Genomic DNA, 57226 nt, shown 5'->3' on the forward strand with positions numbered 1-57226 from the left:
GCGGCACCGCGGGGCGCGGAGGCACTGACCGTCGCCGCGGTCCGGTTGCCCCGCATCTCGAACTCCACCGACGTCGAGGCCCTGGCGTGCGAGCCGGGTGTGCACGTCCGCTGGGTCGACACCGCGGCCGAGCTGGCCGGCGCCGACGTGGTGGTGCTGCCGGGCAGTAAGGCGACGGTCTCGGATCTGAATTGGCTGCGCGACCGGGGACTCGCGGAAGCCGTTGTCGCGCATGCCCGGTCGGGCCGCGCGGTGCTGGGCGTCTGCGGCGGGTTCCAGATGCTGTGCTCGACGATCCACGACACCGTCGAGTCCGGCGCGGGCCGGGTGGCCGGTCTGGGTCTGCTCGATGCCGACATCGAGTTCGACGCCGACAAGACTCTGAAGCACTGGGATACCCCGTTGTACGGCTACGAGATTCACCACGGCCGCCTCGCGCGGTGCGCGGAGCCGGACTGGCTGGGGGTCGGCATCCGGCGGGGTCAGGTGTACGGCACCCACTGGCACGGGCTGCTGGACAACGACGCCGTGCGGCGGACCTGGCTCGCCGAGGTGGCGGCCGGTGCCGGCCGCAGTGGGTTCGTGGTGTCCGACGACGTGAACGTCGCGGCCCTGCGCGACGCGCAGCTCGACGTGATGGCCGATCTGCTTGCCGCACATGTGGACATCGGCGCCGTGCTGGGACTGGTCGAATCCGGTGCGCCGGCGCGTCCGGTTATCGCGAGCAGCCTGCTCCCGTGATCAACTCGGTTCGCCCACGGGCTCCAAGGGGTCGAGCGGCTCCTCGACCTGCTTGATGGGGCCGGTGAACCAGTTCTTCACCGACACGTGCCAGTAGACGTAGAGCAGCAACAGGACGCTACCGACCAGCAACGGCGTGTAGTTCACGAACTTCCACTCGAAACTCGGGTCCCACGGCACCCCGCCGAGGGATGTCGGGAACATCGCGATGACCGAGGTGATCGTGATCTCGGCCAGCGCGACCGGCGCCATCCACCGGTGGTGGCCGCGCAGATTCCAACTGCCCGTTTCGAATTCGTCACCGGCGCGCCAGCGGTAGTAGATCGGCACCGCGAAGCACAGGTACACCCCGACGACCCCGATGGAGACGACGGCGTAGAACGCCACCGGGGTGGGCGTGCCGTTGATGTCGACCTTCACCAGGGCCGGCAGGGTCAGCGCGGCGGCCACGACCGCGGTGATCGTGACGCTGTGTGTCGGCACCCGGTGCTTGTTGACCTCCGACCACCACCGGTGGCCCGGCACCGCGCGGTCGCGGCTGAAGGCGAACAGCATCCGGGATGCGCTGGTCTGGCAGGCGACGGCGCAGAAGAACTGGCCGGCCGTCGAGATGAACAGCACCGCCGTCGCCCAGCCCGAACTCATCGCCTGGTTGAAGATGGCGGCCACGGCGCCGCCGCCCTTGGACACGCCGTCGGCGTCCTGCACCGCAAACAGGAAGGCCAGCAACAGAATCCAGCCGCCGACGGCCGAGTAGAAGATGGACCGCCAGATACCCTTGGCGGCCGCGCCCGCCGCGCTCTTGGTTTCCTCCGACAGGTGGGCCGACGCGTCGTAGCCGGTGATCGTGTACTGCGTGAGGATCACCGAGATCGGCAGCACGACCAACAGCCAGCCCGCGCCCGAGGTGGCGCCGCCGAACATGCCGCTGTTGTTGATCGTCTTGGCGAAGACGTCCGAGAAACTCGCGTGGTGGCTCGGCACGAAGATCAGGATGCCGATGACGGCAGCCGCACCGAAGACGTGCCACCACACCGAGACGTTGTTGATGATCGCCAGCAGGTGGCTGGAGAAGATGTTGATCAGCGCCGAGATACCGAGGATGGCCACGAAGATGACGAATGTCCGGGTGAGGCTGTATCCCGCCAGCCAGTCGGCGCTGAGGGTGCCCAAGGTGAGGTCGATGAACGTCGCGCAGCCGTAGGCGACGGACGCGAGGATTGCCACCAGGCCGATGAGGTTGAGCCAGCCGGCGTAGAAACCGGCCTTTGCGCCGCCGAGTTTGGCTGCCCACCAATAGATTCCGCCGGAGGTGGGAAAGGCTGACACCAGCTCGGACATACAGAGGCCGATGACGAGGATGAACGCCGCGACGATGGGCCAGCCCCAGGCGATCGCGGCCGGTCCGCCGTTGTTCCAGCCCAGCCCGAACGAGGTGAAGCACCCCGAGAGAATGGAGATGATCGAGAACGAGATGGCGAAATTGCTGAAACCGGACCAGGAGCGCTGCAGTTCCTGGCTGTATCCGAGCTTGGCCAGTAGCAGCTCGTCCTCGGTAAGTGCTTCGTGTCCTTCTGGCACTGCGGCCTCCTTAGGCGCCCCCGGATGTTGAAGAACAATATGGCGCGTCCGGGTTTCGCGCTGGCCAACCGGTGCCGGCGTTACGGCGATGTTTCGGCCCCGCTCAGCCGTGCAGGATGCGGTATTGCTCGATCGCCCCGGGGTGCAACGGGGTTCGGCCGGTCTGGATCATCGACGGGGGTTGCAGGTACTGCAGACCGCGAACCTCGGGGGGCATGAGTTGGGTTGCGTCCGTGGCCAATACATCGACGGCGGCGGCCACCAAGGGGTTCGGCAGGCCGGGCTGGCACAGCAACAGATCGGCGGAGCCGATGGTGTACACGTTCGCCGGAACGTAGGCGCCGATCGGCGCGCGCAGCAGCAGGTAGGGGTAGGACGCCAGTTCCGACATCGGCGCGACCCATGGCGTCAGGTCCAGGATGCGCAACGGCAACGTCTTGTCGAGCTCGGCGATGGCGGGCGTCGGGATACCGCCCGACCAGACCAGCGCGTCGATGGTGTGGTTGCCCAACGCGGCCACTGCCTCGTTGAGGCGCATTTCGGTGCGCCGGAGCCGGTCGGTCAGGTTCGCCGCACGAAAGAGCACCGTGGTGACGGCCGCGACGCCGGAGCCGGCCGGTCCCGTTGAAACCGTCAGTCCGGCAAGGTCGTTCACCTGGCGGATGGCGGAGTGGTCGGGGACGACCAGCTGTACGTAGTTCTCGTAGACTCGCGCGACCGCCAGTGGCGCATCGGGAGCCGGCCCGGATCGCAACCGCTGCTCGACCACGTCTGCCTGCGCGAGCGCCATGTCGGCCTGGCCGGACCGCAACAGCTCGAGATTGTCGACGCTGCCTGCGGTGGACATGACGGTGACCGTGATGCCGGGATACCGCACCCGTAGGCGCTCGGCGAAGATTTCGCAGACCGCCAGGTACAGACCACCGCGATCACCCGCGGCCAGCCGGATGGTGCCGCGCGTGCCGTTCGGCAGGCAGGCCGCGACGACCGTCGCGGCCGAGGAGGCGAGGAAAGCGCGCCGGGTCAGGGTCATGACGTGCTCGCCGGTAGCTGATAGCGGACCGCGAGACCGCCGTCGGGGGAGCGGCCAACCGACGCCAATCCACCGTTGGCGGCGGCGATTTCGGTGGCGATGGCCAGACCGAGGCCCGTGCCCTGGCTGTCGTCGTGCCCGCGCCAGAAGCGGTTGGCCGCCTGCGAGACGGCGTCGGCGGGTAGGCCGGGGCCGTTGTCGCTGACGGTGAGATCGATACCGGCGTCGGTGGGCACCGTCGACACGATGACGGTGGTACCCGTACCGGAGTAGCGCAACGCGTTGTCCAGCGCGATGTCCAAGAGCTGCTCCACATCGTGGCGCGGCATCTGGACGGCGAGGTGCGGGTGGGCGGTCTCGAAGCGCAGTCGCTGCTCGTTGGGGTCGGCGGTGGTCTGCCAGAAGTCCAGCCGCTGTTCGACGACACTGTCCAGATCTGTTGAATCATGAACTGCCGCAGCCAGACCGGTGCGGTGGCTGTGACTGGCTTCCTCGGCGCGCGCCAGGCGCAGCAATTGGGCCAGCAGGTTCTCCAGGCGGTCCAGCTCCGCCGACATCGACTCGTAGGTCGGGCGTCCCGAGTCGGCGACGTGGTCCTCCAGGGTGTCGGCCCGCAGCCGCACGGCCGCCAGCGGGTTGCGCAACTGGTGGGAGGCATCGGCGATGAGCCGGCGTTGATGGTCGAGCGAGGCGTGCACGGCCTGTGCCATGGCGTTGAACGCCGACGTGAAGCGCCGCAGCTCGGGCGGTCCCGACACGTGAGCCGGCTGCCCGGCGATGCCACCGGCCATGTCCTCCACGGCGCGCTCGAGCCCGACCAGCGGCCGCAGCACCCACCGGGTCACGCTCTGGGCGGTGACGGCCGCAACCCCGAGCAACACGATGCATCCGGCCGCGATCCACAGCCAGTCCACGGTGATGTCGTGTGCGGCGGCGGCCGGGTCGACGCCCAGGACCACCGCCCCGATCAGCTCGCCGTTGCGCCGAATTCCCTTGGCCTCCAACATCGGTTGCCGCGTCCACGGCAGGATTCGGGTCCGGGGCGCGGCGGGAGCGTCGGACACCGCGCGCTCCGCGGCGGTCGTCACCCCCGGATCGGTGCCGGACAACCCGGCGCCGGCCAATGTCCGGCCGTCCGCGTCGACGATCAACGCGCCTTCGCCGTACACGCGGTGGTACCGCTCGACCAGGTCGGTGTCGAGGGCGCTCGCGCCGGCGGCGATGTCGGCCAGCGTCGTCAGCTGCCGCTCGCGTTCGGTGTGCAGGACGTTGGTCCGGTGGTCGGCCAGGCTCAGGGCCAGCGGGATCGCCAACGCCGCCGTCGCGATGAGCAGCAGCGTCATCAGGAGCGCACGAACCCGCAGACCCACGTCAGTGGTCCAACCGGTAGCCGAAGCCGCGCACGGTGTGCAGAGGTATTCCGGCCAGCTTGGACCGGATCTGGCCCACGAAGAAATCCAGGGACCGCGAGCGGCCCACCACCGCGGTGCCCCAGCATTCGAGCATGACCTCTTCGCGGCTGACCGCCTCGCCCTGACGGGCGGCCAGCGTCGCCAGAATCTGGTACTCGGTCTTGGTCAGCGCCTGCGCCTGTCCGGCCACGGTGACCTCGTGCCGGTCGCGATCGATGGTCACCGGCCCGGCCACCACGGGCGGGCGCGCGACGGGACCCGTGCCACGCTGCACGCGTCGCATGACGGCCTCGATCCGGGCCAGCAGCACCGCCTTTCGGACGGGCTTGACCAGGTAGTCGTCGGCCCCGGCGCGCAGCCCCAGCACCACGGCGCCGTCGCTGTCGCGTGCCGTCATGATGATGACCGGTGCGGTCGACGCCCGGCGCAGCGTGCGCAGCACGTCCAGCCCGTCCATGTCGGGCAGGCCCAAATCCAGTAACACGAGGTCGCAGCCCTTGACGCGATTGAGTGCGTCGTCGCCACGAGTGGTGTGGGTGACGGTGAGCCCGGTCTGTTCCAGCAGCTCGACGAGCGCAGCGGCGACCCCCTGGTCATCCTCGACGAGCAGCACGCGCATGGGCCGATGGTAGGGCGCGTGCTGGGCGGACCCGCTGATTTCGCGCCGAATCTGAGGATCGTGCAAGGAAAGACCCGGCGCGGGCCGCGGAGTCTTCCGGTGGACCCGGCGCGCGGAAACCATGTGCTCATCAACAGGCACGAGGAGGTCACGATGTACGCGAACACCCATTTCTCCCGGGCGGCGGTCTCCGTCGTGGCAGGTGCCCTGATCGCCATCGGCGCCCACGGGTCTGCCTGGAGCACAACTGGATTCATGCCCGCGGCGGATGCCGTGGCGACCGGTCATTCCTGCGACGTCGTGGTCGTGGCGAACACGCTGTGTCAGAGCGGGCAGCACCGGCACGGCACGGCGCCCACGGTCGGCCGGGCCTACCTCGACCTGAACCCGCGGCCGACGGCCTGAGTGACGAGCGGACGGAGCAGATCATGAACGTGGCACTCGCAAGCAGCGCGGCTCGGCTGGCAGCCGTCGCAAACCAGGACTCCTCGTGGATCCCGATGGTCGTGTGCTTCGCGGTCGTGGGCATCATCGTCGGCATGGCGATCCTGATGGGCCGGCGACAGCCCGCCGCCGCGCGGGGACAGGCCGGCGCGCGGGCGCGGCCGGCGCCTACGGCTACGGCTACGCCGGCTCCGATGGCGGCGGCTGGGACGCCGGCGGGTCCGCGTGCTCGGACGGCGGTGGCTCGAGTGGCTGCTGCGGCGGCGGAGGTTGCGGTGGCGGCGGGTGCGGGGGCGGCGGTGGCTGCGGCGGTGGTGGCGGCTGCTGAATATCGGTACCGGCGGTCCGGTGGTGTTCGCTACGGTGGCGTCATGCCAATCATCCCGACCGTCGACGGTTTCGGCGCCACCGTCGACGTGTCTGGCCCCGACGCCGCCACGACAGTCGTCATGCTCACGACCAAGCCGGCGACGGGCGCCCTGTGCGAATTGCTGCACACCGCATCGCTACGCACCGTGGTGATCGAGGCCGACGACCGGCTGACCGTGAATTCGGTTGTCGGCATTCTGGATACGCTCGGGGTGAAGTGGGCACTGTTGTTCGCCGACGGCGGTGCGGGCGAGCTGGCCTGGCACCTGGCGGCCACCCGACTGGATCGGTTCACCGCCCTGGTGGCCATCGACGGCAGCCATCCGCGCGCCGACGGGGCGTCGGGCGACGGGTGCCCGCCGGTGGAGATCAACACCACCGTGGTCGTAACAAGCGCCGATGCCCGCGCCCGGGCGCAGGCCGGACAACGCTTCATCTACGGCGAATTCCGGATGTCCGAGCTCATGGGCCGGCGCAGTGCCGAGGAGTTCACGGCCCAGGTGGCCAACGAGATCGTGCTGCGTAGCAGTACCTGGTGACCGGCCAGCCACTGTCGGTCCCGGCCGTTATCGTGACGACATGGAAGGCACGGACTCGACGGCCGGGCTAGCGCTCGCGCCACACGAGTTGCTTCGTGCCTTCAACGCACAGACCCTGGCCCGCGGCGAGACCTATGCGAACCAGGGGCGCGTGGTCGCCGCCAGGTACGACCCGGTCGACGGCACGCTCACCGGCTCGTGCCTGGGTTCGAAGTCCGAGTACTACGACGTCGAAGTGGCGTTGTCGGGTCCCCGCACCGGCCTGGAGATCGAGTACACCGTCTGCACCTGCCCGGTGGGGCGGTACTGCAAGCATGCGGTGGCCCTGCTGTTGGCGGCCGTCCCGAGCGCACCCGACCGCGCGGCCCCACAACGCTGGCAGGTGGTGCTGGGTTCGCTGCTCGACGAGATGACCGGCGCCGACACCGACACCGGCGGCAAGCCGCTGGCCCTGGAGTTCGGGATGCTGCCTGCAGGCCGGTACCACACGACGCCGATCGCGACGCTCCGGGCGCTGACGGTCGGCAAGCGCGGAAACTGGATCAAGAGCGGCATCAACTGGCGGCGCCTGTTCGACGCGGCCGATCCGGGGGAGTTCGACCGGGACCAGTACAGCGCGCTGCGGGCGTTGGTGCTCGCGGTGCCCGGTTACTATCCGTACAGCAGCGACCAGTTGGTGCTTTCGGCTGTGGGACAGAGCTTTTGGGCCGATCTGGACCAGGCTGTGGAGGCCGGTGTCACGCTGCTTCCCGGCGCGCAGATCCGGGCCGTGGAGTTCGCCAAGGACGTCCGTTTGCGGCTGGACTTCGTGGTGTCCGACACCGGCGGCGCGCAGATGTCGACGGTGCTCGTCGTCGATGGCGAACCGCGGTCGCCCCAGGGCATCGGGCTGGTGGGCACCCCGACGCCGCACGGCTTCCACCAATTGGTGGACGGCATCCTGCATCTCGGCGCCTTCGCACCGGCGCCCGGTCCCACGCTGCTTCGGCTGATCGCCGGCGGTGAGAAAGTACAGATCCCGCCCGAGGCACTGTCCGAGTTCGCGGTCGACGTGCTGCCGCGGCTGCGCCGGACGGTGGCCGTCGACATGCCCGAGGGGCTGTTCGCCGAACCGGACATCGTGGGGCCGTTGCCCGTCCTGAGCATCACGGCCGGCGAGGTCGACGGCCACGTGAAGTGGCGCACCCGCTACGAGGTGAACGGGCAGCGTCAGGAGTTCGACGCGGTGGGTGTCACGCGCACGAACGGTATCCGGGACAACGCCGCCGAGGACGCGATGTGGCGGGCGATCGCGCCGGCGCTGGAACTGATCTCGGGTCTGTCGGCGACGGACGATCCGCTGGCCTCGCTGCTGCTGTCGCGCCGGCTGTCCCTGCCCCAGATCGCGGTGTTGTGCCACGAGGTGCTGCCGCAGCTCGCCGGGTACGAACAGCTCATCGTCGAGATCGATGAGCGGGCCGCGGCATTCCGGCGCTCGGTCGCCGGCGCGCAACTCGGATTCGGCACCGCGTCCTCCGACGAGGCGCCGGCGCAGGACTGGTTCGACCTGCACATCACCATCGACGTCGACGGCCACTCCGTGGCGCTGTCTGCCGTCATCGGGGAACTGGCGCTGGGGGCCACCCACATGCTGCTGTCGAACGGGGTCTACTTCCGGCTCGACACCCCCGAGCTGCTCAAGTTGCGGTCGCTGATCGACGAAGCACAGGCGCTGGGCGAGCTCGACGGCGACCGGGTGAATGCGGCATCGCTCAACGCGACGTTGTGGGCCGAGCTGCTGGGCCTCGGCGTCGTCGACCGGGAACTGGCGCAGTGGCGCGACAACATGGCCCGGCTGGCCGCGGCACAGCCGCCCGTTGCCGTGCCCACGCCCGCCGGACTGCAGGCCGAGCTACGCGACTACCAGCGCGACGGGCTCAACTGGCTGGCGTTCCTGTGGGACAACGGACTGGGCGGGGTGCTGGGCGACGACATGGGGCTCGGCAAGACGGTCCAGACGCTGGCCCTGGTCAGCCGCGCCGTCGAGCAGGGTGCGGGCAAGTTTCTCGTCGTGGCACCGACCAGCGTGGCCTCCAACTGGGCCGCCGAGTGTGCGAAGTTCGCGCCAGGACTCACGACCGTCGTCGTGTCGAGTACCGAAGCCCGCGGCGCGGTGCCCATCGCCGAGCAGGTCGCCGCGGCCGACATCGTCGTCACAACCTACACGCTGCTGCGGATCGACAACGACAAGTACCGCGAAATCGCCTGGGCCGGAATGATTCTCGACGAGGCGCAGTTCGTGAAGAATCATCACAGCAAGACGCACCAGTGCGCGCGCCGACTCGATGCGCCGTTCAAACTGGCCATCACCGGCACTCCGATGGAGAACAACCTGATGGAGCTGTGGTCGCTGTTGTCGATCACGGTGCCGGGCCTGTTTCCCAGCCCGAAGATTTTCGAACGCTACTTCCGCAAGCCCATCGAGTTCGACGGCGAGCCCGGCCGCCTGGCGCTGCTGCGGCGCCGCATCAAGCCGGTGTTGTTGCGCCGCACCAAGGATCAGGTCGTCAAGGAGCTGCCGCCCAAACAGGAGCAGGTGCTGGCCATCGAGTTGTCGGCCAAACACCGCAGGATCTACGACACCCGGCTGGCGCGCGAGCGGCAGAAGGTGCTCGGCCTGCTGGGGGAGTGGGAGAAGAACCGCTTCCAGATCTTCCGGTCTCTCACCCTGCTGCGGCAGCTCAGCCTGCATCCCGGCCTCGTCGATCCCGAGACCATGGAGGCCGGGTCCACCAAGGTGGACTTCCTGATCGAACAACTGGACCAACTGGTCGCCGAGGATCACAGCGCGCTGGTGTTCAGTCAGTTCACCGGTTTTCTGGCGATCCTGCGCGACCGTTTGGACGCGGCCGGGATCGAGTACAGCTATCTGGACGGCTCGGTGGACGCGCGGGGCCGGGCGCAGGCCATCGACGACTTCAGCGGCGGGCGGACCAAGGTGTTCCTGATCAGTCTGAAAGCCGGTGGTTTCGGACTCAACCTCACCGCGGCCGACTACTGCTTCCTGTGCGACCCGTGGTGGAGCCCGGCCGCCGAAGCGCAGGCCGTCGACCGGGCGCACCGCATCGGTCAGCAGCGGCCGGTGAACGTCTACCGGCTGGTCTCCGAGAACACGATCGAGGAGAAGGTCATCGCGCTGCAGGAGCGCAAGCGCGCGCTGTTCGCCGCGGTGATCGACGACGGCGACATGTTCGGCACCGCAATCACCGCCTCCGACATTCGCGAACTATTGCGCTGAATCGCCTTACCCGCCATGGATTTTGTCGCCGCTATGCGGGGTCTGCGAAGGCGGGCTCGGTGAGTTTTGCCGACCAGCGTTCTTCGACGTTGCCGAAACGCCACACGGCCAGCGCGGTGAGCCAGGAGACCACGAACAGGGCGACGATGCCGTAGCCGACGAAGTCGAGGTTGATGTTGGCAATCCAGGCCAGGGGCCCCGCGTCGATTCCCAGGCGCTCGGCGATGACGCCCACGAGTTCGATGGTGCCGATCACCAGCGCGACGGCCACGGAGATCGAGGTGATGGTCAGGTTGTAGAACACCTTGCGTACCGGTTTGGCGAAAGCCCAGCCGTAGGCGTAGTTCATGAACACGCCATCGGTGGTGTCCATCAGGCACATTCCGGCCGCGAACAGGATCGGTAGTACGAGGACGGCGTAGAAGGGCAGATTGAACGCCGCAGCGCCGCCCGCGAGGACGAGCAGGCCGACTTCGGTGGCGGTGTCGAACCCGAGCCCGAAGAGCACGCCGATCGGATAGATGTGCCAGGGCTTGGTCACGGATTTGGTCAACCCGCCGAGGAATCGGTTCATGAAGCCGCGGGAGTCGAGGTGCTTTTCCAGGGCCGCCTCGTCGTAGTGGCCGCGGCGGATGTCCCGGAAGACCTTGATGATGCCCACCAGGGCAACAAGGTTCAGGATGCCCAGGATCCACAGAAAGATGCCCGAGACAGACGGCCCGATCAGCGCGGTGACGGTGTGCAGTGTGGACCGTTCGTCTTCGACGGGCCCGACGAGAGCCTTGACTCCCAGTGCCAGCAACAGGGACAGGGCGAACACGATGGTCGAGTGCCCGAGGGAAAACCAGAACCCCACCGAGAGCGGCTTGCGATCCATCCCGTTGTCGAGGTTGTCGGCGATCAACTTGCGGGTGGTGTTGTCCACCGCTGCGATGTGGTCGGCGTCGAAGGCATGCCGGAGCCCGAGGGTATAAGCCAGGATTCCCACGCCCACCGTGAAGACCGGATGGTCTCCGCCCAGGTGATAGTTGTTGGGCGCGATGAACGCGAAGAGCACCACGAAACCCACCGCGTGCAGTAGGACGATGAATCCGTACATCCCCCAAAGGGATTGCTTGTCGCCCCGGGACAGGCTGCGGCGGAACTGGGCCAGCCCGGATGCGGTTCGATCGGTCACGTCGCTGGTTGTCATGTGACCGTCCCCCATCGTGGTGTGTCCGTGCGGGCACCCACAATCGGGGCTCAGGAGCACTTTCGGATCAGGCTATCCACCACCTGTTCACCTGTCCACGTGAACAGATATCTGCCATCAGCCGTGCTGTGCGCCGAGCCAGTGCAGCAATTCGTGCACCGTGTCATCGGCCAGCCGGTAACTGACGGTGCGCCCCACTCGGGTGGCCGTAACCCAGTGCTGGCTGCGCAGAACGCGCAGTGCCTGGGATACCGAGTTCTCAGATCGGCCGACCGCGGCGGCGAGATCGCCCACGCAGATTCCGGGAGCGCGGTGCAGCGCGAGCAGGATGTCCAGACGATGCGGGTCCGAGAGGAGTTCGAACCGCATCGACCATGCGGCTGTGTCGACGTCGGCACGAGCAGACTTCGCCGAATCGACTTTCGCCGCATCGACCTTTGCGGCTGCGTCCGAGTCGCTCATCAGCACAATCTAGCCATAGTGCTCGGCGACTGGCACGGCGTCAGACCAAGCCCAGCAGCGCGTTTTCGATCACCTCGGACAGCGCCGGGTGAATCCAGTACTGGCCGCGGGCCACGTCCTGTGCCCGCTGCCCGAACGACATCGCCTGGATCAGGGGCTGAATCAGTGACGACGCCTGATAGCCCATCAGGTGCGCGCCCAGAATCCGGCCGGTGCCGCGCTCGCCGATCAGTTTGAGGATGCCCGTCGTGTCCTCCATGGCCCAGCCGTACGCGGTGTCGCCGTACTCCTGCACCTTGACCACGACGTCGAAACCGGCTGCGCGCGCCTCGGCTTCGTTCATGCCGACCATCGCGACCTGCGGGTCGGTGAACACCGCGGCGGGCACGAACCGGTGGTCGCTGGCCACGAGCTCGCCGTCCCAGTCGCGCAGCAGGTTCTCCTTCACCGTCCGGGCTTCATGGTTGGCCACGTGCTTGAGCTGGTGGTGCGACGACACGTCACCCAGCGCGAAAATCCCACGCGCCGTGGTGCGTTGGAACTCGTCGACGACGACGTAGCCGTCGTCGTCGAGGCTCACCCCGGCGAGCTGCACATCGAGCAGATCGCCGTTGGGTACGCGGCCGGTGGCGACCAACAGGGCGTCGGCACGCAGGGTCTCGCCGTCGTCGAACTCGAGCACGACGCCGTCACCATCACGCTGTGCGCCGACGACGTTCTCCTGCGTCCGCAGATCCCATTTCTTGCCGACCACCGTGCTGAACCGCCGGCAGATCTCCTCGTCGCAGCGCCGCAGCAACCGGTCGCCGCGCAGGACGATGGTCACCTTCGAGCCGAGGGACGAGAACACGTGCGCGAACTCCACCGAGATGAAGCCGCCGCCGATGATCACCAGGTGCTCGGGCAGCGCCGGGATGCGCATGATGTCGTCGCTGGTGAAGTAGGGGACGCCGGAGCCGGCGATGTTCGGGGGAATCCAGCTGCGCGAGCCCGCGGCGATGACCACCTTGTCGGAGCTGAACTCGTCTCCCGCGGCGGTCCGCAACGTGTAGGTGCCGTCGGGCAGCGTCGGCCCGAAGCGGGTGTGGCTGCCGTAGACCGTGACGTTCGGCAGTCCGCGGCGGTACTCCTCGCCACCGGCCGCGATGGGGTCGATTCGGCCGAAGACGCGCTCGACGATGTCCGGCCAGCGCACGCCGTCGAGGTGCGAGTCGACGCCGAACGTCGCGCTGTGCCGGATGGTCTGCGCCACGTCTGCGGCGTAGACGAACATCTTGGTGGGGATGCAGCCGACATTGAGGCAGGTCCCACCGAAGGTGCCCTGCTCGCAGATCGCGACCTTCAGGCCGTCGTACCGCTCGTCGAGCACGCTGTTGCCCGAGCCGGTTCCGATGATGGTGAGGTCGTAGTGCTCCATGAGTTCAGGCCTGTTCGTGTTGCGTTGTGCGGGAGACCGCTTGGGGGAGATACCAATCCAGCCAGTGGGTCAGCTCGCCGAAGGCGACGGCACGCGGCGCCGGGAGCGACAGGAACACGTCGTGTTTGGCGTCGGGGACGGGGACGACGGTGCTGCGGCTGCCGACACAGCCCGCCCAGCGGGCGATCTGGCTGACGTCCAGCACGGCGTCGCCGCGCTCCATCCCGACGGAGGTCGTGGTCTCGGCGACGGTGTGGTCCGAGCGCAGGATCAGATTCGGCACCCCGACGTCGAGTCCGCGATGCAGCTGCAGTTGTCCGCGCCGGATGGCGTTGATCCAGCCGACGGTGACCGGGAAGCCGCCCAACGGTTTCCAGTCCAGGTTGTAGTCGAACTCGCCGCCGTGGTCGCGGTGCAGACTGGTGCCGTAGCCGCCCTCGGTCGGCCGGCGGATCACCGCCAGCTTGCGGAATCGGGCCAGTGCCCGCAGGGTGCCGGACACCGGAGCCGAACGCAGGACCGCCGGCCCGTGCAGATCGAAGAACGGGCTGTTGAGGACCAGGCCCGACACACGGTGCGCCTCCAGCGCGCCGGCGCGTCGGAGCTGATCGGCGAACAGCGTCGCGATCAGTCCGCCGGCGGAGTGGCCGTACAGGCAGACCCGGGCGCCGGCGGTGTCCGCGGTGATGAGCTGCAGGGCCCGACGGAGTTCGCCGTAGTACGACGCCAGGTCGGTGGTGAAGTGCGGGGTCTGCCCGGGGCGCCGCGACCGTCCGCACTTGTGCAGGTCGATCGCGTAGAACGCCATGCCGCGGGCGGCGAAGTGATCGGCGAGCTCGGTGTGGAAGAAGTAGTCGGTGTAGCCGTGGACCACGAGCACGGCGTGCTCTGCGCGGACCTGCCCACCACGCCGCACGACGGTGGCGACCAGGTCACCCTCTCCGTCGGGGTCGGGTCCCAGTGCGATGGTCTGCTGCCAGTACCCGGGCAGCACGTCCGGCTGCCACTCGGGTTGTCCCTGTGGCTCCTGCGGCGTCACGTGCTCAACCCTAACTGCGACGAACATCATGGTCGATGGGAGGAGATAGCGCGTCAGCGGCGAACACGGTCGCGATAACCTTGAGCACCGAGCATCCGTCAATACCGGCGGGTAACCCGAGTGCGAAGGACGAGCGATCACGTGTCGAATGCAAACGTAGCTGGGAGCGCACAGACCGACGTCGTCCTCGTGGGCGCGGGAATCATGAGCGCCACCCTCGGGGCACTGATCCGGCTGCTGGAGCCGGAGTGGTCCATCACCATGATCGAGCGCCTCGACGGTGCGGCCGCCGAGAGCAGCGATCCCTGGAACAACGCGGGCACCGGCCACTCGGCGCTGTGCGAGCTCAACTACACGCCGCAGAACGCCGACGGCACCATCGACATCAAGAAGGCCGTCCACGTCAACGAGCAGTTCCAGGTGACGCGCCAGTTCTGGGCCTACGCGGTGGAGAACGGGGTGCTGCCGGACGTCAAGAGCTTCCTGAACCCCATCCCGCACGTCAGCTTCGTGCACGGTGCCGAGCACCTGGACTACCTGCGCCGGCGCCGCGAGTCGCTGGTCACCAACCCGCTGTTCTCGACGATGGAGTACATCGACGACAAGGACGAGTTCGCCCGCCGGCTGCCGTTCATGGCCGAGCAGCGCGACTTCACCGAGCCGGTCGCCCTGAACTGGACCACCGACGGCACCGACGTCGACTTCGGTTCGCTGTCCAAGCAGCTCATCGGCTTCACCGCGCAGCGCGGTATGGACACGCTGTTCGGGCACGAGGTGACCAACCTCAGCAAGCAGTCCGACGGCAGCTGGAAGCTGGGCGTCGTGAACCGGCGCACCGGCGACCGGCAGAAGATCAATGCCAAGTTCGTGTTCCTCGGCGCCGGTGGTGGCGCGCTGCACCTGCTGCAGAAGGCCGGTATCCCGGAGGCCAAGGGCTTCGGCGGGTTCCCGGTCGGCGGTGCCTTCCTGCGCACCGACAACCAGGACCTGACGGTCAAGCACCAGGCCAAGGTGTACGGCCAGGCATCGGTCGGCGCGCCGCCGATGTCGGTGCCGCACTTGGACACCCGCATCATCAACGGCCAATCCTGGCTGCTGTTCGGGCCGTTCGCCGGGTGGTCGCCCAAGTTCCTCAAGCAGGGCTCGGTCACCGATCTGCCGCTGTCGGTCAAGCCCAACAACATCGCCTCGATGCTCGGCGTCGGCGTCACCGAACTGGGCCTGGTGAAGTACCTGCTCGAGCAGCTGGCCCTCAGCGAGGGCGAGCGAGTCGATTCGCTGCGCGAATTCGCCCCCAGCGCAGTCGATTCCGACTGGGAGCTGGATGTCGCGGGCCAGCGTGTGCAGGTGATCCGCCGCAAGGGCATCGGTGGCGTGCTGGAGTTCGGCACCACGGTCCTGACCGCCGAGGACGGCCGCATCGCCGGTCTGCTCGGTGCGTCGCCGGGTGCCTCGACCGCGGTACCGGCCATGGTCGAGGTACTGGAGCGCTGCTTCGGCGACCGCTACCAGGCCTGGCTGCCCAAGCTCAAGGAGATGGTGCCGTCGCTGGGCGTCGAGCTGTCCGGCGAACCCAAGCTGTACCGCGAGGTGTGGGACTGGGGGACCAAGGTGCTCAAGCTCGACCAGCCGGCCTGATCACGGATCGCGCATGACTGTCGCGCCGAGGCGAAGCTGGGCCAAGGATCTCGATGCCGCAACGCTTTACGAGCTGCTGAAGTTGCGCGTCGAGGTCTTCGTGGTGGAGCAGGCGTGTCCGTACCCCGAGCTCGACGGCCGTGACCTGCTGGCCGAGACCCGGCATTTCTGGCTGGAAAGCCCTGACGCACAAGTCATCTCGACGCTGCGGTTGATGGAGGAACATCCCGGAGGTGAGAAGGTCTTCCGGATCGGCCGGGTGTGCACCAAGCGCAGCGACCGCGGTCAGGGCCACACGACGCGGTTGATGCAGGCGGCGCTGGCCGAGGTGGGTACGTATCCCTGCCGGATCGACGCCCAGACCTATCTCGAGGAGATGTACGCCCGCCACGGATTCGTGCGCGACGGCGAGGAGTTTCTGGAGGACGGCATACCGCATGTGCCGATGATCAGACCGGGTCTGGGAGCGGGGCAGCAGTAGTGACCTATCCGTTCAGCGCGCTGGTGGGCCAGGACCAGCTGCGGCTGGCGCTCATCTTGTGCGCGGTGCGTCCCGACATCGGCGGCGTGCTGATCCGCGGCGAGAAGGGCACCGCGAAATCGACCGCGGTGCGTGGTCTCGCCGAGGTCCTGGCCGCCGTGGACGCCGGAGCCCGCCTGGTGGAGCTGCCCATCGGAGCGACCGAGGACCGCGTCGTCGGCTCCATCGATCTGCAGAAGGTGTTGCGAGACGGCGAACATGCCTTCTCGCCGGGCCTGCTGGCGCGCGCGCACGGCGGCGTCCTCTACGTCGACGAGGTGAACCTGCTGCACGACCACCTGGTCGACGTGCTGCTCGATGCCGCCGCCATGGGCCGGGTGCATATCGAGCGCGACGGTGTCTCGCATTCGCACGAGGCCCGATTCATGTTGGTGGGCACCATGAATCCGGAAGAGGGCGAGCTCCGGCCGCAGCTGCTCGACCGCTTCGGACTGACGGTCGACGTCTACGCCTCCCGGGACGTCGACGTCCGGGTCGAGGTGATCCGGCGCCGCATGTCCTACGAGGCCGACCCGGCCGGTTTCGCCGAGCAGTACGCCGTCGATGATGCCGAGCTGGCCGGCCGGATCGCCAAGGCCCGGGCCGCGGTGGCATCGGTGTCGTTGCCGGACAACGAATTGCGCCGGATCGCGGCGTTGTGTGCGGCGTTCGACGTCGACGGTATGCGCGCCGATCTCGTGGTGGCCCGCACGGCCGTCGCCCACGCGGCCTGGCGCGGCGCCGCTGCGGTCGATGCGGAAGACGTCCGCGTCGCCGCGGAACTCGCGCTGCCGCACCGGCGCCGGCGCGACCCCTTCGACGATCCGGGGCTGGACCCGCAGCAGCTCGACGACGCCATGGCGCAGGCCGACGCCGAATCGCAGTCCCAGCCGGACCCGGATCCCGATCCGGACCCGCCGGGCGGCGGGATCTCCGCCGACAGCTCGGAAGAGGCCGCGCCGCAGGGAAACTCGGCCGGATCGGGTAGCGCGTCGCGGCCCAGCGCGCCGCCGTCGGCGACCTTCCGGACCCGGGCGCTGGTGGTGCCCGGCGTCGGGGAGGGTGCTCCCGGCCGGCGGTCGCGGGCGCGCAACCGCACGGGCACCCCGATCGCGGCGACCGACGATGCGCAGGCCGGACACGGCGTGCACGTATTCGGCACGCTGCTGGCGGCCGCCGATCGCCGGCCACAGGCCGGCCGGCTGCAGGTGGCCCCCACCGACGTCCGCCACGCGATTCGTGAAGGGCGCGAAGGCAATCTGGTGATCTTCGTGGTCGATTCCTCGGGCTCGATGGCCGCGCGGGACCGGATGTCCGCGGTCAGCGGGGCGACGCTGTCACTGCTGCGCGACGCCTACCAACGCCGCGACAAGGTCGCCGTCGTCACCTTCCGGGGCGCCGAAGCCGCGTTGCTGTTGCCGCCGACGTCCTCGGTGCACATCGCGAGCCGGCGCCTGGCGCGTTTCGACACCGGCGGGAAAACCCCACTGGCGCAGGGGCTGCTGGCCGCGCGTGATGTGGTGCTGCGGGAGAAGGCCCGGGACCGGGCCCGTCGCCCCCTCGTGGTGGTGCTGACCGACGGCCGTGCGACGGGTGGACCCGATCCATTGGGCCGGACCCGGACCGCCGCCGGACTGCTCGTCGCCGAGGGCGCCGCCGCCGTCGTCGTCGACTGCGAAACGTCTTATATTCGACTGGGATTGGCGCAGCAGTTGGCCGGCCAGCTCGGTGCGCCCGTCGTGCAACTGGCGCAGTTGCGTGCCGACAACCTGGCCCGTGTGGTGCGGGCCGGGCAAGCCGCGGCGTAAGAGAACACAGCAGGAAGAACCTCATGCCACAAGGACAACCGCTCGTCGTCCCCAACGACGGACTGACCACCAAGGCGCGCCGCAACGCGCCGATCCTGGCGGTGCACACCGGCCCGGGTAAGGGAAAGTCCACTGCCGCCTTCGGGATGGCGCTGCGCGCCTGGAACCAGGGCTTCGACGTCGCGGTGTTCCAGTTCGTCAAGAGCGCCAAGTGGAAGGTCGGGGAGGAAGCGGCGTTCCAGACGCTCGGCCGGCTGCACGACGAGCAGGGCGTCGGGGGACCGGTGCAGTGGCACAAGATGGGCTCGGGCTGGTCGTGGACCCGCCGGCAGGGCTCCGATGACGACCACGCCGCCGCAGCCGTCGAAGGCTGGGCCGAGATCTCGCGCCGGCTGGCTGCCGAGCAGCACGACTTCTACGTCCTCGACGAGTTCACGTATCCGCTCAAGTGGGGCTGGCTCGATATCGACGAGGTGGTGTCGACGCTGACGCAGCGGCCCGGCACTCAGCACGTCGTCATCACCGGCCGCGACGCCCCGCCGCAGCTCCTCGATGCCGCCGACCTGGTGACCGAGATGACCAAGGTCAAGCACCCGATGGACGCCGGCCGCAAGGGCCAGCGCGGCATCGAATGGTGAGTGTGGGGTGACCACCAACCCCGTCCCGGCCGTGGTGATCGCGGCGCCGTCGTCGGGCAGCGGCAAGACCACCGTGGCCACCGGCCTGATGGGTGCGCTGCGCCGCGCCGGGCACGAGGTGAGTGCCGCCAAGGTCGGCCCGGACTTCATCGACCCGGGCTACCACGCGCTGGCCACCGGCCGGCCCGGCCGCAACCTGGATCCGGTCCTCGTCGGCGCCGATCTGATCGGCCCGCTGTACCGGCACGGCAGCGCGGGTGCGGACATCACCGTCGTCGAGGGCGTCATGGGCCTGTTCGACGGCCGGATCACCGATCAGCCCATGTCCCCGGCCCCGGGGTCGACCGCGCACGTGGCCGGGCTGCTCGGCGCGCCGGTGGTGCTGGTCGTCGATGCCCGCGGGCAGAGCCAGAGCATTGCCGCTCTGCTGCACGGTTTTTCGACGTTCGACCGGGCCGTGCGGATCGCCGGGGTGATCCTCAACAAGGTGGGTTCGCCGCGGCACGAACAGGTGCTGCGGCAGGCCTGCGAGCAGGCGGGTATCCCGGTGCTCGGCGCGATCCCACGGGACAGCGGGCTGGAGATTCCGTCCCGGCACCTCGGCCTGGTCACCGCCGTCGAGCACGGCCGCCGGGCGCACGAGGCCGTCGCCGTCATGACCGAGCTCGTCGCGCGCCACGTGGATATCGAAGCCGTCGCCCGGTGCGCCGGGATCGGAGCACTGGCCCCCGCGTGGGACCCTCAACTGGAGCCGGTGGCGAACGTCACGGTGGCGCTCGCCGCCGGGAAGGCCTTCAGTTTCGGCTACGCCGAGCACGCCGAGATGCTCGAGATGGCCGGTGCCGAGGTCGTGGCCTTCGATCCGCTCACCGACCCGCTGCCGGACGGCACGCAGGCGCTCGTCATACCGGGCGGTTTCCCCGAGCAGTTCACCGTGGAACTGTCGGCCAATGCCGTTGTCCGCGAACAGATTGCCGCGCTCGCGGCCACCGGCGCACCGGTGCACGCCGAGTGTGCCGGCCTCACCTATCTGGTCGACGACCTCGACGGACACCCCATGTGCGGCGTGCTACCCGGCTCGGCGCGCTTCACCGAGCGGCTCACGCTGGGCTACCGGGATGCGGTCGCGACGGTCGACTCCAGCATGCACGCTGCGGGCGAGCGCGTCACCGGCCACGAATTTCACCGCACCACAGTCGAATTCGCCGACGAGCAATCGCCGGCCTGGGTTTTCCGCGGCGCGGGGCAGGCCACGGTGCACGACGGCGCCGTCCGGCGCGGTGTGCACGCCGGCTACCTGCACACCCATCCGGCCGCACATCCGCACTCGGTGCGTCGGTTCGTATCGGCGGCAACTAAACTCGCCGAGTGATACTGCGCGCGCGAGGAGCAAAATGACGTCCCAGCATGCCTACCTCGTGGGGCTGCATCTGTCCGGTAAGAAGGTCGTGGTCGTGGGTGCCGGCAGCGTCGCCCAGCGCCGCTTGCCGCTGCTGATCGCCAGCGGCGCCGACGTCCACGTCGTCTCGCCCGCCGCCACCCCGGTGGTGGAAGCGCTGGTCGACAACCCCGACGGCACCGGCATCACCCTCACCTCGCGGGAATTCCAGAACGACGATCTCGACGGCGCCTGGTACGTGCTGGCCGCGACCGATGACGAGGCCGTCAACGCCGCGGTGGCCGACGAAGCCGACCGCCGCCGCATCTTCTGCGTCCGCGCCGACGCCGGCCTGGAGGGGTCGGCGGTGACCCCGGCGTCCTTCGAATACGACGGCCTGACGGTCGGTGTGCTGGCCGGCGGCGAGCACCGTCGCTCGGCCGCGCTGCGCACCGCCATCCATGAGGCGCTGCAGCGCGGCGCCATCGGTGACGCCGCCGAACCCGACAGCTACAGCGGTGTGGCGCTCGTCGGTGGCGGCCCGGGGGACCCCGAGCTGATCACCGTCCGCGGGCGCCGGTTGCTGGCCCACGCCGACGTCGTGGTGGCCGACCGGCTGGCACCGCAAGAGCTGCTCGCCGAACTCGGCCCGCACGTCGAGGTGATCGACGCCGCCAAGATTCCGTACGGCCGGGCGATGGCCCAGGACGCGATCAACGCCGTCCTGATCGACCGGGCCAAGGACGGCAAGTTCGTGGTCCGGCTCAAAGGCGGCGACCCGTTCGTCTTCGCGCGCGGCTATGAAGAGGTGCTGGCATGCGCCGACGAGGGCATTCCGGTCACCGTCGTACCCGGTGTGACCAGTGCCATAGCGGTTCCGGCCCTGGCCGGCGTCCCCGTCACGCACCGGGCCGTGACGCACGAATTCGTGGTGGTCAGCGGCCACCTCGCGCCGGGACACCCGGAATCGTTAGTGAATTGGGACGCACTGGCCGCGATGCGCGGCACGATCGTGCTGCTGATGGCCGTCGAGCGCATCGAACTTTTCGCCAAGGTTCTGCTGCAAGGTGGCCGACCTGCGGAAACACCGGTCCTGGTGGTCCAGCACGGGACGACGGCGGCGCAGCAGACGCTGCAGACGACGCTTGCCGACGCGCCGGAGGACATCCGTTCGGAGGGCATCCGACCGCCCGCGATCATCGTGATCGGGGACGTCGCGGCCTTCGCAGGGTTAAAGAAATCTTAAGATTACTGTAAGGTAGCTTTCCATGACGGCTCTCAACGACGCTGAGCGCACCGCCATGGCACACAGCCGCCGCGAACCGCTCACGATGCACGTGGGGCAAACCGAGGACGAGCGAAAGAGCTGGTATCCAGCCTGGCTTCCGTCCCCCCGCTTCCTGTCCGCAGTCATTGCCATCGGTGGCATGCAGCTGCTGGCCACGATGGACAGCACCGTCGCGATCGTTGCTCTTCCTAAGATTCAGGACGAGCTCGGTCTCTCCGACGCCGGTCGCAGCTGGGTGATCACTGCTTATGTGCTGACTTTCGGTGGTCTGATGCTGCTCGGTGGCCGCCTCGGCGACACCATCGGCCGCAAGCGCACCTTCATCGTCGGTGTCGCGCTCTTCACCATTGCTTCCATCCTCTGCGGCGTCGCATGGGACGAGACCACCCTGGTCATCGCCCGGCTGCTGCAGGGTGTCGGTTCGGCCATCGCCTCGCCGACCGGTCTGGCGCTCGTCGCCACCACCTTCCCGAAGGGCCCGGCCCGTAACGCGGCCACCGCGATCTTCGCGGCCATGACGGGCGTCGGTTCGGTGATGGGCCTCGTCGTCGGCGGCGCGCTGACGGTGTTCTCGTGGCGCTACGCGTTCCTCGTGAACGTGCCGATCGGCCTCGTCATGATCTACCTGGCCCGCACCACCCTGACCGAGACGTCCCGCGAGCGCATGAAGCTCGACGCGGCCGGCGCCATCCTGGCGACCCTGGCCTGCACCGCGGCGGTGTTCGGCTTCTCGATGGGCCCGGAGAAGGGCTGGATGTCCCCGCTGACGCTGGGCTCCGGCGCCGCGGCGGCCGTGCTGTTCCTGGCGTTCCTCTTCGTCGAGCGCAGCGCCGAGCACCCCGTCGTCCCGTTCAGCCTGTTCCGGGACCGCAACCGCGTGGCCACCTTCGCGGCGGTCTTCCTGGCCGGCGGTGTGATGTTCACGCTGACCGTCCTGATCGGCCTGTACGTGCAGGACATCATGGGCTACAGCGCGCTGAAGGCCGGCATCGGCTTCATCCCGTTCGTCATTGCGCTCGGCATCGGCCTGGGCCTGTCGTCGCAGCTGGTGGCGATGTTCTCGCCGCGCGTGCTGGTGATCGCCGGTGGCGTCCTGGTGCTCGCCGCGATGATCTACGGCTCTACCCTCAACGGCGGTATCCCGTACTTCCCGAACCTGGTCATCCCGATCACCGTCGGTGGTTTCGGCATCGGCATGATCGTGGTGCCGCTCACCGTCTCGGCCATCGCCGGCGTGGCGCTCAGCGACATCGGCCCGTTGTCGGCCATCGCGCTGATGCTGCAGAACCTCGGTGGCCCGGTCGTGCTGGCCGTCATCCAGGCCGTCATCACCTCGCGCACGCTGTACCTCGGCGGGACCACCGGTCCGGTCGCGAAGATGAATGCCGCGCAGCACACGGCCCTCGACCACGGTTACACCTACGGCCTGCTCTGGGTCGCCGCGGTGGCGGTGATCGTCGGTGTGGTGGCGCTGTTCATCACCTACAGCGCGGACGAAGTTGCGGCGGCGCAGGACACCAAGGAAGCGCTCGACGCCGGAGAGCTCTAGCTCGACGTAGTTCCCGGAGGATCGGCGTGCCCTCGTTTGTCACCCATGCGTCGCTGACGCATGGGTGGCTGCCGTTTCTGATCCAGCTGCTGGCTTTCGTGGCGCTGTGCTGCGCGATCGGACAACGGTCGCGGCAGTGGAGTGTTAGCCGCCTGCCGTGGGCACTCGCGGTCGGCGTGGCGTGCGCGGCCGGTTTGTACTGGTACATCACCTCGCTGGGCATCGCCGGCGACCCGGCCCCGGTAGGGCTGTGGATCTGGACGGCGCTCGGCGGGTTCGCCGTTTCGGTCCTGATTCTCGGCTGGCGCGGATCCCAGTGGCGGCGCCGCGGGATGGCCGTGCTCGCCGTGCCCCTCTGCGCGCTCTGTGCACTGCTGATGATGAATGTGTGGGTCGGGTACTTCCCGACCGCGTACGTGGCGTGGCACAAGTTCACCGTCGGCAAGGTGCCCGACGAGGTGGACCGCTGGACGGTGACGGCCATGCAGCTCAAAGGCATCCGGCCGCCGCGCGGTGTTGTGGTACCCATCTCGACCAGCTCGCAGGAATCCAACTTCGCGCACCGCGCCGAACTCGTCTACCTGCCGCCGGCCTGGTTCGCCAGCAATCCGCCGCCGCAGCTGCCGACGGTCATGATGATCGGCTCGCAGCTGAACACCCCGGCGGACTGGATCTGGGCCGGCAACGCCAAGGCCACGATCGACAACTACGCGGCGGCCCATGGCGGTACGGCGCCGGTGTTCGTCTTCGCGGACGCCACCGGTTCGTTCAACAACGACACCGAATGCGTCAACGGCAGTCACGGCAATTCGTCGGTCCACCTGACCAAAGAGGTGGTGCCGTACCTGATCTCGAACTTCGGTGTCAGCCCGAAGCCCGAGAACTGGGGCATTGTCGGCTGGTCCATGGGCGGCACCTGCGCGGTGCAGTTGACCACACGACATCCCAACCTGTTCAGCACATTCGTCGACATCGCCGGCGATCTGAGCCCGAACATCGGCAGCAAGGACCAGACCATCGCCAAGCTGTACGGCGGTGACGCGGCCAAATGGGCCGAGTTCGATCCGAGCACCGTGATGCGGCAGTACGGCCGGTACCACGGAATTTCCGGGCTGTTCGAAATCCCGGGCACCGTCGCGGCCTGCAACGCGCCGGGCCCCGGTGTGCCGCGCGATGCGCGGGCGAATCCGGAGGGCCAGGACATCGCGGCCGGGACATTGTGCGAAATCGCCCAGCAGCACGGCATCAACGCAGAGATTCGGGCGCTGCTCGGCCTCCACGACTGGGGCTTCGCCAACGAGGCGTTCGCGGATTCACTGGGGTGGGTGGCCGGCAAGCTGCACACGCCGGGAGTCGCGAATCCGGCAGGTCATCCGGACGCACCGGCGACGTCCACCACCCCGGATGCGGGGAGTGCGGCGGCAAGGCCGCACACCGTCCCGACGCTCTAGCTCGTCGTCGGCTTCGCCCGGTGGTCGGTGCTCCAGGTTTCGCTGCTATTCATGGTGCATGACTGCACTCCGTGCCCGGACCGTGATCGCGGCGGCTGTGCTCGCCGCGACGGCGATCACAGGCTGCCAGCGCCCACCGGCTCCCGGGCCACAGGCCGGTGCGCTGACGGGCGCCCCGATCCTCAACACCGTCACCGCGCAGGCCGTGGTGCGGGACATGGGCGCCGCAGGACTGCCAGCGGCCAACCCGCGGGATGTGGCCAAGCAGAAATGCCCCGACATCAAGTGCATCGAGGCCATCGAGACGGACACGGTCACGGTGCTGACCTTCTCGACGACCGGAGCTGCCGAAGGCTATGCGGGAGCGACACCGGGCACGTTCCAGGCGATGAACATCGTCCTGCAGTTCGGTCCGACGGTCACCGTGACAGACAAGACCGCCTACGAGCAGGTGGTCAACAAAGCGCTGCTCTGAGGACGTCCCAGCGCCACAGTGCTATGCAGGAAGCATGATCGTCCGGGGGTGTGACGTGGTCGAGGGGACCGAATCATGATGCGGCGCCAGGAGATTTCGGATGCGGTGAGTCCGCTGGGGTGGCGCCTGGTGCTCGGCGCGGTCTACACGGAGGTGCTGACGCCCGATCTGGCGGCTGCGGTGGCAGTGGCCACCGTCGTAGCCGAGGTGGCCGGCCCGCAGGCGCAGGGCCACCTGAACCTCGACGTCCGCGCCGACCGGGTTGTCATGCGGCTGCGCTCTGCCGATGGCGTCACCGCGCACGACATCGCGCTGGCACGCCGTATCTCTGCGGCGCTCGCCGAGCGCGGCGCGGCGACCGCGCCGGGTGATGTCTCGGTGCAGGCCATCGAGGTCGCGATCGACGCCATCGACATCCCGGCGGTGCGCCCGTTCTGGAAGGCCGTCACCGGCTACGTCGACGAAGCGGGTTCGTCGGATCTGAGCGGCGGACTCGTCGACCCGGCCGGCCGCGGCCCGGCCCTGTGGTTCCAGCAGATGGATGTGCCACGGCCGCAACGCAACCGCATCCACCTCGACGTCGACGTGCCGCACGACCAGGCGGCCGCCCGTATCGAGGCGGCACTCGCGGCGGGCGGCGTGCTGCTCAGTGACCGGGCGGCGCCCGCGTTCTGGGTGCTCGCCGACGCCGAGGGCAACGAGGTGTGTGTCTGCACCTGGCAGGGCCGCGATTAAGCTGGCCCCCCGTGATCACCCGCATGTCCGAGCTGTTCCTGCGCACCCTGCGCGACGACCCCGCCGACGCCGAAGTGCCGAGCCACAAGCTGCTGATCCGGGCCGGCTACGTCCGCCCGATCGCGCCCGGCCTGTACAGCTGGCTGCCGCTGGGCCTCAAGGTGCTGCGCAAGATCGAGGACGTCGTCCGCAGTGAGATGAACGCCATCGGCGCCCAGGAGATCCTGTTCCCGGCGCTGCTGCCGTGTGCCCCGTACGAGACCACCAACCGCTGGACCGAATACGGCGATGGCGTGTTCCGGCTCAAGGACCGCCGGCAGAACGACTACATGCTGGGGCCCACCCACGAAGAGTTTTTCACCCTGACGGTCAAGGGCGAGTACTCGTCGTACAAGGACTTCCCGCTGCGCCTCTACCAAATCCAGACCAAGTACCGCGACGAGGCACGTCCCCGCGCCGGCATCCTGCGTGGCCGCGAGTTCATCATGAAGGACTCGTACTCGTTCGACATCGATGACAGCGGCCTCAAGGACGCCTACCACGCCCACCGCGAGGCCTACCAGCGCATCTTCGACCGGCTGGCGGTCAAGTACGTCATCGTGTCCGCGACGTCGGGCGCCATGGGTGGCAGCGCTTCCGAGGAGTTCCTGGCCGAGAGCGAAGTCGGTGAGGACACCTACGTGCGCTGCCTGCAGTCGGGCTACGCGGCCAACGTGGAGGCCGTCATCACCGCGGTTCCCGAGTCACTGCCGATCGAGGGCCAGCCCGAGGCCGTCGTCTACGACACGCCCGACGCCCCGACCATCGCCACCCTGGTGGACTGGGCCAACACTGCCGGGCTGGGCCGCGAGATCACGGCCGCCGACACGTTGAAGAACGTGCTGCTCAAGGTGCGCCGGCCCGGCGGCGAGTGGGAACTGCTGGGCATCGGTGTGCCCGGCGACCGCGAGGTCGACGAGAAGCGGCTGGACGCGGCACTGGAACCCGCGGAGTATGCGTTGCTCGATGACGCCGACTTCGCGGCCAACCCGTTCCTGGTGAAGGGGTACGTCGGCCCGAAAGCATTGTTGGAGAACGGCATTCGCTTCCTGGTCGATCCGCGCATCGTGGACGGCACCTCCTGGATCACCGGTGCCGACGCGCCCAACAAGCACATCGTCGGAATGGTGGCCGGCCGTGACTTCGTGGCCGACGGGACCATTGACGTCGCCGACGTCCGTGACGGCGACATGTCACCCGACGGCGCCGGCCCGCTGGTCTCGGCGCGCGGTATCGAGATCGGGCACGTCTTCCAGCTGGGCCGCAAGTACACCGACGCCTTCAGCGCCGACGTCCTCGGCGAGAACGGCAAGCCCGTCCGCCTGACCATGGGCTCCTACGGCATCGGCGTCTCGCGCATGGTTGCGGTGATCGCCGAGCAGCACCACGACGAGCTCGGCCTGCGCTGGCCGAAAGCCGTCGCACCCTTTGATGTGCACCTCGTCATCGCCAACAAGGACGCCGAAGCGCGCACCGGCGCGACCGAGCTGGCCGGGGAACTCGACCGGCTCGGCCTCGACGTGCTGCTCGACGATCGCACCTCCTCGCCGGGCGTGAAGTTCAAGGACGCCGAGCTGCTGGGCGTGCCGTGGATCGTCGTGGTCGGCCGCGGCTGGGCCGACGGCACCGTCGAGCTGCGCAACCGGTTCACCGGCGAGAAGACCGAGGTGCCGGTCGACGGCGCCGCGACCGCCGTCACGGCTGCGCTGGCGGGGTAGTCGTCGGACGCGGACACGCGGGCAATTCGCTACGCCGAGGATTGCGGTCACTATGTGGCAGCGATCCTCGGCGTTGGCGTATGACGGGGTCAGGCTGCCAGATAGAGGCGGGTGTATTCGCATCCCGGCCCGCAGGCATGGCCACTGACGCCGATCCCATGCTGTCGCATCACTTGAGCGATCTTGGCGGCAGTCTGACACGATCGGTCGAACACCTGTTGATAGGTGAGCCGGACGGTTGACCGGCCATCGACCGCGGCATCGAGGTCGCGCTCGAAATCTTTGTTCCGTGCGCATGCCGAGTCGTGAAACAGGCGGCCGTCGAGTTCGACAACGAGCCGTTCCGCGTATTCGCTGTCGCGATAGACCACGCCGGCCGAGGAGACGGAGCGGGTCTGCCGCTTGGCCCGAGGCAGGCCATGCGCTCGCTCGATGCGATTGCGGTATCCGTATTCGAGAACTGAGCAAGTTCCTTCGGCAATATCGACCAGAACTGCGCGCAGCCACCGCCGACCGCGTATGCGTTGGCGGGCATCGAGGACTCGCAAAAGACGGTCTGCCGTGGTGCGCCGCGACTGGCAGGCATCGGCCAGCACCGCGACGGCATCCAAACCCGTTGCGCGGGAAGCAACGTCAAGTGCGGCTTCCTCGTACCGCAACCGTGGCGGCCCCACGTTCCACAGCACCCGGCCGTCCAGGTGGTCGATGTGGTGGATACGTACTCCTTCCGGTTCGACCAGCTTGGCCCGATGGCGCGAGACTGCGACATGGATCAGCGGGCCTTCGATCGTCAAGGCGGACTCGAGACACAATGCGGCCGGCGCCGCGTAAAGAACCGCAGCCCACGCACGTTGCAGCCAGGTCAGAGGTCCGGTGTGGTCGATGTAAACGCCGGGGTGGACCCGTGCCCATTCGTTACGCCTGAGCAGGCGTCGGATGTGGTGGTCCTGCAGCCCGGCATCGATGGCTTGGCGACGCGAAATGACGCCCGCCTGCTGGCGAACCACTTCATCGATGTCCACGCGATCGATGCTGGCCGATCGACGCTGTCCGGACCAGTCTCCTGGTCGCCGGCCTGTGGATAACCACTTACGCCGCGGATTGCAGTCACCAGGTGACTGCAATCCGCGGCGTTGACGGCTAGGACTGCTCGGCGCCGCCGGGGAACGCCACGACGGCCGGCGTCACGCCGAGGGCCGCGCGCCACCGGGCGGCCAGCACCGCGCAATCGGTGAGGGCCTTGACGGCCAGGGTCCGGTCTTCGGTGGTGGTGGCCTGCTCGGCCACCGCGCGCCAGGCGACGGCGGTCTCCTCTTCCATCTGCAGCGCCAGCTTGCTCGCGTCGGCGGGATTGTTGGCGTCGACCGGCAGCTGATAGCCCGCGGCCGGCAGCGGTGCCGGCACCGATCGACCGGCCAGCGCGGTGATGCCGGCTTCGCGGTTGGCCCGGTGCTTGGCCATGGCCTCGGCCACCAGATCGTTGACGTCTGGCGTGGTGTGCGCCGACACCAGGCCGTAGCCGTAGATGGTGCCGTGCTCGGTGGCGATCGCGTCGTACAGCGCTGCGTCGGCGGCGCTGCCCGGTCGGGTCGGGGTCGGTTGCGGGCTGGTCATGGTGCGGCCTGTCCGGCGAGGGTGACGGTGTGCGCCGCGGTGCACGCGGCGGCGATCGAGGCCAGCAGCCCGGCCCGGTAACCCGATTGGCCGGCCGCCGCGCGGCCCGCGCTGTCGGCGGCCTGCTCCAGCGCCGCCACGACTTCCTGCGGTGTCGGGGGCGCGGGTGCGGGGGTGGCGCCAGGCGTCGGTGCCGCACTCGTGGCGGGCGACGTCTCGGTGCTGGACGACGGTGCGGCGGGCGGCGGGCTGCCCATCCGGGTCAGTTCGTCGGACAGTGCGCGGGCATGAGCTTCCCGCAGCGCCGCGACGGACGTGAGCGCCGGCGCCGACTGCGGCGGCACGCCGGTGGCGGCGGAGGTGGCCAGTTGGCTGTCGCGGCGGGCGCGGTCGAGTTCGGCGGTCAGGATGTCCAGGGCGGGGTCGCGCTGCGGTGCCGATCCGCAGGCCGACGCCCCGGCGCCGAGCAGTGCAAGTGCCGCCGTGCCAAGCAGGACACGCCGTCGGCTGACGGTGGTTTCGGTGTGCGGCACAGCCACATCCTGCCATTGCCGACAGCGCCTTCCCGGCACCGCGGCGCCGGATGTTCTCCGGTGCCGCGGTCGCGATTGCCATTCGGCCATGCGCTGCTGGCGTATCGTTGGTACCGGGTTCACCCTTCTGGGGGCCCTGTCCGCACAACTCAAGATGAGGAGCTCGCCGTGGCCCGGGACACGCCGGAACGACCGCTGCAACCCAGTCGGTTACCGACCACAGGCCAGGTGCTTGAGCTGCTCAGCAGTGCTTTTGCGGACGCCGGATACGACATCGAAGATGTGCGGGTGGACGCTGCCGCACGGCCGCCGCGCATCGTCGTGGTGGCCGACGGTGACTCGGGTCTGGACCTCGATGCGGTCGCCGATCTCTCGCGCGTCGCATCCGAACTGCTGGACCAGGTGACCGCGGAATCCGAGCCGTATGTGCTGGAGGTCACCTCGCCCGGCGTGGAGCGTCCATTGACCGCGGAGCGGCACTACCGCCGCGCCCGTGGTCGCAAGGTCGAGCTGACCCTGGCCGACGGCACGTCGCTGACGGGCCGGCTGGGCGAGCACGACGGCAGCGCGATCCAACTGGTCGTCGCCAACCGCGGGGTGCTGTCGGTGACCACCGTCGCGCTCGCGGACATTACGAAAGCTGTTGTACAGGTTGAATTTTCACCACCCAATCGCCGGGAACTGGAGCTGGCGGGTATGACCGGAGAGGGGGCCGACGGATGAACATCGACATGGCGGCACTACATGCCATCGAGGCGGACAAGGGAATCAGCGTCGACGTCGTCGTCGACACCATCAAGACGGCGCTGCTGACCGCGTACCGCCACACCGACGGGCACGAGCCCGACGCGTACATCGACATCGACCGCAAGTCGGGCATCGTGCGGGTGATCGCCCGCCAGACCGACACCGACGGGACCGTCATCCACGAGTGGGACGACACCCCCGAGGGCTTCGGCCGCATCGCGGCGACCACCGCGCGTCAGGTCATCCTGCAGCGGTTGCGCGACGCGGAGAACGAGAAGAACTACGGCGAGTTCTCGGCGCGTGAGGGCGACATCGTCGCCGGCGTGATCCAGCGCGACGCCCGGGCCAACGCCCGCGGCCTCGTGGTGGTGCGGGTCGGTACCGAGGCCAAGGGTTCCGAGGGCGTCATCCCGGCCGCCGAGCAGGTGCCGGGGGAGAGCTACGTGCACGGCGACCGCGTGCGCTGCTACGTCGTCGGGGTCACCCGCGGCGCCCGCGAACCCGTCATCACGCTGTCGCGTACGCACCCGAACCTGGTCCGCAAGCTCTTCTCGCTGGAGGTCCCCGAGATCGCCGACGAGTCGGTCGAGATCGTCGCGGTGGCCCGCGAGGCCGGGCACCGGTCCAAGATCGCCGTCGCGTCGCGGGTGCCTGGGCTCAACGCCAAGGGCGCGTGCATCGGCCCGATGGGTCAGCGCGTGCGCAACGTGATGAGCGAGCTCTCGGGCGAGAAGATCGACATCATCGACTACGACGAGGACCCGGCGAAGTTCGTCGCCAACGCGCTGTCGCCGGCCAAGGTCGTGTCGGTGACGGTGATCGACGAGGCGCAGCGCGCGGCGCGCGTCGTGGTGCCCGACTTCCAGTTGTCGCTGGCGATCGGCAAGGAGGGCCAGAATGCCCGCCTGGCGGCGCGACTCACCGGTTGGCGCATCGACATCCGCAGCGACGCCGACGGTCAGGGCGCGCCCGCGGCCCCGGGAGGCCGCAGCGGCGGCCACGATCGCTGAGGCGAAAACCCGCAGTTACCGGCGGCGTGTCGGGGCCGCGACCGCGATTGAAGTTCAAGGGCCCCGAGACGGTAGACTGCACTGTGATCCAGCGCGAGACTCCGACAGCTCCGGTGCGTACCTGCATCGGCTGCCGGAAACGAGAGCTGGCCGTCGACTTGCTTCGAGTGGCCGCTGTACGCGACGGGAACGGTAAATGCGCCGTCTCGGTCGATGCAGCGGGTAACCTGCCGGGTCGGGGTGCGTGGTTGCACCCGGTTCAGCAGTGCCTCAACGCGGCAGTTCGGCGGCGAGCATTCGCCCGAGCGTTGCGCATCACCGGTTCGCCGGACACCTCTGCGGTCGAAGAGTTCTTCAGTGCCTTACCGGCCTGACGGACCCGGAACGCCACAGCAACAGAACAGGTAGCGAAGAACATGAGCACACCGTGAAGTCCCGATGACCATGCGTCATAGCTAAACCGAGGCGCGGCCTACCCACCGCTGACGCCTCACGACGAGGAGAGAAGTGGCAGCAGGTAAGGCACGCGTACACGAGTTGGCCAAAGAACTCGGTGTCACCAGCAAGGAAGTGCTCGCCCGACTGAGCGAACAGGGCGAATTCGTCAAATCAGCATCGTCGACCGTCGAGGCCCCTGTGGCCCGCCGGTTGCGCGAGGCATTCGGCGGCGGCAAGCCCGCCAAGTCCGAGGCACCGGCCGCCCCCGCGGCCAGGCCGTCGGGTGCCCCGAAGCCCGGCGCACCCAAGCCGGCTCCCGCCGCGGCACCCGCCGCACCGGCACCGGCAGCGCCGGCCGCAGCAGCTCCGGCACCCGCAGCACCGGCTGCTCCCGCCGCCGGTGGCCCCAAGCCCGGCGCACCCCGCCCCGCGGCTCCGCAGGCCCCGGCTCCGGCTCCCGCAGCGCCCGCCGCTCCGGCAGCGTCCGCGGCCCCGGCCGCCCCGGCTCAGCCGCGTCCGGCCACCCCGGGCGCGACCCCGGGTCCGCGTCCCGGCGCACCCAAGCCGGCTCCGCGGGCTCCGCGTGTCGGCAACAACCCCTTCTCTTCGCAGCAGCCGGTCGAGCGCCCGGCCCCGCGTCCGGCTCCCGGTCCCGGTGGCCCGCGTCCGGGTCCCGGCGCCGGCGGTCCCCGTCCTGGCGGCGGCCCGCGTCCGGGTGTCACGCCGGGCAACATGCCCCCGCGTCCGCCGGGTGCCCGTCCGGGTGCCGTCGGTCGTCCGGGTGGTCCGCGTCCCGGCCCCGGTGGCGGTCCGCGTCCCGGTGGTGGCCCTCGTCCCGGCGGTGCCGGTGGCGGTGGTAACTACCGCGGCGGTGGCGCCGGTGGCGGCGCAGGTGCAGGTGCCGGTGGTGGCTTCCGCGGTCGTCCCGGAGGCGGCGGCGCTCCCGGTGGCGGTGGTCCCGGTGGCGGCGGCGGTCGTCCCGGTCAACGCGGCGGTGCCGCGGGTGCCTTCGGGCGTCCCGGTGGCGCGCCCCGTCGTGGCCGTAAGTCGAAGCGCGCAAAACGCGCCGAATACGAGAACATGCAGGCCCCGATCGTCGGTGGCGTGCGGTTGCCGCACGGCAACGGCGAGGTCATCCGCCTCGCTCGCGGTGCGTCGCTGAGCGACTTCGCCGAGAAGATCAACGCCAACCCGGCTTCGCTGGTGCAGGCGCTGTTCAACCTGGGCGAGATGGTGACCGCCACGCAGTCGGTGGGTGACGACACCCTCGAGCTGCTGGGCAGCGAGATGAACTACGTCGTGCAGGTCGTGTCCCCGGAGGACGAGGACCGCGAGCTGCTCGAGTCGTTCGACCTCACCTACGGCGAGGACGCCGGCGACGAGGACGACCTGGCCAGCCGGCCGCCGGTGGTCACCGTCATGGGCCACGTCGATCACGGTAAGACGCGACTGCTGGACACCATCCGTAAGGCGAACGTCCGCGAGGGCGAGGCCGGTGGCATCACCCAGCACATCGGCGCCTACCAGGTGCTGACCGAGCTGGACGGCAACGAGCGTCTGGTGACGTTCATCGACACCCCGGGTCACGAGGCGTTCACCGCCATGCGTGCCCGTGGTGCCAAGGCCACCGACATCGCGATCCTGGTGGTCGCCGCCGACGACGGCGTCATGCCGCAGACGGTGGAGGCCATCAACCACGCGCAGGCCGCTGATGTGCCGATCGTGGTGGCGGTCAACAAGATCGACAAGGAAGGCGCGGATCCGCAGAAGATCCGGGCGCAGCTGACCGAGTACAACCTGGTGGCCGAGGATTACGGCGGCGACACCATGTTCGTGGACATCTCGGCCAAGCAGGGCACCAACATCGACGGTCTGCTCGAAGCCGTGCTGCTCACCGCGGACGCTTCGCTGGACCTGCGGGCCAACCCCGACATGGAGGCCCAGGGTGTGGCCATCGAGGCGCACCTGGACCGCGGTCGCGGCCCGGTCGCCACGGTGCTGGTGCAGCGCGGCACGCTGCGCGTCGGTGACTCGGTGGTCGCCGGTGACGCCTACGGCCGCGTCCGCCGCATGGTCGACGAGCACGGCGAGGACGTCGAAGAGGCGTTCCCGTCGCGTCCGGTCCAGGTCATCGGTTTCACCTCGGTGCCCGGCGCCGGCGACAACTTCCTGGTCGTCGACGAGGACCGCATCGCCCGCCAGATCGCCGACCGGCGCAGCGCGCGCAAGCGCAACGCGCTGGCCGCACGTTCGCGCAAGCGCATCAGCCTGGAAGACCTGGATTCGGCGCTGAAGGAAACCAGCCAGCTGAACCTGATCCTGAAGGGCGACAACTCGGGCACCGTCGAGGCGCTCGAGGAGGCCTTGATGGGCATCCAGATCGACGACGAGGTGGAACTGCGCGTCATCGACCGCGGTGTCGGTGGCGTCACCGAGACCAACGTCAACCTGGCGTCGGCGTCGGATGCGATCATCATCGGCTTCAACGTGCGTGCCGAGGGCAAGGCGACGGAGCTGGCGAACCGAGAAGGCGTGGAGATCCGGTACTACTCGGTGATCTACCAGGCCATCGACGAGATCGAGAGCGCGCTCAAGGGCATGCTCAAGCCGGTCTACGAGGAGAAGGAGCTCGGCCGCGCCGAGATCCGCGCCATCTTCCGGTCGTCGAAGGTCGGCAACATCGCTGGTTGCCTCGTGCAGTCGGGCATCATGCGGCGTAACGCCAAGGCCCGCCTGCTGCGCGACAACATCGTCATCGCCGAGAACCTCACGGTGTCTTCGCTCAAGCGTGAGAAGGACGACGCCACCGAGGTCCGCGAAGGTTACGAATGCGGTCTGACGCTGACCTACAACGACATCAAGGAAGGCGACGTCATCGAGACGTACGAGCTCGTCGAGAAGGCTCGGACGTAGGTGGCAGATCCAGCACGGGCCAAGCGATTGGCCAAGCGCATCTCGACGATTGTCGCTTCGGCGATCGAGTACGAGATCAAGGATCCGCGGCTCGACGGCGTGACGATCACCGATGCCAAGATGACCGGTGATCTGCACGACGCCACGCTGTACTACACGGTTATCGGGACCAGCCTCGACGAGGAGCCGGATTACGCCGGTGTCGCGGCTGCCCTCGAGAAGGCCAAGGGTGCGCTGCGCTCGAAAGTCGGTGCGGGAACAGGAGTTCGGTTCACCCCGACGCTGACTTTCGAGCGCGACACCGTGCCCGATGCGGCTCTGAAGATGGAGGAGCTGCTGGCCCGGGCTCGTGCCGCCGACGAGGACGTGGCGCGCATCCGCGAGGGTGCCAAGCACGCCGGTGACGCCGATCCGTACCGTGTGGTGGGGGACAGCGATTCCGAGGATGCAGGTGACGGCGATCGAACCGACGACTGAGATTCGGCCGCAGGGCGCGCGGGTTGACGCGCGCGGTGCGGCCGACTTACTCGGTGCGGTCGACAGCGTCAGCGTGGTTGCCCACGTCTACCCCGACGCCGACACCATCGGGGCGGGCCTCGCGCTCGCATTGGTGCTCAGCGAAGCCGGCAAGGACGTGCAGGTCGGCTTTGCCGCTCCTGCGACCGTGCCGGACTCGCTGCAGACCCTGCCCGGCGGGCACCTGCTGGTGCCGCCGGACCAGATGCGGCCCGACGCCGACCTGGTGGTCACCGTCGACATCCCGAGCGTCAACCGACTGGGTTCCCTGGCCAAGCTGGCCGATCCCGGCCGGCAGGTGCTGGTGATCGATCACCACGCCTCGAACCGGTTGTTCGGCACCGCGAATTACGTTGACCCGTCGGCGGATTCGACCACCATGCTGGTGGCCGAGCTGCTGGACGCCTGGGGCAAGCCGATCGAGCTGCCGGTGGCGCACTGCCTGTACGCCGGGCTGACCACCGACACGGGCTCGTTCCGGTGGGCCAGCGCCCGGGCCTACCGGCTCGCGGCGCGGCTGCTCGACATCGGCGTCGACAACGCCGCCGTCAGCCGCGCGCTGCTCGACACCCACCCGTACTCGTGGCTGCCCATGCTCTCCCGGGTGCTGTCGACGGCGTGCCTGGTGCCCGAGGCGGCCGGCGGCAAGGGCCTGGTGTATGCCGTTGTGTCACACCAGGAATACGCGGCTGCCCGATCGGAAGAGGTCGAGAGCATCGTGGACATCGTGCGGACCACGTCCGAGGCCGAGGTGGCCGCGGTGCTCAAGGAGATCGAGCCGGGGCAGTGGTCGGTATCCCTGCGGGCCAAGACCGCGGTCGACGTGTCGGTGCTGGCGAGTTCCTTCGGCGGCGGCGGCCACCGGTTCGCGGCGGGCTACTCACCGACCGGAACCACCGAAGTCGTCGTCGCGGCCCTCGTCGCCGCCCTCTCTTGACCCCCTTCCCGCGAGCGTGCGTGTTTGTACGCCGACACGCCGTGTTTGGCGTGCAATTCGGGGCCGCTCGCGGCCGGCGAGCGTGCGCGTCATGACCACCGAGGTAACGGGCCGGCGCATCGCGGGGCTCGCTTTCCCCGCGCTCGGCGTGCTGGCCGCCGAGCCGATCTACCTGCTGCTGGACACCGCGGTCGTCGGCCGGTTGGGCGCACTTCCCTTGGCAGGTCTGGCGGTCGGCGGCTTGATCCTCAGTCTCGTCGGGTCGCAGCTGACCTTCCTGTCGTACGGGACGACGTCACGGTCGGCCCGGAGCTTCGGCGCCGGTGACCGGGCCGGTGCGGTCGGGGAGGGCGTACAGGCCACCTGGCTGGCGCTGGCTGTCGGCGCGCTCATCGTGGTGGTGGTGCAGGCGTTGGCGCCGTTTCTGCTCACGGCCATCGCCGGATCACGCGGCGGCATCGCGGAGACGGCACTGCCGTGGCTGCGCATCGCAGTCCTCGCGGTACCGGCGATCCTGATGTCCATGGCCGGCAACGGCTGGCTGCGTGGCGTGCAGGACACCGTGCGGCCGCTGCGGTATGTGCTTGTCGGCGTGGGTGTTTCAGCGGTGCTGTGTCCACTGCTGGTGTTCGGGTGGCTCGGATTGCCGCGGCTGGGCCTGACGGGCTCTGCGGTGGCGAACCTCGTGGGGCAGTGGCTCGCCGCGGCGCTTTTCGGGTATGCGTTGTTGTCCGAACGGGTTTCGCTGCGGCTGCGGCCGGACGTGCTGCGCGCCCAACTGACCATGGGGCGCGACCTGGTGCTGCGGTCCCTGGCGTTCCAGGTGTGTTTCCTGTCTGCCGGCGCGGTCGCGGCCCGGTTCGGTGCGGCCGCCGTCGCCGCCCATCAGGTGGTGCTGCAGCTGTGGAATTTCCTTGCGCTGGTGCTGGATTCGCTGGCCATCGCGGCGCAGTCGCTGGTCGGCGCGGCGCTCGGCGCGGGGGAGCCGGCGCACGCCAAGACTGTGGCGCGGCGCGTGACGGTCTACTCGGCCGCTGCGGCGACGGTGCTCGCGGCCGTGTTCGCACTCGGCTCCGGCGTGCTGCCGGCAGTGTTCACCGCCGATCATGCGGTGCGCGACCAGATCGGCATCCCGTGGTGGTTCATGGTGGCCCAATTGCCCATCGCCGGGATCGTTTTCGCCCTCGACGGGGTGCTGCTGGGCGCGGGTGACGCGAAGTTCATGCGCAACGCCACCCTGATCAGCGGGCTCGTCGGCTTCCTGCCGCTGATCTGGCTGTCGCTGGCCTTCGGGTGGGGCCTGGCCGGCATCTGGTCCGGGCTCAGCACATTTTTGGTGCTGCGGCTCGTCTTCGTCGGCTGGCGCGCGTTGTCCGGTCGCTGGGCGTAACTGGCGCGCCTTGCGCGAGCGTGCGTGTTTGTACGCCGACACACCGAGGGTTCCGTACAGAAACGTCCCGCTCACCGCTGGTGAGCGGGACGTTCTTGTACAGCTGGAGCGGCGTGTCGGCGTACAAACACGGTCGCTCGCGGGAATTACACCTGGGTGCGGCCGCGCTGCATGACGGCGTCGCGGTTGGCGGCGATGTCGTTGCCGCTGGACGCGTCCATCCACTTCCGGGCCGATGCGGCTTCGATCCACAGCCCGGCGTCGGTCTGGGAGCCGTCGATCTTGTGGTACGAGTCCAGCAGCGCGCGCACGGCGTTCTGGTTGTTCCCGACGATCGAGGCGGCCACGCGGCGCGCCGTCGGGAGCAGCTCGTCGTGCGGCACCACCTCGGTTACCAGCCCGGCGCGCAGCGCCTCGGCCGCCGACAGGTAATCGCCGGTCAGGCTCATCCTGCGGGCCAGGCCGACGCCGGCCTTCTGCGGCAGCCGCACACTGAGGCCCCACGTCGGCAGCAGCCCGACGCGGGCGTGGGTGTCGGCGAACTTTGCGTTCTCGGAGGCGATCAGGATGTCGCAGTACAGGGCGAGTTCCAGGCCGCCGGTGACGGCCGCGCCGTTGATGGCGCCGATCACGGGCTTGGTCATGTTGGGCCACTTCGGCGAGATGTCCGGCAGATCCGCGCCTTCGCCGAGTTCTTTGAGGTCGAGGCCGGCGCAGAACACCGGGTCGGCGCCCGTCAGGATCACCACGTCGACGTCCGGGTCGGCCTCGGCCTGGCGCAGTGCGCCGTAGAAGGCGTCGCGCAGCTCGTAGGACAGCGCGTTCCGGGACTTGGGCCGGTTCAGCGTCAGGGTGCGAACCCGGTCGGTGGTGTCGATCAGTAGGACGTCGGTCACGTTGGCTCCTTGCGTTGCGGTCACCCACCGACACCGTAACTTGCGGCCTGGACGGGCCTATCGTGGAGGGCATGTGCCGCAACATCACCGAACTGCGTGGCCTGGAGCCGGCCGCCACGGCCGAGGAGATCGAGGCCGCCGCGCGTCAGTACATCCGTAAGGTCAGCGGGATCACCCGTCCCACCGCTGCCAACGTCGATGCTTTCGAAGCCGCCGTCGCGGAGGTCACGGCCGTCACCGAGAGGCTGTTGGACCAGCTGCCGGCCCGTCGGCAGCCGCCCAAGACGGTGCCGCCGTTGCGGCGGCCCGAGGTGCAGGCGAGGTTGGCCGCCAAGTGAATTCGCCCGCGCTCAAGGAGTGGGGCGCGGCGGTCCAGGCGCTGCTCGACGGGCGGCAGACGGTCCTGTTGCGCAAGGGTGGCATCGGGGAGAAGCGTTTCGAGGTATCGGCGCCGGAGTTCGTGTTCTTCCCGACGGTCGAGCACAGCCACGCGCAACGGGTCCGGCCCGAATTCACCGATCTGCTGAACCGGGCGGCCGGGGACAGCACCGATACCGAGGTGGTTGTGCGCGGTGGCGCGAAAGTCGTTGCCGCCGTGGCAGTCGAGCGCCCGGAGCAGTTGGACGCCATCGCCGATCTTCATATCTGGACCGCTGAGTCCGTTCAGAACGACCGGCTGGATTTCCGGCCCCGGCACCGGCTGACGGTCCTGGTGGTGCAGGCGAAACCGCTCGTGGCTCCGGTGCGGCTGCCGCGCACGCCGGACTACGCCGGCTGCCGCAGCTGGGTGGAGCTGCCCGTCACACCCGAGTGGGGCTCGCCGGTGCACGACGACGCGGCGCTGGCCGCCGTCGCCCAGCGGGTGCGTGACTCAGTCGGCTGACAGCGCCACCGTCGGTAGCAGCAGCCGCGACACCCCGCCCGTCCCGTGATGGATCGTGTGCGTGGCCGGCACCATGCGCTCGCCGGAGACGACGGGCTCGCCGGTGCCGAGGTTGCGGTCGTAACGGGGGTGGCAGCCGCCCGCGACGATCACCCGTAGCCGGGACCCGGCCGGGATCCGGTGCGCGACGGCGTCGAGCTCGAGCCGGATGGTCTCGGGTTCGTCGGAAGGTGTTGTGAGCCTGCGGAATCCATCGCTGACGTTGCGGGACTTGCCGTTAACGTCGACCACGCTGAGCCGGACGAAGATGTCCCGGTTGGGGTTGTCGCAGGACTGCGTCAGCTCGATCACCGGCGTGCCGACCAGGTACAGGTCTTCGGTGAGCGGCTCACCGGTGAAGTCGACGACGTCGGGCCGCCGGCTGAGGGCGGAGTCCTCCTGGTAGCCCGCCGACGACGACAGCAGCCGGCCGCCCAGCGTGGGCGTCGGCGCCGCGGGATCGAAGGTGAACCGTGACGGCGGTGCGGTATCGGCGGGCGTGGCGGCGCTGAGCCGGTGCGCCGGTTGCAGGTGGAGCTCGAGTTCGGTGGCAGCCGGTGGCCAGTCCGGCATGGTCAGCCAGCCCTGTCCGTTGACCTCGACCCGGACGGCCGCCCGTTCGGATGCCGGCGCGCGCTCGGCCAGGTGGGTGTCGAGCCACGCCAGGGATTCGCGCAGCACCGTGGCGCCGCCGCGGGTCATCACCTGGGTGTGGGTCCACGATCCGATGGTGACGGCGGTCGGCACGCCACGCGATTTCAGGCGCTGGAACTGCGTCAGGGTCTGCTCCAGGAAAAGGTCCTGCCAGCCACCGATGAGGAGCACCGGCACGTCGACCTTGTCGAGCGTGTCGCTGAAGGCCATGTTCTCCCAGAACGGGTCGGTGCCGTCGGGGTGGCTCAGCCAGGATTCGTACCAGGTCGCTCCGGAACCCAGTAGCCGGCGTCCGGCGGCTCCGGCCGGCACCTGGTCGTGCGTGCGGGCGACCAGGCGCGGTGCCCGAAAGCGCCGGGTCAGCACGGCCAGAGGTGGATCTTCCTGGTGCGCCATCATGTCGCTCCAGCCCAGGAAGTTGTCGAGCGTGAAAGCGCCGGTGCCCCAGGTTGATTCGGCGAAGTCGTGCGGGCCGACCATGATGATTGCGGCCTTGAGCTCGGGCGGGGGATCGGTGAGCAGCGCCCACTGGGTGAAGCCCAGGTACGACAACCCGATTGTCGCGAACGACCCGGTGAACCACGGCTGATCGCGCAACCAGGCCGCGGTGTCCACGGCGTCGGCGATCTCGTTGACCATCGGTTCGAAGTCGCCACCGGAGCCGAACGTGCCACGCACGCTCTGCAGCAGCACGTGGTAGCCGCGGCGGGCGTACGCCGCACCGAAGGCCGGGCCGAACGGGAAACCGCGTCCGTAGGGGCAGCGGACCAACAGGGTGCCTTTGGCGGTGCCGGTGGGGGCGTAGTGGCTGCCGACGAGTTCGACGCCGTCCCGCATCGGGGTGGTGACGCGACTGACGGTGTAATCCGTCGTCGGCGGCGGGACGTCGAGGACGCGGCTCAGCAACCGGGAGCCGAGACGGGCGATTCGGGAGCTCACGTTTCGAAGGGTACTGATTGGCGGGGGACCGTGACGGCCGTGAGGTCCTCCGGCCGGATCGAGCATGCAAGATCTGATGCTCCTATTGGTGTCAAGCAGCTTGGAGCCATGATCTGTATTGATCAGCCAGGGCGTCGTCGCGTTGTAGTCCGCGTTCGATGCGGGAGATGACGGTGGGCCAGACGCCGAAGTGGTTCGCAGCGGCGGTGACGGTGATGTTTTTGGATTGCCGGGCTGGCCGTAGGTCGTTGTATTCAGGTACTGCGATCTGGCGGGTCAGGAGTTTGAAGACTTCGCGGGCGATGGCCCGTTTGAGTTTGCGCAGGATCTCCATTTTGTTGTGGCCCTTGGCGAGCTGTCGTTGCACGTAGTCCTTGGTCGACTGGTGACTGGACATGCGCACCAGGGCGATGCGGTGCAGCGCGTTGTTGGCGGCGCGGTCACCGCCGCGCGATAGGCGGTGCCGGTTGGTCTTACCCGAGGACGCCGGCACTGGCGCGGTGCCGCACAGAGCGGCGAACGCGGCTTCACTGTGCAGCCGGTGCGGGTTGGCTCCGGCGGTGATCAATAGCTGGGCGGCGGTGTCCGGGCCGACACCGTAGGCAGCGCGCAGGCCGGGGTTGGCCTTGGCGACAAGGGCATCGATCTGCGTTTGCAGGGTTTCGGCTTGGGTTTCGAGGAATTGCACGCGTTGGGCGAGCATCTTGGCCGCGGTGAGCAGCGACTGTGCCCACGTGTCGGCCACAGTGTCGGGGCGGCAGCGGGCGATGGCCTCGATCAACTTCAATGTTGTTAAGCCACGGTACTTTTCACGCACCGCATCCGGCGCCGATATCAGCATGGCTTTGATCTGGTTGATCACCGCGGTGCGGTGCTTGACCGCCGAACGACGAGCGATGTGCAGGGCACGCAATCCGGTGGTGGCATCGTCTTTGGGGGTGGCCAGGCCCTCGCCGGCCAACACGGTGCGGGCGGCGCTGTACGCGTCGAGCGGGTCGGATTTTCCTTTGAGTCGGCGGGTGGACTTGACCGCTCTCGTCACCTCCACCACCTCGATCCCCGCGGCGGTTAAGGCCCGGGTGAACCCGGCGCCGTAGCTGGCGGTGCCTTCCACACCGATGCGCACAATGTGGCCCAGTGTCATGAGGAATGCGATCGCCGCGGCGTACCCGGCGCCGGTGGTGGGGAACTCCTTGTCGCCGAGGGTGGCGCCGGTCGTGGTGATCGCGGCGACGTGGATGGTGTCGAGGTGGGTGTCCGCACCGGCGACGATGAGCGCAGATTCTGTCAAGATGATGGTGTCCCTTCTGACCAGCGTTGGGCGGGGCACACACCGGCCAGGGCGGGCAGACAAGACATTGATGAGGAACGGCCAGGCTCCTGATTAAGTCATGTCCGTCCTGTCCGGTGTGAACAAGACGCGCACCACACGGGCCGGGCAAATCAGGTTAAAGACAACCCAGTAGGGCGTCAGTCAGTGCCAGAGCCACGACCCGCGCGGTAACGCTCTTCCATCATCAATGTCGGTGCCCGCCTCTACCCTGGTACTCATGGCCTTCGCGACCGAATACCCCGTCCTCGCGCACTCGGAATACCGGCCGGTCGACGCCATGGTGCGGGCCGGCGGGCGCTTCGAAGTGGTCAGTCAGTACGAACCGGCGGGTGACCAGCCGGCAGCCATCGACGAACTCGAGCGCCGGATCTCCGCCGGCGAGCGCGACGTGGTGCTGCTCGGTGCCACCGGCACCGGCAAGTCCGCGACCACCGCCTGGCTCATCGAGCGGCTGCAGCGCCCCACCCTGGTGATGGCGCCCAACAAGACGCTGGCCGCCCAGCTCGCCAACGAGCTGCGGGAGATGTTGCCGCACAACGCCGTCGAGTACTTCGTCTCGTACTACGACTACTACCAGCCCGAGGCGTACATCGCCCAGACCGACACCTACATCGAGAAGGACAGCTCGATCAACGACGACGTCGAGCGGCTGCGGCACTCGGCGACGTCGAGCCTGCTGTCACGCCGCGACGTCGTGGTGGTGGCCTCGGTGTCCTGCATCTACGGCCTGGGTACCCCGCAGTCGTACATGGACCGCTCCGTCGAGCTCAAGGTCGGCGACGACGTGCCGCGCGACGGGCTGCTGCGCCTGCTGGTCGACATCCAGTACAACCGCAACGACGTGGCGTTCACCCGCGGCTCGTTCCGGGTGCGCGGCGACACCGTCGAGATCATCCCGTCCTACGAGGAACTGGCGGTGCGCATCGAGTTCTTCGGTGACGAGGTCGAGGCGCTCTACTACCTGCACCCGCTGACCGGCGACGTGGTGCGCAAGGTCGACTCGTTGCGCATCTTCCCGGCCACCCACTATGTGGCGGGTCCCGAGCGCATGGCCATGGCCATCTCGACCATCGAGCAGGAGCTGGAGGAGCGGCTCGCCCAGCTGGAAGGCCAGGGCAAGCTGCTGGAGGCGCAGCGGCTGCGGATGCGCACCAACTACGACGTCGAGATGATGAAGCAGGTCGGGTTCTGCTCGGGCATCGAGAACTACTCGCGGCACATCGACGGCCGTGCCGCCGGTTCGGCACCGGCGACGCTGCTGGACTACTTCCCCGAGGACTTCCTGCTGGTCATCGACGAATCCCACGTGACGGTGCCGCAGATCGGCGCCATGTACGAGGGCGACATGTCCCGCAAGCGCAACCTCGTCGACTTCGGGTTCCGGTTGCCGTCGGCAGTCGACAACCGGCCGCTGACCTGGGAGGAGTTCGCCGACCGCATCGGTCAGACGGTCTACCTGTCGGCGACGCCCGGTTCCTACGAGATGGCGCAGTCCGGCGGCGAGTTCGTCGAGCAGGTCATCCGGCCCACGGGCCTGGTCGACCCCCAGATCGTCGTCAAACCGACCAAGGGCCAGATCGACGACCTCATCGGGGAAATCCGCAAACGCACCGAGCGCGACGAGCGCGTGCTGGTCACCACGCTGACCAAGAAGATGGCCGAGGACCTCACCGACTATCTGCTGGAAACCGGCATCAGGGTGCGCTACCTGCACTCCGAGGTCGACACGCTGCGCCGCGTGGAGCTGCTACGCCAGTTGCGGCTCGGTGACTACGACGTCCTGGTCGGCATCAACCTGCTGCGTGAGGGCCTGGACCTGCCCGAGGTGTCGCTGGTGGCGATCCTCGACGCCGACAAAGAGGGCTTCCTGCGCTCGACGCGAAGCCTGATCCAGACCATCGGTCGCGCGGCGCGCAACGTGTCCGGCGAGGTGCACATGTACGCCGACAAGATCACCGACTCCATGCAGGCGGCCATCGAGGAGACCGAGCGTCGCCGCGCCAAGCAGATCGCCTACAACGAGGAGAATGGGATCGACCCGCAGCCGCTGCGGAAGAAGATCGCCGACATCCTCGACCAGGTGTACCGCGAGGCCGCTGATACGGAGGATGCCACCGAGTCCGTTCCGGTTGGCGGTTCGGGCCGCAATGCCTCCCGCGGTCGCCGGGCACAGGGCGAGCCGGGGCGCGCGGTCAGCGCCGGCATCGTCGAGGGCCGCGACACGGCGAACATGCCGCGTGCCGAGTTGGCGGACCTGATCAAGGACCTCACCGCGCAGATGATGAACGCGGCCCGGGACCTGCAGTTCGAGCTCGCCGCCCGCATTCGTGACGAGGTGGCCGACTTGAAGAAGGAGCTGCGCGGGATGGATGCGGCCGGGTTGAAATGAGCGGTCCTTGACCTCAACCGCGGTTGAGCCCCTAGCGTCGCGGACGTGACCGACATGCGCGCCGAGACCGTGACGATCGGCAGCTGGCGGGAACTGCTGGGTCCCAGGTATCTGGGTGCGTCGACGGTGCTGGCCGGCGGCGTCGCGCTGTACGCGACCAACGAGTTCTTGACCATCAGCCTGCTGCCCAGTGCCGTCAACGACATCGGCGGCGGGCGGCTGTACGCGTGGGTCACGACGGTGTACCTGGTGGCATCGGTGATGGCGGCAACGACCGTCAGCGGCATGGTGGCCCGGTTCGGCCCGCGGCGTTCATATCTGTTGGGGTTCAGCGTTTTCGCGCTCGGCAGCTTCATGTGCGCGCTGGCGCCGACCATGGAGGTGATGCTCGCCGGCCGAGTGGTGCAGGGCGCCGCCGGTGGCATGCTGGCCGGGCTGGGGTATGCCGTGATCAATACGGCTCTGCCGCAATCGCTTTGGCCCAAGGCGTCGGCCCTGGTGTCGGCGATGTGGGGCGTCGGGACGCTGCTCGGGCCCTCGTCCGGTGGCTTGTTCGCGCAATTGGGCGTGTGGCGCTGGGCGTTCGGCGCGCTGGCGATCCTCACCGTCGCGGTGATGGTCCTGGTGCCGTTGAGCCTGCCGGGCAGGTCCGCTGATCGCGAACGCGAGCCGTTCCGGATTCCGGTGTGGTCGTTGATGATTCTCGGCTTCGCGGCCATGGCGATCAGCGTCGCGGGCATCCAGCGCAGCGTGCCGGTGATGGTCGTGCTGCTGGCTGCCGGCGTGGCGCTGGTCGGAGTCTTCATCGTCGTGGATCGCCGGATGCCGGTGAGCGTGCTGCCGCAGACCGCCTACGGGCCCGGCCCGTTCAAGTGGATCTACGTGACCCTGGGCGTATTGATGGCGGCCACCATGGCAGACATGTACGTGCCGCTGTACGGGCAGCGGCTGGCCGGTCTGGTGCCGTTGGCGGCGGGCTTTCTCGCGGTGGCGCTGAGCGTGGGCTGGACGGTGAGTGAGATCGTCAGTGCCTCGGTCACCACACCCGGCCGGACCGTGCGCATCGTGGCGGCGGCACCGCTGGTGATGGCGATCGGACTGGCCGCCGCGGCGCTGAGCCAGGTCGACGGGGCGTCGCCGGCGGTGGTCGCGGTCTGGGCGTTCTCGCTTCTGGTCACCGGCATCGGCGTCGGCATGGCGTGGCCCCACCTGTCGGTGTGGGCGATGGGCCGGGTCGACGATCCCGCGCAGGGCACGGTGGCCGCGGCGGCGATCAACACGGTGCAGCTGATCTGTGGGGCGTTCGGCGCCGGCCTGGCCGGCATCGTCGTCAACACGGTCGATCGGCCCGATGCCGTCGGGGCCAGTTGGTTGTTCGCCGTCTTCGCCGGGCTCGCGGCACTCGGTGGCGTGGCGTCGTTCCGGGCCGGTAAGGGCGTGGGTTAGTCGCGTTCGACGGCTTCGGGTCCGGCGTCGGTACAGTCGGTTTCGTGTCAATCCTTGCCAGGCCCGTCGTCGCTGACGCTGTCGCACGGCTGTTCTCGTCGACCATCAATCCCGCGCCGAAACCGGGCGTTCGATTTCCTGAAATCCCCGGCAACACAACGCCGGTGGTGATTCCGACCCGGCACGGCGACACGGCGGCAACGGTGTACTGGCCAGAGCCGAGTGGCCAGGCGGCAGGCGTCTACGTGAACGTCCATGGTGGTGGCTTCGTCGTCGGCCACCGTGAACAGGACGATCCCTGGTGCCGTTTCCTTGCCGCGCACGCGAATGTGGTTGTGGTGAATACGGATTACGTGCTGGCGCCGGGACACCGGTTTCCGACGCCCGTCGAGCAGGTGTACGACGTTCTGGTCTGGGCATCGGCTGCCGTACGCGAGTGGGACGGCAGCAAGCTCTGCGTAGGAGGTCAGAGCGCGGGCGGCAGTCTGTCGGCGGCCGCGGCTCGGCTCGCGTCTGAGCAGGGCGGACCCGACCTCAAGCTGCAGATGTTGCACTATGCGCCACTGGATCTGGTGACGGCGAGCAAGGACAAACACTCTCCGTTGGGCGCCAAGGCAATCATGCGGCCGTGGATGAGCGAAGTGTTCGACACCGCGTACATCCCGGACCCCGCGCAGCGCCGCGATCGGCTGGCCTCGCCGGCCTGGGGCAACAACGCCGACGGCATCGGCGGCATCGCTCCCGCGTTGATCGTCACCGCTGAGTACGACCGGCTGCGCGATGAGGCATGGCGGTATGCCCAGAAACTGGACGCCGTCGGTGCCCTGGCGGAGTACCACGAGGTGCCCGGCGTCGACCACGGCTACAACATCATGAGTAACGCGACGGACGTCACGCGCGGCGTGTACGAGCTGATCGCCGGACACGTCAGCCGGGCGATCGGTTAATCGGGGTCTTCCTGCAGTTGGCGAATACCCGCCACGCCATCGATCAGAGCCAGCACCGACGCGGCCCGTAGGACGCCGGCGCCGCCGAGCGTCAGCTGCACCCCGACATGGCCGGGCGGTGCACCGAGCGGTTCCCCGGGCGGATCGGTTTCGAGGTCGGTGATCTGCCAATCGCGTCGGCCACACGCCTGCAACACATCCCGTAGGACGCCGCGGTCGTCGGCGTAGGTGATGTGCAGGCGGACCGACCCGCCCAAGCGCGAAGCCAGCCGTCGTGCCAGCGGCATGAAGCCCACGATGATCAGCAGGTGCATGGCGGTCATCACCGACGCGAGCAGCAACAGTCCGGCGCCGGCCGCCATGCCGATTGCCGCCGACTCCCACACCGACGCGGCGGTGGTCAGGCCGTGCACCGAGCCCCGGCGCACGATGATGATGCCCGCACCGAGGAAGCCGATGCCCGAGACGATCTGGGCCGCCACACGTGATGGGTCGACCACGACGAGGCCGGGGGTCAGCACGTCGCCGAACCCGTACTTGCTCACCAGCATGATCAAGGCGGCCGCAGTGCCGACGATCGTCTGCGTGCGCAGGCCAGCACTCTTGCCCTGAATTTCTCGTTCCAGTCCGATCAGTGCGGTCAGGCCGAACGCGACCACGAGTTCGATGATCTGTCGCGAGCCCTGCCCGGGCCCGCCGAAAAAGGCAGGATCTGCCAGCCACTCCATGAGGGACAAACTAACGCGCGCCGATGACTTTTGGCGGCAGTCGAAGTCTGTATTCGTATAGGCCGATTTGAGGAGTGATGCCATGTCCGCGCAACCAACCGCCTATCCCGATGTCGTCACGCGGGAGGAATGGACCGGGGCTCGCACGAAGCTGCTGGCCCGGGAACGGGAAGCGACGCACCTGCGCGACGCCGTGAACGCCGAACGCCGCCGGCTCCCGATGGTGAAGATCGAGAAGGACTACGTCTTCGACGGACCCGATGGCGCCGTCCGCCTGCTGGACATGGGTCTGCTGCACGATCAGGTGACAGTTTCGGTCACGCGGCCTGACTGGCCGGTGTGGTCATGATTGCTTCGAATTCGATCGGGGTCAACCGCCCGAGGCCGGACTGGCGGCGGCGCCGGTGGTAGGTGCGCTCGATCCAGGTGACGATCGCGATGCGGAGTTGTTCTCGGGTGTCCCAGCGGCGGCGGTCGAGCACGTTCTTCTGCAGCAGGCTAAAGAAGCTCTCCATGGCGGCGTTGTCGCCGGCGGCTCCGACACGGCCCATAGAGCCGACCATCTCGTGTTGATTCAAGGCGTGTACGAATTTCCTTGACCGGAACTGAGATCCGCGATCCGAGTGCAGAATGCACCCCGCGACATCTCCGCGTCGGGCTACCGCGCTGTGTAGTGCCCGGATGGCCAGTTGTGACTTCATTCGGGAGTCGATGCTGTAGCCGACGATCCGGTTGGAGAACACGTCCTTAATCGCACAGAGGTAGAGCTTGCCCTCACCGGTGCGGTGCTCAGTGATGTCACTGAGCCACAACTGATTTGGCCCTTCAGCGGTGAAGTCACGCTCGACAAGATCGTCGTGCACCGGCGGCCCGACTTTGCCGTTCTTGCCGCGTTTCTTACCAAACACGCTCCACAGTCGATTCTGCGAGCAGATCCGCCATGCGGTGCGCTCGGCCATCGGCTCGCCGGCATCGCGCGCCTCCTCCACGAGGTAGCGGTAGCCGAACTCCGGATCGTCTGCGTGCGCGTCGAACAGCGCATTGGCGCGGTAGGCCTCGATGAGTTCGGCCTCGGTGATGGGGTCGGCCAGCCAGCGGTAATACGGTTGGCGGGAGAGCTTGAGTACCCGGCACGTCACCGCGACGGGGATCCCGTCGGCGGCGAGCTCTTTCACGAGCGGGTAGACCCTTTTCCCGGCAGATTGGCCTGCGATAAATACGCTGCGGCCCGACGCAGCACCTCGTTCTCTTGCTCTAGCAGTTTGATCCGCCGTCGGGCTTCGCGCAGCTCACCGGACTCGCTGGCGCTCTTGCCGGGCTTGGTGCCTTCGTCGATGTCGGCCTGACGGAGCCATTTCTGCAGCGTCATCGGGTGCACTCCGAAATCGGTGGCGATCTGCTCGATCGTTACACCGTCATCGCGGTTGCGAGCGACCCGGACGACGTCGTCGCGGAACTCGCGGGGGTAGGGCCTTGCCATGGGGACATCCTTCCAGCCCGCCCATGCTGGGCAAGCCAACTCAGATGTCACCTATTCGTGCAGCAGACCCCATGTTCGAAGGTCGCAGGCAGCTCTACATCCACCACTTCATGTGGATCGACGCGATCGATGCCGGCTGCCCGAGTTGTACCGCCGCTGCTGACCTCACCTTCACCGAAGGGGATCGAAAGCTGTTGCACGGCAAGGGCGTCACGTTCGCGTGCGTGTCCCGGGCGCCGTACGCGAGCATCGCCCGGTACCGCGATCAGCATGGCTGGACGTTTCGGTGGTATTCATCGCGCGATGGTGACTTCACCTACGACTTCCATGTGACGCTCGACCCGGCGCGGGCGCCGATCGAATACAACTACAAATCGCTCGACGAGCTGTACGCCGACGGCTGGACCGACGACGACCTGCGCGGAGACTGGCCCGGCGCCAGCGTTTTCCTGCGCCACGGCGACGAGGTGTTCCACACATACTCGGCGTACGCGCGGGGACTCGACCATTCGGCGGTCGGCTATCCGTTCCTGGACCTGACGCCGTACGGACGTCAGGAGCCGTGGGAAGACTCGCCGGCCGGCTGGCCGCAGGGCGGTCCCGTGGTGGGCAGGCCTGTCGGTGATTGCTGCGAGGGGTAGCAATCACCGCGATCCCAACCCTGGGCGGCCGGAGCCTTGACTGGCACTGTGGTCATCAGTGCGGGTGTGGCTGAGTGGCTAGGCACCGGCCTGCAAAGCCGTTCACACGGGTTCGAATCCCGTCACTCGCTCCACTGATAGAAGCTCGGCAGGTGTCATCATCTGCCGAGCTTCTATTTCGGTGGGTGCTCCTCGAAGATGAGTTTGCGCGCGACCTCATACAAAGGAATGTTCAGCTCCTGCGACAATTTCGTCAGCATCGTGAAGGCCGCGCCCACCGGGACATTGAACCGTTCCATCAGGATGCCCTTGGCCTGGCCGATGATGTCCCGCGACGCCAACGCACTTTGGAGTTCGTCGCCGCGGCGTGCGTTGGCGAGCCCGATAGCGGCGTGAGCGGCCAGCGTCAGGGCGGTCTCCTAGACGTCATGGGTGAAGACGTCGGCGTCTTCGGAGTACAAGTTGAGCGTGCCGAGCTCGTTTTCATTGGTGTACAGCTGAATGGACAGACTCGAGCGCACCGGCGTCTGGGCGAGCAACGCGGCCACGAAGGCCGGCCAGCGCGTTTCGGCCGCGTAGTCCGCGACCCGAACGGTGTACAGGTTCCAGATCGACTCCAGGCAGGGTCCTTCGCCAAGTTCGTCCTGCAGCCTGTCGACCGCTCTGGGGATCGGACCGGTCGCCGCAACCGACTCAACTGTTCGGCGGCGACGGTTGACAACCAGTGTCACTCCGCCATGAGTGACCTTGGGGAGCAGTTGGGTCGCAGTTTCGGTCACCTCGAGCAACAGGCGGTCGGAATCGAGGTCCATGGCCTGTTGACTCTGCAAGGTTCGCGCCAACCGCGACAGTTCGGACGAAATTCCGCCTGCGACTTCAGTTTCGGCTTCCATTACACCGCCTCCAAGTCCTGTGCCGGTTCAGCATCAAAATCAACTGTGCTCAACAAGGTCCTGACGTGCAGTGTAGCTACCAGTAACAGGGGTACGCTCCGGCTAGCGATGGAGAAGGCAAGGTTGTCTGCATTCTTCCGCGCGAGGTGGTCAGCGGTGGCAACTTCGGTGTTGAGAAGCCAGCATGGAGCCGCTGATCCCCGTTTTGACTTACGCGTGAATACCCCCGAAAGTCTTGTTTTTCCAGGGTATTCACGTGCCGCTCAGAGCGGCGGTGGGATGTCGCTGTCTGCAGGCGGGCGCTCGGCCTTCTCCTGCGATTGCTGTTGTTCTTCGGCTTGGCGGGCGGCTTCCCGTTCTTCTCGTTCTTTGCGTTGGCGGGCGAAGGCTTCCCGGGCGGCCTCTTGTGCGTCGATGTCGGCCTGGTCTTGCGCGCGGGTGCGGCGGCGGATGGGCATCATGATGCTCCGGCCGGGGGCCGTGGTGGTGTCCAGATCGACGGTCTCTGGTGGTGGATTGGGCAGTGGCGTGTCGGTGATGGTGCGGGGGAACAGGATTCGGCTTTCGGGCACGCTGATGTAGGTGTGCCCGGTCGGTGCGGTCCACACGATGGTGCCGTCGGGTTGTTGACGGTCCTGCCAGCCGTCGGGGCCGCCGTAGAAGGTTTTCAGTAGGTGGTGTTTGCGGCATTTGGGGTTGAGGTTGCCCGGATGGGTGGGACCGGCCGGCCACGGAATCGTGTGGTCGATATCGGAGGCGGTGGCCGGGTGATCGCAGCCTGGGAACATGCACGTCATCGCCCGCATCCGCACGAACTCATCCATCGCGGCCGACGGCCGGTATCGCGGCACCTCATCCAAATCGGCGGCGGAGGCGACGGTGCGAACCTTCGCACCCCGGGCGACAAGGTCCGCCAGCACTGCCGGCGGCACCACGCCGCCGCCGAGGACATAACCGACCGGTGTGCGCACCGGAGCCGGAGGCTTGACGGCAGTGGCCACCGAAGGTGACGAGACCGGTGCCGGGCATGACTCTGGTGCCGGGCCGGCCGTTTGCGTGGGTGCGGTCTCGCTTGCCGGGTCGGCCGCAGCAGGCGCCACCGTTTCGGCGGGCCGCGAATCGGCCACCGGCGCCGGCTCGGACATCGGCGTGGGCGTCGGCGCCGTGTCGTTCGCCGGCTCGGCTGCTGGCGCAGGTTCAGGTGCGACGACCGGCTCGGGCGCGGCCTGGGGCTCGGACGTGAAGACCGGCTCCGGCGCAGACCGGGCCGGCGTGGGCACCAGCGGCGCGGCCGGGTCCCCACTGAGCAGCGGATCCGCCACCGGCGCCGGCAGCCCATTGGTCAGCACATGAATCATCACCGCCGCGGCCCGGGCATCGGGCCCGGCGGCCGGGCAGTCGGGATTGCCGCATTGGCAGGCCAGCCGATCCCCGCGGGCCGCCAGGACTCCCAGGGCGTCGGCGCGGCGCTGCCCGAAGGTGCGCGGATCCTGGTCGCACACTTGCCGGGCCATCTCGGTCAACACCCGATCCAGCAGTTCGGCATCGGTGGCCAGGAGTGCGCCCCAGATGGAGGCCACCCCGGTCTCGTCGTCCGGTTTGCCGACCCCGACGCCACGGCGGCGGGCTGCTGAGCGGACTTTCAGGACTGCGGCCGGGTCGAACTTCTGCACCCAGCCGTCGATCTTCTTCTCGATCTTCTTGCGGGACAACCCCGCCCACTCACACAGCGCTCCCGCGAGCGCGGCGTCGATCACAGCCAGGGTGTTGGCGTCCTCCACCAGGCGGGTGCGCCAGCAGATCGCCCCGGCCGTCCGCGCTGACACCCCGCCGTCGGCGAACACCGCCGCCACCCGAGGTAGCCGGAACCGCAACGCCACCGCGATCGACAACTGCCCCGATGCCTCGCGCTTCCCGAGACCGAGGGCGGCTCCGACTTCGGCGACCGCGGCGTCCCAGCCATCGCAGGCCCACCACTGCCGGCCATCCTGGTCATCGACCCGCAGAGCCACCAGGTCCGCGATGGCTCGGAACTTCCCGCACTCGGCGACGTTCGACACCCGCGCGAAATGGATCATCAAGTCGACCACGCCGGCATCGTGGACCGGCACACCGCCGGCCCCAATACCAGAATGTTCGAACATGTGTTCGAGTCTACCCACCCTTCTGCGGCACCGCAACAGAATTCGCGGAACCTGTGGATAACTCGCAGAGGGCGCCGATGGGCGTCTGAACCCCTCGGGCAAGATGCCTCAGGTGACGTACAGTTCGCCGACTCTGTCTGATCTCGTGAGCACGCTGCTGGTGGATCAGACCGATGACCACCACTTCGTGGCCACTCAGCTCGACAATCCCAGCCACCACATCGTCGGCGGTCATCTCGCCGGTCAGGTGCTGGTGGCCGCGAGTCGGACCGCGCCGGGACGCAGCGCGCACAGCCTGCACGTCTACTACCTGCGTGCCGGTGATGCCCGTAAGCCGGTCGAGGTCCAGGTCGACGCCGCACGTGACGGCGGCACGCTCGCGACGCGCCGCATCACCGCCCGCCAGGACGGCGAGATCCTGCTCGAGGCGCTGGCGTCGTTCAGTACCCCGGTCGACGCGCTCGACTATCAGGCAACCATTCCTGATGTGCCAGAACCGCTTTCGGTACCGACCATGGCCGAGCAGCTTGCCGACTACGCCGACGAATCGGGCGGCTTCTGGGTTCGCGACCAGCCGTTCGAGCTTCGGTACATCGATCCGCACCCGCGGCTGGCCAAGGATTCGCCGGCTTCGGCGCCGCATCTGCGCATGTGGTGGCGCCCCACCGACACCATCCCCGACGACCCGGCCCTGCACGCCGGTCTGCTGACGTACCTGACCGGCACCACCATGCTGGAGGCGGCGATGATCCCGCGGGGCGCGCTGCCGGCCCACACCTTCTCGGCGCTGATCGACCACGCGCTGTGGTTTCACCGGCCGGTGGATCTGAGTGATTGGGTGTTGTCCGACCAGACCTCGCCGAGCGGCATCGGGGGTCGTGGATTGGCCAGCGGGACGATGTACAACCGCGCCGGGCAATTGGTGTGCGTTGCCACGCAGGAGTTGTATTTCGGTCGTGGCTAACGATCTCGGGTCGGAAGCGTTCCACCTCACGGGACGAAACACCCACTCGTTTGGTCACTATCGGCAAGCCTCCTGCGGCGGCTGCCGCTAACATCGGTGCCGGTAAAGCACATTTTTCACGGTGTCCCCGGCGAACTTGTGTGGTGAAACCGCACCAATGGCCACGATTGAGCGGCTACTGTCTGCGGGGATGCCGGACAGAACGCCGGATACACAAACCTGCATAACGGGAGGCCATTGATGAGCGGCTACCAGACCGTGGTCGTCGGTACGGACGGATCGGATTCGTCACTGCGCGCTGTGGAGCGCGCTGCCCAGATCGCCGCGGGGGCCAATGCGAAGTTGGTCGTGGCAACCGCCTATTTCCCGCACGCCGATGATCAGCGTGCGGCCGATGTCCTGAAAGACGAGGGCTACAAGGTCCACGGCGACGCGCCGATCTACGCGATCCTGCGTGAGGCACGCGACCGTGCCGAGGCGGCAGGCGCCACCCAGGTGGAAGAGAAGGCTATCGTCGGCGCTCCCGTCGACGCGCTCGTCGACCTGGCCGAGAATTCCAACGCCGACCTGCTGGTCGTCGGCAACGTCGGTCTGAGCACCATCGCCGGCCGCCTGCTGGGCTCGGTGCCCGCCAACGTGGCCCGGCGCGCCAAGGTCGACGTGCTGATCGTCCACACTTCGTAAGGTTCGTATCTTCCTGAGGCCCTCGGCATACTGCCGGGGGCCTCAGTTTTTTCGTGCCCGTAAGGTTCGGGCCATGGCTCGAAGAAGTCTCGTCCGCGCGTCATGGGTGACGTTGTCATTGGCCGCCACACTGATCGCCGGCTGCGCGGGCCAGAACCAGCCCGCCGCACCTGCGACGACATCCGCGATCGCGTCGGAGACCGAATCGACGATCCCGTCCGTCGCCCCTCCTGACCCCAACGTGGCCGGCAACCCGGCGGTGACTGCCGCGCGAGCGAGCGTGGTGCGTGTTCACGGCGTCGCCCACAGCTGCCGAAAGCGGTTGGAGGGCACCGGATTTGTGGTGGGACCGAAGCGCGTGATGACGACGGCGCACGGCGTCGCAGGGACCGACGAGGTGTCGGTCGAGGTCGACGGGACCAAGTACAACGGCCAGGTGGTGTCGTTCGACCCGAACATGGACATCTCGATTCTCGCGATCCCGGACCTGCCGACGGCTCCGTTGATGTTCTCCGAAGCGCCTGCCGTCAGCGGTGCCGACGCGGCCGCACTCGGGTTCCCGCACGGGGGTGCGTACGAAGCGAAACCGGTGCGGGTCCGCGAGGTCATCAAGCTCCAGGGGCCGGACATCTTCCGCACCGGCACGGTGACCCGAGAGGTGTACGCCCTCAGAGGTGGTGTGCAGCAAGGGAATTCCGGCGGCCCGATCGTCGACCTGGACGGTCGGGTGCGCGGTGTCGTCTTCGGGGCGGCCCAGGACGACCCCGACACCAGTTTCGCGTTGACCGCGAAGGAAGTAGGACCGCAGCTGGCGCTGGTCGGCAACACCCAACAGGTGCCGACGGGTCAGTGCGTGGGCTGACGGGCCGACCGGCTACCAGCCGCGCGCCCGCCACTCCTCCAGGTGTGGCCGTTCGGTGCCGAGTGTGGTGTCGTCACCGTGGCCGGGGTAGATGACCGTCGAATCGGGGTAGACGTCGAATACCTTGCGGGTGACATCGCCGAGCAGTCGCTCGAAGTCGCCTTCCTGCCAGGTCTTGCCGACGCCACCGGGAAACAGGCAGTCACCGGTGAAGAGGTGGGTGACCTCACCGTCGGCGCCGCGCAGCGCCAGCGCCACTGAACCCTCGGTGTGACCCTGCAGGTGGATGACGTCGAACGTCAGGTCGCCGACCGTGATGGTGTCGCCGTCGGCGAGGATCCGGTCGGGCTTCACGGGCAGCGGCTCGGCGTCCAGCGCGTGCGCTGCGGTGGGCGCACCTGTGGCCTCGGCCACTTCCGCCAGGGCCTGCCAGTGGTCGAAGTGCTGGTGGCTGGTGACGATGAGTTCGACGTCCGGCGCCTGCGACCTGATCAGCTCGACGAGCGCCGGACCGTCGTTCGCGGCGTCGATGAGCAGGGTTTTTCCGGTCGCGGAACACGTGATGAGGTACGCGTTGTTGTCCATGGGCCCGACCGATGTTTTGACGATCGTCGCGGCGGGAAGGGTGCGACGTGCCGCGGTGCCCGCATCGACGTGGCCGGTATACGTGTCATTCACGACTGTCATGACGCCACCGTATCCGGACTTGTCGGTGGGGACACATAGCATGGCGCTGTGGTGTCTGGATTGCCCAGACCGGTGAAGGGATACGTGTGTCAGACCGTCTGATCGTCAAAGGTGCGCGCGAGCACAACCTGCGGGGAATCGACCTTGACCTGCCCAGAGACTCGCTGATCGTGTTCACGGGCCTGTCGGGTTCGGGTAAGAGCTCGCTGGCGTTCGACACCATCTTCGCCGAGGGGCAGCGCCGCTATGTCGAGTCGCTGTCGGCGTACGCCCGTCAGTTCCTGGGCCAGATGGACAAGCCGGACGTGGACTTCATCGAGGGCCTGTCGCCGGCGGTGTCCATCGACCAGAAGTCGACCAACCGGAACCCGCGCTCGACGGTCGGCACCATCACCGAGGTCTACGACTACCTGCGTCTGCTGTATGCGCGCGCCGGCACGCCGCACTGCCCGGTGTGTGGTGAGCGCATCGCGCGGCAGACGCCGCAGCAGATCGTCGACCAGGTGCTCGCCATGGACGAGGGCATCCGGTTCCAGGTGCTCGCGCCCGTGGTCCGCACCCGCAAGGGTGAGTTCGTCGACCTCTTCGACAAGCTCAACGGCCAGGGCTACAGCCGCGTCCGGGTCGACGGCGTCGTGCACTCGCTGACCGATCCGCCGAAGCTCAAGAAGCAGGAGAAGCATGACATCGAGGTGGTCGTCGACCGCCTGACCGTCAAGGCCAGCGCCAAGCAGCGTCTGACCGATTCGGTCGAGACCGCGCTGGGCCTCGCCGACGGCATCGTCGTCCTCGAGTTCGTCGACCGCGACGACAACCACCCGCAGCGCGAGCAGCGCTTCTCCGAGAAGCTGGCCTGCCCCAACGCGCACCCGCTGGCCGTCGACGACCTCGAGCCGCGGTCGTTCTCGTTCAACTCGCCGTACGGCGCCTGCCCGGAGTGCACCGGTCTGGGCATCAAGAAGGAAGTCGACCCCGAGCTCGTCGTACCGGACCCGGAGCTGACGCTCGCCGAGGGCGCGGTGGCGCCGTGGTCCATGGGTCACAACTCCGACTACTTCACGCGCATGATGGCCGGGCTCGGCGAGGAGCTTGGCTTCGACATCGACACCCCGTGGAAGAAGCTTCCGGCCAAGGCGCGCAAGGCGATTCTGGAAGGT

The 57226-nt window shown here is 68.3% G+C and carries 53 protein-coding genes and 1 tRNA gene (2 of these 54 cut by a window edge); 34 read left to right on the forward strand and 20 right to left on the reverse strand.

The features are described 5' to 3' along the window. Positions 1-741, forward strand: the final stretch of a protein-coding gene (locus ACJEIK_RS12360; protein WP_133426005.1) for a cobyric acid synthase. Its footprint begins 750 nt before the window's first position; only the last 741 of its 1491 coding nucleotides appear in the window; its start codon lies off the left edge, out of view; its stop codon occupies positions 739-741. Here the strand turns inward: ACJEIK_RS12360 and ACJEIK_RS12365 are convergent, their stop codons facing one another. The 4 genes from ACJEIK_RS12365 to ACJEIK_RS12380 form a co-directional block, all read right to left on the reverse strand. Then, positions 742-2322: an amino acid permease gene (locus tag ACJEIK_RS12365; RefSeq protein WP_133426006.1), complete on the reverse strand. Its 1581-nt coding sequence runs from the start codon at positions 2320-2322 to the stop codon at positions 742-744. Positions 2323-2425: 103 nt separating this feature from the next. Further along, complete coding sequence (locus ACJEIK_RS12370; RefSeq protein ID WP_133426007.1) at positions 2426-3355, reverse strand: TAXI family TRAP transporter solute-binding subunit; 930 nt, start codon at positions 3353-3355, stop codon at positions 2426-2428. Further along, positions 3352-4725 carry a HAMP domain-containing sensor histidine kinase gene (locus tag ACJEIK_RS12375; protein WP_133426008.1) on the reverse strand — a complete coding sequence of 458 codons (1374 nt, stop codon included), beginning with the start codon at positions 4723-4725 and terminating at the stop codon, positions 3352-3354. The genes ACJEIK_RS12370 and ACJEIK_RS12375 overlap by 4 nt, the downstream gene beginning before the upstream one ends. 1 nt (position 4726) lies before the next feature. Beyond that, positions 4727-5386 carry a response regulator transcription factor gene (locus ACJEIK_RS12380; protein ID WP_061001804.1) on the reverse strand — a complete coding sequence of 220 codons (660 nt, stop codon included), beginning with the start codon at positions 5384-5386 and terminating at the stop codon, positions 4727-4729. A 153-nt stretch (positions 5387-5539) separates the two neighbouring features. Here ACJEIK_RS12380 and ACJEIK_RS12385 point away from each other — a divergent pair, with 153 nt between their 5' ends. From ACJEIK_RS12385 to ACJEIK_RS12395, 3 genes are all read left to right on the forward strand, one after another. Beyond that, on the forward strand, positions 5540-5791 hold the full coding sequence (locus ACJEIK_RS12385) for a hypothetical protein (protein WP_133426009.1): 252 nt from the start codon (positions 5540-5542) through the stop codon (positions 5789-5791). 410 nt (positions 5792-6201) lie between these two features. Further along, complete coding sequence (locus tag ACJEIK_RS12390) at positions 6202-6738, forward strand: alpha/beta hydrolase (protein ID WP_409431689.1); 537 nt, start codon at positions 6202-6204, stop codon at positions 6736-6738. A gap of 40 nt (positions 6739-6778) precedes the next feature. Next, positions 6779-10015, forward strand: coding sequence for an SNF2-related protein (locus tag ACJEIK_RS12395; RefSeq protein ID WP_409431533.1), 3237 nt, complete (start codon positions 6779-6781; stop codon positions 10013-10015). A 31-nt stretch (positions 10016-10046) separates the two neighbouring features. Here the strand turns inward: ACJEIK_RS12395 and ACJEIK_RS12400 are convergent, their stop codons facing one another. The 4 genes from ACJEIK_RS12400 to ACJEIK_RS12415 form a co-directional block, all read right to left on the reverse strand. Further along, complete coding sequence (locus tag ACJEIK_RS12400; protein WP_267325596.1) at positions 10047-11207, reverse strand: HoxN/HupN/NixA family nickel/cobalt transporter; 1161 nt, start codon at positions 11205-11207, stop codon at positions 10047-10049. Positions 11208-11324: 117 nt separating this feature from the next. Further along, positions 11325-11669: an ArsR/SmtB family transcription factor gene (locus tag ACJEIK_RS12405; RefSeq protein ID WP_061000198.1), complete on the reverse strand. Its 345-nt coding sequence runs from the start codon at positions 11667-11669 to the stop codon at positions 11325-11327. 40 nt (positions 11670-11709) lie between these two features. Then, on the reverse strand, positions 11710-13086 hold the full coding sequence (mtr, locus tag ACJEIK_RS12410) for a mycothione reductase (protein WP_064860243.1): 1377 nt from the start codon (positions 13084-13086) through the stop codon (positions 11710-11712). Between the two features lie 4 nt (positions 13087-13090). Further along, the gene (locus ACJEIK_RS12415; RefSeq protein ID WP_409431534.1) at positions 13091-14125 is read right to left on the reverse strand and encodes an alpha/beta hydrolase; all 1035 of its coding nucleotides are present in this window, start codon (positions 14123-14125) and stop codon (positions 13091-13093) included. 141 nt (positions 14126-14266) lie between these two features. Between ACJEIK_RS12415 and mqo the strand changes: the two genes are divergently transcribed. The 11 genes from mqo (at position 14267) to ACJEIK_RS12470 (ending at position 27362) form a co-directional block, all read left to right on the forward strand. Next, positions 14267-15763, forward strand: coding sequence for a malate dehydrogenase (quinone) (gene mqo, locus ACJEIK_RS12420; protein WP_061000187.1), 1497 nt, complete (start codon positions 14267-14269; stop codon positions 15761-15763). A gap of 13 nt (positions 15764-15776) precedes the next feature. Then, positions 15777-16244 carry a GNAT family N-acetyltransferase gene (locus tag ACJEIK_RS12425; protein WP_061010300.1) on the forward strand — a complete coding sequence of 156 codons (468 nt, stop codon included), beginning with the start codon at positions 15777-15779 and terminating at the stop codon, positions 16242-16244. Then, a complete protein-coding gene (locus tag ACJEIK_RS12430; protein WP_060999781.1) occupies positions 16244-18091 on the forward strand; it encodes a magnesium chelatase subunit D family protein in 1848 nt (615 codons plus the stop codon). Before ACJEIK_RS12425 ends, ACJEIK_RS12430 begins: the two co-directional genes overlap by 1 nt. Positions 18092-18114: 23 nt before the next feature. Further along, on the forward strand, positions 18115-18729 hold the full coding sequence (gene cobO, locus ACJEIK_RS12435) for a cob(I)yrinic acid a,c-diamide adenosyltransferase (RefSeq protein ID WP_060999783.1): 615 nt from the start codon (positions 18115-18117) through the stop codon (positions 18727-18729). 7 nt (positions 18730-18736) lie between these two features. Further along, complete coding sequence (locus ACJEIK_RS12440; protein ID WP_409431535.1) at positions 18737-20101, forward strand: cobyrinate a,c-diamide synthase; 1365 nt, start codon at positions 18737-18739, stop codon at positions 20099-20101. 22 nt (positions 20102-20123) lie between these two features. Then, positions 20124-21353, forward strand: a complete 1230-nt coding sequence (gene cobA / locus ACJEIK_RS12445; RefSeq protein ID WP_409431536.1) for a uroporphyrinogen-III C-methyltransferase — start codon at positions 20124-20126, stop codon at positions 21351-21353. A gap of 55 nt (positions 21354-21408) precedes the next feature. After that, entirely contained in the window at positions 21409-22944 is a 1536-nt protein-coding gene (locus ACJEIK_RS12450) for an MFS transporter (protein ID WP_234880622.1), read from the forward strand. A gap of 26 nt (positions 22945-22970) precedes the next feature. Then, positions 22971-24395, forward strand: a complete 1425-nt coding sequence (locus tag ACJEIK_RS12455) for an alpha/beta hydrolase (protein WP_060999791.1) — start codon at positions 22971-22973, stop codon at positions 24393-24395. Between the two features lie 58 nt (positions 24396-24453). Next, entirely contained in the window at positions 24454-24870 is a 417-nt protein-coding gene (locus tag ACJEIK_RS12460) for a hypothetical protein (RefSeq protein WP_060999793.1), read from the forward strand. A 78-nt stretch (positions 24871-24948) separates the two neighbouring features. Then, a complete protein-coding gene (locus ACJEIK_RS12465; RefSeq protein ID WP_409431690.1) occupies positions 24949-25605 on the forward strand; it encodes a VOC family protein in 657 nt (218 codons plus the stop codon). A gap of 11 nt (positions 25606-25616) precedes the next feature. After that, the gene (locus tag ACJEIK_RS12470) at positions 25617-27362 is read left to right on the forward strand and encodes a proline--tRNA ligase (RefSeq protein ID WP_409431537.1); all 1746 of its coding nucleotides are present in this window, start codon (positions 25617-25619) and stop codon (positions 27360-27362) included. Positions 27363-27451: 89 nt separating this feature from the next. On the opposite strand, the gene ACJEIK_RS12475 is transcribed toward ACJEIK_RS12470, so the two are convergent. The 3 genes from ACJEIK_RS12475 to ACJEIK_RS12485 form a co-directional block, all read right to left on the reverse strand. Then, positions 27452-28384 (reverse strand): type IV toxin-antitoxin system AbiEi family antitoxin domain-containing protein, encoded by a 933-nt coding sequence (locus ACJEIK_RS12475; protein ID WP_409431538.1) that lies wholly within the window; start codon positions 28382-28384, stop codon positions 27452-27454. Positions 28385-28502: 118 nt separating this feature from the next. Next, positions 28503-28976: a ferritin-like domain-containing protein gene (locus tag ACJEIK_RS12480; protein ID WP_060999798.1), complete on the reverse strand. Its 474-nt coding sequence runs from the start codon at positions 28974-28976 to the stop codon at positions 28503-28505. Further along, positions 28973-29509 (reverse strand): hypothetical protein, encoded by a 537-nt coding sequence (locus ACJEIK_RS12485; protein WP_061010305.1) that lies wholly within the window; start codon positions 29507-29509, stop codon positions 28973-28975. Before ACJEIK_RS12485 ends, ACJEIK_RS12480 begins: the two co-directional genes overlap by 4 nt. Positions 29510-29677: 168 nt before the next feature. Between ACJEIK_RS12485 and rimP the strand changes: the two genes are divergently transcribed. From rimP to ACJEIK_RS12520, 7 genes are all read left to right on the forward strand, one after another. Next, entirely contained in the window at positions 29678-30232 is a 555-nt protein-coding gene (rimP, locus tag ACJEIK_RS12490; protein ID WP_061006985.1) for a ribosome maturation factor RimP, read from the forward strand. Further along, entirely contained in the window at positions 30229-31266 is a 1038-nt protein-coding gene (gene nusA / locus ACJEIK_RS12495; protein WP_061006984.1) for a transcription termination factor NusA, read from the forward strand. Before rimP ends, nusA begins: the two co-directional genes overlap by 4 nt. A gap of 167 nt (positions 31267-31433) precedes the next feature. Next, on the forward strand, positions 31434-31640 hold the full coding sequence (locus tag ACJEIK_RS12500) for a DUF448 domain-containing protein (RefSeq protein WP_324612534.1): 207 nt from the start codon (positions 31434-31436) through the stop codon (positions 31638-31640). Positions 31641-31773: 133 nt separating this feature from the next. Next, a complete protein-coding gene (infB, locus tag ACJEIK_RS12505; protein ID WP_409431539.1) occupies positions 31774-34617 on the forward strand; it encodes a translation initiation factor IF-2 in 2844 nt (947 codons plus the stop codon). After that, a complete protein-coding gene (gene rbfA, locus ACJEIK_RS12510; protein WP_060999649.1) occupies positions 34618-35094 on the forward strand; it encodes a 30S ribosome-binding factor RbfA in 477 nt (158 codons plus the stop codon). Continuing rightward, complete coding sequence (locus ACJEIK_RS12515) at positions 35063-36070, forward strand: bifunctional oligoribonuclease/PAP phosphatase NrnA (RefSeq protein WP_324609683.1); 1008 nt, start codon at positions 35063-35065, stop codon at positions 36068-36070. The genes rbfA and ACJEIK_RS12515 overlap by 32 nt, the downstream gene beginning before the upstream one ends. 91 nt (positions 36071-36161) lie before the next feature. Then, positions 36162-37460 (forward strand): MATE family efflux transporter, encoded by a 1299-nt coding sequence (locus ACJEIK_RS12520; protein WP_061010476.1) that lies wholly within the window; start codon positions 36162-36164, stop codon positions 37458-37460. 146 nt (positions 37461-37606) lie between these two features. On the opposite strand, the gene ACJEIK_RS12525 is transcribed toward ACJEIK_RS12520, so the two are convergent. Then, complete coding sequence (locus ACJEIK_RS12525) at positions 37607-38356, reverse strand: enoyl-CoA hydratase (RefSeq protein ID WP_020101948.1); 750 nt, start codon at positions 38354-38356, stop codon at positions 37607-37609. A 71-nt stretch (positions 38357-38427) separates the two neighbouring features. Between ACJEIK_RS12525 and ACJEIK_RS12530 the strand changes: the two genes are divergently transcribed. Next, a complete protein-coding gene (locus tag ACJEIK_RS12530) occupies positions 38428-38694 on the forward strand; it encodes a DUF2277 domain-containing protein (protein WP_060999751.1) in 267 nt (88 codons plus the stop codon). Further along, complete coding sequence (locus tag ACJEIK_RS12535) at positions 38691-39239, forward strand: DUF1802 family protein (RefSeq protein WP_060999651.1); 549 nt, start codon at positions 38691-38693, stop codon at positions 39237-39239. The genes ACJEIK_RS12530 and ACJEIK_RS12535 overlap by 4 nt, the downstream gene beginning before the upstream one ends. On the opposite strand, the gene ACJEIK_RS12540 is transcribed toward ACJEIK_RS12535, so the two are convergent. Both ACJEIK_RS12540 and ACJEIK_RS12545 read right to left on the reverse strand, forming a co-directional pair. Beyond that, positions 39228-40937 carry a CocE/NonD family hydrolase gene (locus tag ACJEIK_RS12540; protein ID WP_082762152.1) on the reverse strand — a complete coding sequence of 570 codons (1710 nt, stop codon included), beginning with the start codon at positions 40935-40937 and terminating at the stop codon, positions 39228-39230. The two genes, ACJEIK_RS12535 and ACJEIK_RS12540, sit on opposite strands and share 12 nt — an antisense overlap. Positions 40938-40962: 25 nt before the next feature. Next, positions 40963-42162, reverse strand: coding sequence for an IS110 family transposase (locus ACJEIK_RS12545; RefSeq protein WP_133426027.1), 1200 nt, complete (start codon positions 42160-42162; stop codon positions 40963-40965). Positions 42163-42421: 259 nt separating this feature from the next. Between ACJEIK_RS12545 and uvrB the strand changes: the two genes are divergently transcribed. The 3 genes from uvrB to ACJEIK_RS12560 are packed head-to-tail and all read left to right on the forward strand — an operon-like array spanning position 42422 to position 46986. Further along, positions 42422-44593, forward strand: a complete 2172-nt coding sequence (gene uvrB / locus ACJEIK_RS12550; protein WP_138249705.1) for an excinuclease ABC subunit UvrB — start codon at positions 42422-42424, stop codon at positions 44591-44593. 45 nt (positions 44594-44638) lie between these two features. Further along, positions 44639-46039 carry an MFS transporter gene (locus ACJEIK_RS12555; protein ID WP_409431540.1) on the forward strand — a complete coding sequence of 467 codons (1401 nt, stop codon included), beginning with the start codon at positions 44639-44641 and terminating at the stop codon, positions 46037-46039. Between the two features lie 44 nt (positions 46040-46083). Next, positions 46084-46986 carry an alpha/beta hydrolase gene (locus tag ACJEIK_RS12560; RefSeq protein ID WP_409431541.1) on the forward strand — a complete coding sequence of 301 codons (903 nt, stop codon included), beginning with the start codon at positions 46084-46086 and terminating at the stop codon, positions 46984-46986. On the opposite strand, the gene ACJEIK_RS12565 is transcribed toward ACJEIK_RS12560, so the two are convergent. Continuing rightward, positions 46983-47714, reverse strand: coding sequence for an MgtC/SapB family protein (locus ACJEIK_RS12565; RefSeq protein WP_061006759.1), 732 nt, complete (start codon positions 47712-47714; stop codon positions 46983-46985). The genes ACJEIK_RS12560 and ACJEIK_RS12565 overlap by 4 nt on opposite strands. Positions 47715-47796: 82 nt before the next feature. On the opposite strand from ACJEIK_RS12565, the gene ACJEIK_RS12570 reads away from it, so the two are divergent. Next, positions 47797-48063, forward strand: coding sequence for a DUF899 family protein (locus ACJEIK_RS12570; protein ID WP_409431542.1), 267 nt, complete (start codon positions 47797-47799; stop codon positions 48061-48063). Here the strand turns inward: ACJEIK_RS12570 and ACJEIK_RS12575 are convergent. Next, positions 48032-49194 (reverse strand): IS3 family transposase gene (locus tag ACJEIK_RS12575; protein ID WP_099156389.1). Its coding sequence is split into 2 segments (ribosomal slippage): positions 48032-48907 and positions 48910-49194, totalling 1161 coding nucleotides; the frame shifts between segments, so codons are not numbered across the junction. The genes ACJEIK_RS12570 and ACJEIK_RS12575 overlap by 32 nt on opposite strands. Before the next feature lie 71 nt (positions 49195-49265). Between ACJEIK_RS12575 and ACJEIK_RS12580 the strand changes: the two genes are divergently transcribed. Continuing rightward, a complete protein-coding gene (locus ACJEIK_RS12580) occupies positions 49266-49835 on the forward strand; it encodes a DUF899 family protein (protein ID WP_409431543.1) in 570 nt (189 codons plus the stop codon). Positions 49836-49895: 60 nt separating this feature from the next. Then, positions 49896-49969: transfer RNA gene (locus ACJEIK_RS12585), tRNA-Cys, on the forward strand. Positions 49970-50008: 39 nt separating this feature from the next. Here the strand turns inward: ACJEIK_RS12585 and ACJEIK_RS12590 are convergent. The 3 genes from ACJEIK_RS12590 to ACJEIK_RS12600 form a co-directional block, all read right to left on the reverse strand. Continuing rightward, positions 50009-50176 carry an ANTAR domain-containing protein gene (locus tag ACJEIK_RS12590; protein ID WP_234785534.1) on the reverse strand — a complete coding sequence of 56 codons (168 nt, stop codon included), beginning with the start codon at positions 50174-50176 and terminating at the stop codon, positions 50009-50011. Positions 50177-50254: 78 nt separating this feature from the next. Beyond that, positions 50255-50647, reverse strand: a complete 393-nt coding sequence (locus ACJEIK_RS12595) for a GAF domain-containing protein (protein ID WP_234785535.1) — start codon at positions 50645-50647, stop codon at positions 50255-50257. Positions 50648-50991: 344 nt separating this feature from the next. After that, entirely contained in the window at positions 50992-52872 is a 1881-nt protein-coding gene (locus ACJEIK_RS12600) for a DUF222 domain-containing protein (protein ID WP_409431544.1), read from the reverse strand. Positions 52873-52975: 103 nt separating this feature from the next. Between ACJEIK_RS12600 and ACJEIK_RS12605 the strand changes: the two genes are divergently transcribed. The 3 genes from ACJEIK_RS12605 to ACJEIK_RS12615 all read left to right on the forward strand — a co-directional run bounded on the left by ACJEIK_RS12605 (position 52976) and on the right by ACJEIK_RS12615 (position 55382). Continuing rightward, positions 52976-53836 carry an acyl-CoA thioesterase gene (locus tag ACJEIK_RS12605; RefSeq protein WP_133428190.1) on the forward strand — a complete coding sequence of 287 codons (861 nt, stop codon included), beginning with the start codon at positions 52976-52978 and terminating at the stop codon, positions 53834-53836. Between the two features lie 240 nt (positions 53837-54076). After that, positions 54077-54520 (forward strand): universal stress protein, encoded by a 444-nt coding sequence (locus tag ACJEIK_RS12610; RefSeq protein ID WP_020103294.1) that lies wholly within the window; start codon positions 54077-54079, stop codon positions 54518-54520. A gap of 73 nt (positions 54521-54593) precedes the next feature. Beyond that, entirely contained in the window at positions 54594-55382 is a 789-nt protein-coding gene (locus tag ACJEIK_RS12615; protein ID WP_234880697.1) for a MarP family serine protease, read from the forward strand. A 12-nt stretch (positions 55383-55394) separates the two neighbouring features. Here ACJEIK_RS12615 and ACJEIK_RS12620 read toward each other — a convergent pair whose 3' ends face one another. Then, on the reverse strand, positions 55395-56069 hold the full coding sequence (locus ACJEIK_RS12620) for an MBL fold metallo-hydrolase (protein WP_133428191.1): 675 nt from the start codon (positions 56067-56069) through the stop codon (positions 55395-55397). 86 nt (positions 56070-56155) lie between these two features. Here ACJEIK_RS12620 and uvrA point away from each other — a divergent pair, with 86 nt between their 5' ends. After that, a protein-coding gene (gene uvrA / locus ACJEIK_RS12625) for an excinuclease ABC subunit UvrA (RefSeq protein WP_409431545.1) crosses the window boundary here: on the forward strand, positions 56156-57226 show its start. The gene runs 1830 nt beyond the window's last position; 1071 of the gene's 2901 nt are visible here — the first part of the coding sequence; the start codon lies at positions 56156-56158; the stop codon falls past the right edge of the window.

Source organism: Mycobacterium sp. SMC-16, assembly GCF_046250085.1.
GTDB lineage: Bacteria > Actinomycetota > Actinomycetes > Mycobacteriales > Mycobacteriaceae > Mycobacterium > Mycobacterium phocaicum.

Excerpts from the sequence above, each read along its gene's own strand:
- ACJEIK_RS12370 (WP_133426007.1), bottom strand. The coding sequence starts at position 3,355 with ATGACCCTGACCCGGCGCGCTTTCCTCGCCTCCTCGGCCGCGACGGTC.
- ACJEIK_RS12380 (WP_061001804.1), bottom strand. The coding sequence starts at position 5,386 with ATGCGCGTGCTGCTCGTCGAGGATGACCAGGGGGTCGCCGCTGCGCTC.
- ACJEIK_RS12385 (WP_133426009.1), top strand. The coding sequence starts at position 5,540 with ATGTACGCGAACACCCATTTCTCCCGGGCGGCGGTCTCCGTCGTGGCA.
- ACJEIK_RS12390 (WP_409431689.1), top strand. The coding sequence starts at position 6,202 with ATGCCAATCATCCCGACCGTCGACGGTTTCGGCGCCACCGTCGACGTG.
- ACJEIK_RS12395 (WP_409431533.1), top strand. The coding sequence starts at position 6,779 with ATGGAAGGCACGGACTCGACGGCCGGGCTAGCGCTCGCGCCACACGAG.
- ACJEIK_RS12400 (WP_267325596.1), bottom strand. The coding sequence starts at position 11,207 with ATGACAACCAGCGACGTGACCGATCGAACCGCATCCGGGCTGGCCCAG.
- ACJEIK_RS12405 (WP_061000198.1), bottom strand. The coding sequence starts at position 11,669 with ATGAGCGACTCGGACGCAGCCGCAAAGGTCGATGCGGCGAAAGTCGAT.
- mtr (WP_064860243.1), bottom strand. The coding sequence starts at position 13,086 with ATGGAGCACTACGACCTCACCATCATCGGAACCGGCTCGGGCAACAGC.
- ACJEIK_RS12425 (WP_061010300.1), top strand. The coding sequence starts at position 15,777 with ATGACTGTCGCGCCGAGGCGAAGCTGGGCCAAGGATCTCGATGCCGCA.
- cobO (WP_060999783.1), top strand. The coding sequence starts at position 18,115 with ATGCCACAAGGACAACCGCTCGTCGTCCCCAACGACGGACTGACCACC.
- cobA (WP_409431536.1), top strand. The coding sequence starts at position 20,124 with ATGACGTCCCAGCATGCCTACCTCGTGGGGCTGCATCTGTCCGGTAAG.
- ACJEIK_RS12450 (WP_234880622.1), top strand. The coding sequence starts at position 21,409 with ATGGCACACAGCCGCCGCGAACCGCTCACGATGCACGTGGGGCAAACC.
- ACJEIK_RS12460 (WP_060999793.1), top strand. The coding sequence starts at position 24,454 with ATGACTGCACTCCGTGCCCGGACCGTGATCGCGGCGGCTGTGCTCGCC.
- ACJEIK_RS12465 (WP_409431690.1), top strand. The coding sequence starts at position 24,949 with ATGCGGCGCCAGGAGATTTCGGATGCGGTGAGTCCGCTGGGGTGGCGC.
- ACJEIK_RS12480 (WP_060999798.1), bottom strand. The coding sequence starts at position 28,976 with ATGACCAGCCCGCAACCGACCCCGACCCGACCGGGCAGCGCCGCCGAC.
- nusA (WP_061006984.1), top strand. The coding sequence starts at position 30,229 with ATGAACATCGACATGGCGGCACTACATGCCATCGAGGCGGACAAGGGA.
- ACJEIK_RS12515 (WP_324609683.1), top strand. The coding sequence starts at position 35,063 with ATGCAGGTGACGGCGATCGAACCGACGACTGAGATTCGGCCGCAGGGC.
- ACJEIK_RS12520 (WP_061010476.1), top strand. The coding sequence starts at position 36,162 with ATGACCACCGAGGTAACGGGCCGGCGCATCGCGGGGCTCGCTTTCCCC.
- ACJEIK_RS12530 (WP_060999751.1), top strand. The coding sequence starts at position 38,428 with ATGTGCCGCAACATCACCGAACTGCGTGGCCTGGAGCCGGCCGCCACG.
- ACJEIK_RS12540 (WP_082762152.1), bottom strand. The coding sequence starts at position 40,937 with ATGCTCGATCCGGCCGGAGGACCTCACGGCCGTCACGGTCCCCCGCCA.
- uvrB (WP_138249705.1), top strand. The coding sequence starts at position 42,422 with ATGGCCTTCGCGACCGAATACCCCGTCCTCGCGCACTCGGAATACCGG.
- ACJEIK_RS12565 (WP_061006759.1), bottom strand. The coding sequence starts at position 47,714 with ATGGAGTGGCTGGCAGATCCTGCCTTTTTCGGCGGGCCCGGGCAGGGC.
- ACJEIK_RS12570 (WP_409431542.1), top strand. The coding sequence starts at position 47,797 with ATGTCCGCGCAACCAACCGCCTATCCCGATGTCGTCACGCGGGAGGAA.
- ACJEIK_RS12580 (WP_409431543.1), top strand. The coding sequence starts at position 49,266 with ATGTTCGAAGGTCGCAGGCAGCTCTACATCCACCACTTCATGTGGATC.
- ACJEIK_RS12595 (WP_234785535.1), bottom strand. The coding sequence starts at position 50,647 with ATGGACCTCGATTCCGACCGCCTGTTGCTCGAGGTGACCGAAACTGCG.
- ACJEIK_RS12600 (WP_409431544.1), bottom strand. The coding sequence starts at position 52,872 with ATGTTCGAACATTCTGGTATTGGGGCCGGCGGTGTGCCGGTCCACGAT.
- ACJEIK_RS12605 (WP_133428190.1), top strand. The coding sequence starts at position 52,976 with ATGCCTCAGGTGACGTACAGTTCGCCGACTCTGTCTGATCTCGTGAGC.
- ACJEIK_RS12610 (WP_020103294.1), top strand. The coding sequence starts at position 54,077 with ATGAGCGGCTACCAGACCGTGGTCGTCGGTACGGACGGATCGGATTCG.
- ACJEIK_RS12615 (WP_234880697.1), top strand. The coding sequence starts at position 54,594 with ATGGCTCGAAGAAGTCTCGTCCGCGCGTCATGGGTGACGTTGTCATTG.
- ACJEIK_RS12620 (WP_133428191.1), bottom strand. The coding sequence starts at position 56,069 with ATGACAGTCGTGAATGACACGTATACCGGCCACGTCGATGCGGGCACC.